This is a genomic window from Nostoc sp. DSM 114161 (genome assembly GCF_052692665.1).
The window spans coordinates 2,773,231-2,830,901 of the sequence record NZ_CP195141.1; the positions used below are offsets into that span (position 1 = coordinate 2,773,231).

Genomic DNA, 57,671 nt, shown 5'->3' on the forward strand with positions numbered 1-57,671 from the left:
TCTCCATAAAGCATCTTTGCCACAACTCGGCTATTACCGATCAAATATTGATATTTATTCCACTGATTTGTATGCTGAAGCGCATCTGTTAAAATTTCTAGCATTCTAGTAACTTGTATTTTCTGCGAAAGGCTAAAAATATCATTATTTTGAGATAGACTTGACTCTAATAAGTTAGTCAGTTCAATAATTATTTTATTTGGGTCAATATAAGCTTGTGCAATCCACAATTGAGTACGAGTTACTTCTAAACTTTGCTTTAAACCAGATTTTTCATCCAAGTAGAACTGTAAAAAATTAGCTAAACTAGACGGGCGTTCTAAACCAAACTTCTTTTCTAATTCTAAAAGCAATACTTCTCTTATTGATGGTTCGACTTCATAGACACCATCATCAATCGGACGACACAAAGACGAGAGCAGAAAATCAACTTCGGCAAACCAAGGAATTTGTTTATCATCCAGAAAATTGATGTGGATTAAATTCAAGAGTTCTGGTGTTAAAATCAATGGCAATGCAGCATGGCAAGCAAGCATCAAATGCTTGGAACCAAAGCTTCGTTCAAATGCCAATATTTCCCGTACTGCTAAATCGGGAGAAAGCCATTGTTCTCTAACCGTACTGGGAGCTTTAATAATCTCTTCAAGAATTTTGCTCATCGATACCAACTCCCGGAGGAAATGGATGCCCTCGTAAAATGTTTACCGCATCATCTAAACCTTCTCGGTCTAAAGGAAACATCGGTATCATACAGGCAATATCTTCTGCTGTTGTTGCTACCCAACGAGATTTCGGCATAGGATTGAGCCAAGCATAGAGGTAAGTGTAGGTACTAAGGGTTTGGAGAAATAATTTGGTTTCTGTTACTCGCTGGAGATCGTAATAACCACGGGCTGCGCCTGCATCACCAATAATCAATACACTGTTGCCTTTAGCTTCCTCATTTAATATTGTTTCTAAAGGTAGAGCATTAGTCAAGTTAGGGCGTTGATAAAGCAGATTTTCTGGGCGATCGTGAAAATAGTAAAGTTTAGTTTTGCCAAGTAAACCGCCTCGTAAGATACTTTCAATTGTCGCTTCAATTAAAGAAGCAAAGGGAGCCATTGAACCTTGCCGATCTACTAGTACCACTAATTGAGCTTGATTGCGACGGCGGGGCTTCAACACGGGTTGTAGCAATAAGCCAGAACTACAAAGATTGCTAATTGTAGCTTCCACATCTAACTCTTCAAGGACACCTACTCGTTGAGGACGGCGTAGATATCGCCAGACTCCTGCCATCTCTCGCCGACTGATGGGCAACCGAGTTGTTAATTGATAATAATGCGTTTTTTTTGTTGGCTCAATTTCCAATACAAATGACTTTTTTACAAGCTTTGTAGGTAGTTTCTTCCACTGCTGTGGTGATTTCATAACTAGCTCAGATTCTGGCAGATTGTTACCTAGTTGCGAAATATCTTTTGCAGTTTGGAATTGAGAAATAAAACGTTCTGGTAAGCTTTCAAAAAACTCTTCACCAGGTGTAATAGTGGGAGTAAGAATATTTAAGTCATCATGTACAGTAGTATTTTGCAGTTCGGGTTCTACTAACTCTGCAAAAGCCAAATCGAACAGTCCTTGATCTTCGCGTGACTTTGCCCAAAGTAAGCGAAATAATCCTTTGAAACTGTCAGGATCTTCTAGCCCTACTCCGCTTTGAATTGCCTCGATCGCTGTAAGATAATCTGATACTCCCAGCGGTACGCCCTGCTTGCGTAACCGTTCAAAAACTTGAAGCAGTAAGAAATCTAGTTTAGCCATTCTCCTTGTCCAGATTTTTTCTCCTGCTATTAAGGGCGTTGCGATCGCTTTGAGTTTTCACCAGCGTCTCTAAATGAGGTAAATATACTACATCGGTACTTGCCAATTTTTCGGCATTTAGTTGGTTAGCCTGCTGCTTTTGCTCTAAAATTGCTACCCAATCCAAAAATTCACTGGTTCCGGGTATTTTTCGCCAACTCTTTAACTCATGCCGCAGATCCCAAAATTTTTTCAGCGCTACTTCAAATATGGGCGTAATCTGGTTACGAAAATGGCTCTGGAGAATTTGTTTCAGCGTTTCTTGATTAGGAAATTCAAGATAGTAGAATAAACAACGCCGGAGAAAAGGTTGTGGCAATTCTTTCTCTCGGTTACTAGTGATGATAATTAGTGGTAAACAGTCTCGCCGTTCCTGACGTGTTTTGCCCTTTAAAGCATCATACTTCATTTCTGGCACTTCTTTGACTTGAAATTGCAATCTATCCAGTTCCAGTAACAAGTCATTCGGAAAATCAATATCGGCTTTATCAATTTCATCGATTAGTACAACTGAGGGAATATCATTTTGGGACTGTGCGATCGCTTGACCTAATTCTCCTAAAGTGACATACTTCTCTCTTGATGCCGCTTGATTTTGATTATTTGCTACTTTTCCCTCTTGGATATCATACAATCGCCTCAATGCATCATAATCATATAGTAAATCTTGCGCTCGACTAGAAGAACGGATGTAGCAGGTATGAAGGGGATAACCTAATTCATAAGCAACTGCATAAGCTAAACGAGTTTTACCGCAACCTGGATCGCCTTCAAGCAATAAAGGACGACGCAGATAAAGGGCGGTGTTAACTGCATCAGTTAAAGATTTAGAGGCAATATAAGGTTCTTCATGCATCCATGCATCCGTAAATTGCTTGTAGCGGCGTTTACCCTCACCTTTGTAAATTCTTGCTAATTTATCCATAACGCCTAGTACCTCCTAACTCTTGGAGGATGTCTTTCATTTCTAAATAAGTTGTTGTTAAATCTCCAGATTGACTTCGCAGTCGCTTGAGGTATTTTTCAATCTGCGTAGCTTCAATTCCTATCATTCTTAGCTGGCCACGAAACCACGGTTCTAAATCTTCCAATTGAAAATTATTTGGAGTTTTTAAGACAGTAAATCCGCTTAATAAATATTTACCAACATTCGCCCAAATTATGACGAAACAGCGACTTTTATGAATTAGACATGGTAATAAAGAAGGTGAAATATTTTGCCAAAAAGATTGAGCCGATAAAGCTAATAAATCCATATATTTCTTAGAATCATTGTGATTCCAGATAATTAGTAAAATATCTGGATTGCATTCTGTATTAAATAATTCAGGAAAGTCTTGATAATTGTATTTATTTAAAAATTTATTTTCTATACTTGAAGTAGAAATGCTTTCTGGGCAAAGCCGTATTTCTAATTTTACATTTGGACGCCCAGTTAACAATTTCAATTCCCTCTGTATTCGCTCGATAATATACTCCTCCAAAATTCGATGCTCGCCTTTAACAGCAAAAGCAAATGCTCCTTCCTGCCTGACTTCTTGTCTGAATTTACTCATCAGAATTTCTAAGTCGTAATTAACAATTATACCCCGATCAACTTTGAGCGGTTGTTGAACTGGAGGAGGTATATTCCTACCTTCAGTTAGCAAGTTATTATATCTATAATTTCTTTCTAATTGTTCAATAAAAAGCTTAATTAATTGTTGTTCTTGCGATGAGAAATCAAAATTCACATCACTTAAAATAAGTATATACTCTAGAAAAATAATTAATGCTGGTTTTTCGTAAATATTAATTTGGATAAATTGACTAAAAATGCTAGAAATATAATCAGATGATTTCTTATCTAAAGTAATTCTATGACAGTATTTGCCTAAGCCACAGTTAACTAATAGGTCTTGTCTAGAATTATTATTTAAAGCTTGAAAGTAAGTATTGTTAATTAAAACTTTCTGCAACTCAGCAGAAAGTTTATGATTGATCGGCGTCATAAATCAGTTTCGGAAGGAGTATAATCACTTTACTGTACAAAAATTTGTTCTAACGCTGTCAATTCTGCCTCTGTCTGAGCATCTAAAACTGGTAGAGGACGCTGCATAATTGAAAAGAGCGATCGCTTTTGTGTGCTCGCACCTTGTAAACCAATCTCACTCAAATAATCTTGAATTTTCAGTACCATGTTTTCACGGTCAACTTTTATCAAATCAGGGCTAGAATAAATTGCTATTTTAATTGCAGGCAAAAGAAGATTTTTTGCTTTGTTATAATTACCATCAAATACAGCCTCCTGAGCTTTATTCACCAATTCCTTAATTTGGGTTAGCGACTCCCAATCTTGAGATGTACGTTTTTCTATACGGAATAGCATATAGCTGTAGCCTTCCAGTGGTTTGGCATCCTTAATGAAATCTTTGGATCTTCCAAATGCAGTTTCTTTTAGCTTATAATGAACGATTTTTAGACTATCATTTACGATACAAAGTGTATCTGGATTAATTTGGTTTTCCTCAGCTAAAATTGCGACTAAATAACCTGCTCTCAAATCATTGTTACCTCCTCCACCAGCTGCCGAAAATGTTTGCTGATAACCTAACTCTAAATGACCTTCTCCAGCACCAATTAAGTCTTCAATTCCTCGATATATAGGTTCTACTATCTTCAGTAAAGATGAGATATTCGGTACTGGCAATAACTCCGAAAACCTTCCCATTGTTTTAATAAATTTACCAATAGGGTTGCTATTAACCATACTAAATAAACCTGCTTGCAACTCTACTAAACCGTTGTTGAAAGGAAATAAAGGTGTAAGCGGATAGTTATATTGAATCACTTTATTTAAATTTTCTTTTGTCAGTTCTTTTAGATGTCCTGGTTCGGCAAGACAGGGAACTGTTAAAGATTTACCATCATGATTAAAGCGAATAGCAGCATGAACTACTGGATATCTTTCCCTCAACCAATCCACGTCTTTAGCTAAATGCATCTCTACTAACCATAGGCGACAATAAGCTTCTCCCGCTTTGATTGGCGTAGCATCATAATCTACATCAACGCAATATTCTTCTAGAAACTGGGCTTGATACCTTGGGGAATTTCGTCTGAACAATTCTGAAAATGGCAAATTCATAAATCACTTTCTAAACAATATTAAAACAGTTGAGTTTGAATATTTTGCCAGAAGGCACGAACAGGAACACCAGAGGTTGTTTCTGGCTCTTGCGATCGCCCCGCAGCTATACCTAAATTTCCTCGATGTATAGCCACTAATTGCCAATCACAATTGAAAATTGGCGCACCAGATGAACCATTTTCTGTGCTGATATTATGGTCGATGTAATCTGCTCCTACTTGCAAAATCTCACCTAGCTCTGAAATGACTGCGTGTTGTCCTTGCGGATGGTGAATCAAACGAATTTTCTGACCACTATCTAATAGAGCATCGCTAGCTGTAACATTTTGTTGTTGTGGCACATTTTTGACTCTAGCCACAGCATAATCAAGTTGACTGGAGCGTATCAGTGTTGCTAAATCGAGTTCAAAGACATCTGAATCTAAATTGTGGCTTCCTTCGACGTAATTAAACCGTGCCCAAGCTGTTTTTGCCTGACTTTTGCTAAAAATATGATTACAAGTGAGTAGCCAACTTTTGCGGATTAACACACCTGTTCCAATATGACTACCTTTCGGTGAGTCCATAATAATACTGGCAACGCTATTACGAGCAACCAAAGCTTTGAAGTTTTCTTGGCCCTGTTGAGCTAGTCTGCTGAATAAAGGTACATCATTGATTAGTTCATTGTAGTTAGGCGCAATCTCACACAGGTGTTTGAGCAGCTCTATCATAGGGTGATAGTCCAATTTGTTATTGGAAACGCGGTAATTTCTAAATCTTGAGACTAATTGTTGAGCAAATATTCTAGGCTCATCACTAAGATTTATACTGCTCAGGAAAGCTTTATCAAGATTAGCGTTTTGGAGAACAGTCAGGCGATCGCTAGCATTACTAAACGTAATTGTAAATGTAATTAGCGACTCAATTAACGGTTTAACATCTTGCTGCATCAAAAATAATTCTGGCTGCATAATTTCATTTGCTAGCCTCAATGTAGGTTATTGGCAATTTGCTTTGTATATTGTGGAAAATGTACTGTAATGATTATGAATCTTACTAGTACACTGACGGAGATTAAGATAGCATGAAAAATGCTTCAAAAGGCTATACAATAGAGCATTTTTAATTTTTCAGTCTGTGCAGTGGTGCTGGGCGAGCAAAGAGTTTTAAGCGATCGCCATCTCTTGCCTAAGATTAATCAGGACTCAATCTCAAATCTAAAGCCAGAACTATCCACGAGGTAGAAGAAACTACTTGCACAATTCAGTAATGTAGAGTTTGTGTCTTCAAGTCAGGAAAAACGCCCGTGGTTCCCATTAGAGATAATAATCCTACAAAAATTACTCCTTATGTGACTTATGGACTGGTTGCTGCCAACGTCCTTGCATTTATTTATGAATCAAGTCTTCCCCCACGAGCATTAAATGGGTTTTTACACCTTGCAGCTGTAGTTCCACGAGAACTGACGTTGAGTTTTGCTGGTATTTCTGTACATCAACCAGTGCCAGAGTGGGCAACTTTGATTACCTCACAATTTTTGCACGGCGGTTTGTTGCACTTGGCCGGCAATATGTTGTTTCTCTGGATTTTTGGTAATAACGTTGAAGATAAATTAGGTCATGCTAAATTTTTATTGTTCTATTTATCTTGCGGCGTTTTAGCATCATTAACGCAGTGGTACTTCGGTCAAGATTCTAGCATTCCTTCATTGGGTGCGAGTGGTGCGATCGCAGGTGTTATGGGAGCCTACATTCTTCGCTTTCCCAAAGCTGAAGTTATTGGCGTTGTGCCATTAGGATTTTTCTTCCCGACTTTCCGCGTTCCTGCATACTTCTTTTTGGGATTTTGGTTTCTCGAACAAGCCTTCTACGGACTTGTCAGCCTCGAAACACCTACCAACATCGGTATGGAAAGCGGCGGTATTGCCTACTGGGCCCATGCAGGCGGCTTTATCTTCGGGGCAATTCTTGGGCCGCTCTTAGGTTTATTTAGCGATAAATCCCCAGAAGAGTCTTGGTCATAGTAAGTTTACAAGAGTTTTATTTTTAAGCGAATCCCACTCTTTAAAGGGTGGGATTTTGCAGTATTTATCATTAGTGATTTAGGCTTCAGGTGAAACAGTATTAGATGTGCGACAGTTTACTCTGAGTTAAAATACTTAAACTCAACAACTGTGGGTAATACAAGCTATATTGCAGTTAGTCAATAATTTAGGAAAAACACCTGTGTTTCCCCTCTACGATGAAAATCCCACGCGTATTACCCCATATTTGACCTATGGGTTAATTGGCATGAACATTTTAGTTTTTCTTCACGAGGTGACCCTGCCAAATGCACAATTGAATCAATTTTTAAGTCAGTATGCAGTAGTCCCTCAACAGTTAACCACCAATTTATCTGGGGAATGGATAACTTTATTTACGTCGCAATTCTTACACGGCGGATGGTGGCACTTAATCTCAAATATGGTGTTTCTCTGGGTTTTTGGCAATAATATTGAAGATCGTTTAGGTCATTTTAAATATTTAATTTTTTATTTGACATGTGGTGCTTTAGCCGCATTGTGCCAATGGTTTATTAGCATCAATTCTGATATTCCTTCATTGGGCGCAAGTGGTTCAATTTCCGGAGTTTTAGGTGCGTACATTATTCGCTTTCCCCAAGCTAGAGTGATGACTTTAGTCTTTTTAGGGATTTTCATCACCACCATCAGAGTTCCAGCATTAGTAATAATTGGACTTTTCTTTGTACAAAATGTGATATCCGGTCTTGCAAGTCTGCAAGTCGCCGCTCGTATGAGTGTGGAAACTGGTGGAGTTGCCTACTGGGCACACATCGGTGGTTTTGTTTTTGGAATGATTCTTGCTCCCCTATTTGGGTTGTTTAGACGGGATTAATGGGCATTGGGCAAGCAGGAAGTGTGGGAGGTGTGGGAGGTGTGGGAGGTGTGGGAGGATAGTGAAGAAATCTTTCCCCCCTCTCTCCCCACACTCCCCCATCCTCCTTTTCTCCCCACACTCCCCACATTCCCCACACTTCTCCATCTCCCCATCTTCTCTGTCCCCATTCAACTCGCACCCGCTGAAACTTCTTCTGATTCTTCAACGTTTTCTGGTTCTACTTCAGATGAAAACGTTGGGGGAGGTAAAGGAACGATGATATCAGCGCCGTTAATAATCGCTCCTAATAACCCCAGTTCCGATTCAACCAATTGATCGATCGCCTCGCCTAACATGTTCTCTTCTGTATAATGTGGCCGCGCCACTAGTACCATGCCATCGCTGTAGGGTTGGATTAATAATGGGTCATTGGATAAGCTTAATGGGCTAGTATCTAAAATCACTAGATCGAAACGTTCGCGGACATCATCCATCAGCCGCCGCATTTCGCTAGATTCAAGAATAGCAGCAGATTGCCGCACTGGGCCGGGGCTGGGAAGAATGTATAAATTTTCTACATCAGGAACTAAACGAATGCATTCACTCAAGTCAGCGTAATAACGCAGGGGTTCAATGGTGGCTTCAGGATCGGGAATTACTTTCAGCGACGTACAACGAGAAGGCGATCGCAAATCTGTTTCAATAATCAAAGTTCTTTTCCCAGCACGGGCAGAAGCAATGCCCAAGTTATAAGCACTTGCTGTTTTACCTTCTAAGCTACTGGTACTAGTAATTAACACTACCTTTAAGTTTTTACCACCAATCCGCCGTAGATTACTACGGAACTTTTCATAAAATTCTAAGTAGGGAGATTCTGAAGAAAGTACCACTGGCACTGCTTCTCGATCCAAATCATCTACTAGCATTAAAGGCAACTCTCCCAACAGTGCCACTTCCCGTTGCTTGAGGCTCTCGCGGATATCTTCTCTGGTTTTGAAAGTTCCTTCCAGCGACCCCAATAAAAATATCACCCCACCACCAACTAACACACCCAAGACACCACCCACAGCCAGGGTAATAGGTACACTCTTAGGAGGTTTGATGTCGGGAGTAACTGTCGGGCGTCTAGCAATGCTAAGGCTGCTGGTTGTTTCTGCCTCTGCGGTTTTAGCATCTGTTAGCTTTGCCTGCATTTGGTCATAGATGGCTTTTTTGAGTCCAACCTCCTGTTCTAAACGCGATCGCTCTAATTGCTTATTGGGTATCAAAGAATACTCTCGTCGCAGCCGTGCTTCTTGTTGGATTTCTTGAGCTAGTTGCTGTTGGAGTGTCTCCCGTTGGGTTTGCAAAGACACCATTTGGTTTGCCAGCTGTTGGCGTGCTGGGTCTAAACTACTCTGAGTACGAATACCAGCAATATCACCCCGGAGTGGAGCCGCTACACCATTACCGCCTAACACTTCAGCTGCACGTTGTTGGAGTAATTCTTCAGCTGCTTGTTTTTGGCGCAGCAGCTGAATCATGGTTGGGTGTTCGAGTCGTAAATCTTTCCTTAGCAAAGCGATTTGCGACTCAGTTTGATAAATTTGCGATCGCAAATTGGCAATAATTGGATCGGCACTCAAAGCTGAAGAAATATAAGCCTGTCCAACTGTTAAACCTAACTTATTTTGTAAACTGCGAATTTGCCCATCAACCCCAGAAATAGTTAATTGAATTTGCCGTTGGAGATTTTGGCTAGCAGTAACAGCAGCCAGCAAACTGCCATTTTCAGCTGCTAAGATTGCTGTGCGCTCGATGCGATCGTACTGTTCCAACCTCTTTTCAGCAATTTGTAATTCGCGTTTAGCCTGTGGTAGGCGCTCGTTAATTTTTTGAATAATTGCTTGTAATCGTCCAGTATTGATATCACTGCTCAACTTGACCATTGATTGCATCAATTCCGCCAAGACTTCTATACCTCGTTTGGGGTCACTATCTACATATTTGAGTTCAAAAGTAGTAGTTTCAAAATCCCCAGTCCTGGGATTTTTCTTAGGTAGAGAAAGGACAATACTTGCACCGATTTGTTTCGGTTTGAGATTCACTTTCTCTGCCACTGACGCGATTATCTGATTTGATAATAAAACTTCTTCATTTAGTTCTTTTCCTTGCTGTTGGATTTCACTACCAGTTGCAGAGAAAGAAACAGGTGGGCCATTATATGTAAGTGCGGCGGATGCTATATAGCTAGGAGGTGGATCTGGTTGCATAGCCACCACCGTTGACCCCACTACAACTAAACCAAAACTAGCTAGTCCAATCCACTTATATTTTTCAAAAGCAATAAGATAGCGCTTAACAATTGGTGGGGTCATAGTAGGGGCATATAATTAGTCATTGGGCATTGGGCATTGGGCATTGGTTATTAATTCATCTGTTTGCGTCTTTGCGTCTTTGCGTCCCCGCGTCTCCCCATCTCCCCATCCCCCCATCTCCCCATCTCCCTAATTAGATCCGCCGCCACCGAAGTTATCAAAAAATCGGAGAAAAGATTGCACATTAAAGAAGGGTTGGGTAATGGTACTCAGTAAATTAGTAATTCTACCGACGAGGTTCCGACCAACAACAATAACATCATTATCTTGAAGTGGCACGTTTTGAGATGCATCGCCTCCCAGAGCTTTTTTAGCATCCAGTTTTTGGGTAATGGCTTTACCTCGTTCGGGATCGAAGCGAACCAAAGCGATACTTCGGAGATTAGCAGTGTCGAGATTTACTCCTCCCAAAGCATCTACAAATGTACTGCCATTAGGCAGTGCTTGAGTAGAAATACCTCCGGCAGCGTAGTTTAATACTCGGACTCTAATCTGTGGTGTAGCCAAGGATGAACGTGCTACCAAATTGCGGTCATAACCATCTTCATTACCGACTTCACGACGAGGCACAACGATCGCATCTCCGTCTTGTAAGCGTAAATTAGGGATTGAACCACCATTTTGCAGCGCTGCATACAAGTCAATAGTTTGCGAAACCACTGAACCGTCCACTAACTTGCGGCGTATTTGCACTTGTCGGAGGTCTGCATTCAGCGTTGAACCGCCAGAGATTAACAAAGCATCAGCAACGCGCGGCGTCGGTGAATTAATCGGATAAATTCCTGGTCGAAATATTTCTCCGCTAATGGTCACTTGGACTGGTCGCGTTCCTGTCAAGGATACCACTACGATCGGATCTGGGAAAATTCGACTCAAACCCAAGCGAATTTTTTCTTGAGCTTCTTCCAAAGTTAAACCTTGTAATGACACAGTTCCCACTTGTGGCACTACAACGTTGCCTTCTGGACTGATGATAGCTTGAAAAACAAAGTCTTGACGCTGGCTTGCTAGGGCTAAAACTATTACCGGATCGACAACATAACGATTTAAACCCAAGCGAATTTTTTCTTGAGCTTCTTCCAGAGTTAAACCTTGCAAGGAAACTGTTCCTAGCAGCGGCACCACAATGTTACCTTCTGGATTAATTACAGCTTGAAAGCTTAACTCTGGAAAGCGCTGAACCGAAACGCTAATTCCATCTCCGATTCCTAAACGATAGGGCCCAGGAGGACGCTGAAGCACAACGCCAATACTATCTCCTGGCCCCAAAAGGTAGCGGCTGAGTTGAGGCGAAATTTCGTCATTTGTACTTGGAGGTACAACGTCCTCAGTACCCGGTACGGGGGAAGGGGGTTGCCCTTTATACGGTAAAGGCTGAGCAACAACAAGCTGAATAGGTGCTGTTAAAAAAACCCCTACTTGAAGACTGACAAAACACAGGGCGCTGAATGCACGCATATAAGATCTGGGAGTTATCAACATCGGTGCAGGAAAACTTATGTAAGAATTAGTCGCCCCGACTCGTTATTTTACCCTAAAAATGTCCTCAATGTCTTATTTATCTACAAGTATTTACCAGGAAAAAGCTGAAAAATTGTGTCAATGCTAATTCTAACTTCATATTTTGAAGTTCTTTTAACTCAGTTTCAGCCACAGAGCGATCGCACAAATACTTTGCTAAATTTCTGCACAAATATATATGTAACATAGTCTACAGAGGCCCAGCCATCAATGCAGCTTGTACTGTTTCCCCAATAGACTGGGCTAGAGGCCAAGATTTTTCTACTTGTCCTAAGGGTTCCATTGGAATCAAAATGCTCACGCCTACCCAAGGAGTGCGTTGCTTACGCCACTGTGCCAACTGGTCTGCCACGAACCAGTTGAATGGCGATGGATTTCCGCCGTTTGGCATAGCGTACCATTGCAAGACAGCAAAGGTTTGTTGTGGTGTCGAGCCGCGAAAGAACCTAGCTTCTACTTTCGTTTCAACATTAGAAGCTAACTTTGCAGATGGTTTGACAGTAAATTCAGCACTACGAGATTGAGCTACATCCCATTTTCCCCAGCGCGACCTTCCCCAGCCATTAACCTCTGTCCACTCAACCTCTGGTTGATCCATAGGCCCATTTTGCGGTAGCAAAAGTAAAATAGCCTGAGTGTCCTGGGAGCCTTCTTTTTTAATTACCTGCACAGACCATTTATGTTCGCCAATTTGCTGCTCTCCTTGTTCAGTAGTTTGCCAACCCGGAACAGTTAACCCAGTCTTACGCATTTGTCTTAATTCCTTAAGACTAGCCACAGGTGGTGGCTGTTTCCATTGCCAGTGTCCTGTGAGGTATCCAGGAACCCCTCCCATCGCTAACAGCAGTAGCAATAACAAAAGTGCTGCTATTTGACTTAATTGATTTTCTTTGAAAAACTTAGAGAAGGAAATCATCAGTAAAATTTTCAATACTTACGCAAAATTTTACTTTAAAAAATAACACCATGAGTTCAGTGATATTTAGGACTTATGCGGGAATGGGGAATGGGGAAATGAGGGAGATGGCAACGCCAAAGGGGAAAGGGGAAAGGGCAAGGGGCAAAGGAAAGATCCCTCATGTACCCTTTCCCCTTTTCCCTTTTCCCTACCCGAAGGGTTTTGCCCTATGCTTCATCCCCAACTTCCCCAGATGCAGAAAAATAGTTATTAATCCAATTCAGCAAGGGTACTAGTGACACGAGCATCAAAGCAGAGTAGAGGTCACCACCCCAACTATCATGGAGCCATTTAAAAGCTCCTTCTTGACCTGTGCCGTGAAAGAAGGTAAGTAAAGTGTTACGAATAATATTGGCAGTAGTACTAATTATCACAGCAATAGATAAAAACGATATGGTTGTGCGGCGTGAAGATAATGCGCCTGTCCAATAAAGCAGCATCAAACCGACGTAGAGTGTAGTGAACAACATTTTCAACCCTGCACAATAGGGAGCGACTTCAACAATTCGTCCTCCCACGTAGAGATTGATCTCATCCACAGTTACTTCCATACCAAATTGATTCAGTAAAAAGCCTGCGCTACCAGCGATGAAGCTTTGAAGAGGCAAGGTATAGGGAGCAATGATGTAGGGTACTGATGTTGGAGTTGCTAAAAATACCAATAGCAGTGGAAATGCTTGCGATCGCAAACCTGATACTCCCTTAAACCACAAGCACAATCCACTTAGTATAAAAGGTAGCGAAAGATTAACCCACTCTCTAACACCGCTAAGATAAAATACTCCCCCTAATAACAAGAAAACTGCACCCAAAGGATGGATACTATCTGGCAAACGCGCCCACTGTTTGCGATTGAGCCAGCCCAAATAAGCAGCAAATGGCAGACCAATAATCCCGTGACTGAAATATTCGTGTTCTGTACTAATATTTTTGTGCAGCCAACCATCCAGCCAATGTAGCAATATAGGAGCATAAAGCAGCACTAAAATTCCTAAAATAGCTAAATTTAACAAACCTGACACGTTTCTATTTTTAATCTGTTGCTGGAGTGCCATGATTTTAATTAATTATTGGGCATAGGGTATTGGGCATTGGGCATTGAGTATTGGGCTAATGACCAATGACTATTGTACAGACGCGATTAATCGCGTCTCTACTAATGACTAACGACTAATGACTCCTGAGAATTTGTTGAAACTGCATTTGCGATCGCTGCTACAACTTCTTTGATTTGGCTACTGCTTAAACCAGGATACATAGGTAATGATAATATTTGCTTTGATAATTTTTCTGCTTGGGGAAAATCTCCTGACTGATACCCTAAGTCGGTAAGTGCTGGCTGGAGATGACAAGGAACTGGGTAATGAATACCAGTTTGAATTCCCGCTGCTGTTAGCTGTTCTTGAAGTTGCTGGCGTTCTATGGAGCAAGAATCATCAACTCTAATTACATAAAGATGATAGACATGTCCTGCACCACTTTGGTTTTCGATGGGGATAATGCCAGCACTCGCTAAAAGCGCTAATTGCATATCATATTCTTGGGCGATAATCAAGCGATCGCGGTTCCATTCTGGTAAATGTGGTAGTTTCTGGTGCAAGATAGCTGCTTGTAAGGTATCTAAGCGGCTATTCGTACCTGGTTCAGTGTGAAAATATTTTTGCGATGCGCCATAATTTCGCAAGCGCACCATCTTTTGGGCCACATCAGAATTTCGTGTCAGTAGCATTCCCCCATCCCCAAATGCTCCCAAATTTTTACTGGGATAGAAACTAAAAGCTGCTGCTATTCCTACGGAACCAGCGCGATATCCGTCTCTTTGGGCCAGGTGTGCTTGTGCTGCATCTTCAAAAATTAGTACTTTGTATGTATCAGCAAAGTCAAATAACTTCTGTGGCGATACCATTTGGCCGTAAAGATGCACAGGAATAATTGCTTTAGTCTGAGGCGTAATTGCCTTTGCTGCTGCTTCTAAGTCAATTAAAGCTGTTTGGCGATCGCAATCTACTAAAATGGGCTTGGCACCAGCACGTAAAACTCCAATTAATGTGGCGATAAAAGTGTTTGCTGGTAAAATCACTTCATCACCAGCACCAATATTACACGCTTGCAATCCCAAAGCGATCGCATCTGTTCCTGATGCCACACCAACTCCATATTCTGCCCCAGACACTGCCGCAAATGCCGCTTCAAAATCTGAAAGTGCTTGCCCTAAAACAAAATCTCCTTGTTCTAAAACAGATTGGATCGCACTTTGCAATTGCGCTTGAATTGGTTGGTGTTGTAAGTTCAGGTCTACAAAAGGAACTCTAATACCCATTTTATTCATTATCAGTTATCCTCAGATTCTCCATTTATTTGTGTTTATTTGTGGCTTGTTCCAAAATAAATTTAAAATTTTTCATATAGTTTGCTGCTGTTGTTTGCCACGGCAACAAATTATTTTTATGGAAAAAAATTAAAATGACGCAGAGTTTTCCCCGTTAAATTGTAATAGGTTTAATGTATTTCTATAAACTATTTTGTATTCTTTGGTAGAAATAACTCTCTATAAGCCAGAAAGCGTCAGATTTTGGAAATTGACAGAAAGTTTGTAGCTTGCTGAAAGTCGGGTAGGGTAGTTTCTCAATATTCAGATGCCATTTGCTTTGAGCTAAAAGACCGCATGTCAGTCGTTACTCTGTGGAACCCAAAAAACCTTGTTGGTTCTCCAATACAGATCCTCAACTTCCCGGTATAAATTTTGAATTTTGAATTCGGTGCAGTCGTAGTAGCTATTATCAGTAATTTTTGCTAACAAAAATTACATCAATATTAGCTTTTTTTAAGTAAAAATACGTTAAACGTAGTAACAGAAATTTCCCTTCAGTACATCAAGAATCATAGACTCTTTGTTGTATCCTTAAGGTTAGGTTACCCTAGCTGAATCAAAATCTAACGCAGTCTGATTGCGAAATCTCAAGTAATAGAGACTACAACAGCGATCGATAGAGAATATTCAGTACCAGTAAATAGTAACTGGCAGAGACTCCGTAGCCGACTTAATCGAAGAGGTAAAAAATTTTTGCCTCAAACTTGTTTGTCAGAGGCAAAATTAGGGAATGCTTAAAAATAGCAATTGATAACCCAGAAATAGGGCATATATCAATTTACAGTATCGAGAAATTATTAAGGTAGCAGTGGCAATGGTAGAGCCTGAAAACAAATTATTTGCCTTAAAGGATGGTTGGACTTCTCAGGAGACAAGAGAACAGCAACGTCTTAAAGCTTTGTCAGATCTAGGTTTACGGCAACCAGAAACAATTCCGGTTTTTGAAGAAGCCACTCAAACTGCTGCCCACTTTTTGGAAGCACCAATTTCCATTTTGGGATTTGTAGATCAAGAACGTCACTGGTTTAAGTCGGCAGTTGGTTTATCTAGGCTGGGATTAATGAATCATTTGGCACAAAGTCGCCAACTCTCACGCAGAGAATCTTTTTGCAGCCAGGTAGTGGAGAGTTATCAAATATTTGTCATTAATGATACGCACAAACTTACAGATACAGCATTGATTAACAGCAAGTTAGTACAGGAATATGGTATCCGTGCTTACTTGGGAGCGCCACTGATAGATGCTTCAGGAAATTGTTTAGGTGCATTGGCGGTGATGGATTTAGTACCGCGCAATTTTACAAACCGAGATATTGAGTTTTTACAAATCATAGCTCGTTGGAGCATGAGCGAATTTGAGCGTAACCGACTCCTGCAAGGAAAACTCGAATCAAGCACTCCTGTAGCTCCTATATTTTCACTCAGCGACGAACGTAACACTGAGATTAAAATTGCTGCATCTACTTTAGAAAGCGATGTTTCTACCAAGCAACTGAAACTGCAACTTTTAGAACAGCTAACTCAGGAGTTACGCACTCCCTTAACATCAGTACTTGGCATGGCTAGCGTTCTGGGACGTGAAATTTATGGGCCTTTAACGAGTAAACAGAGAGAATATTTGGAAATTATCCAACACAGCGGTCGGTATTTACTTTCTCTAGTAAACGAAATTACCGAACTAGGAACCATCGATGACAACTCTACTGTGCTAAATTTAGCTCCTGTAGATATTGAAATGCTCTGTCAACAGGCTATCAATACTCTAGAAGAAGCAGCGAATCGCCGAGACCAAGATATTCGCCTGTCTATCGAACCGGGACGCAATCGTATTTGGCCTTTAGATAAAGACAAGGTGCGGCAAATCTTGTATCACCTGATTTTTAGTGTGATTCAACTTTCGGCTACAGGTAGTGTTGTTCGCATTCATGTCTCTTATAAAGAAGATAGCCTTAATGTTACTATTTGGGTGTCCCATCCTTGGCTGGGAGATGGTATTACTGAGGTCGATCCCTACTTCCGCTTGAATTCTTTATCATTACTGGAACTGACAGGTGAAGTAGCAAGCTACAATACCCGCAAAGAAAGTCAGGAGCAACCAGATATTTCACCAGTAGCAGTGGACAAGTTAAAAAACTTGAGCGATTCCCACTCAAATTTATTTGCTCCTAATTCAGATATAAATTTAGCTAAAAGCAATGGAAGTCTTTCTCGTGAAAGCTTGGGTCTGTTGCTAAGCTGTCAGCTTGCAGAGTTGCATAGCGGCCAAATTTTAGTTCAAGGTTCGCCAGAATCAGGATATCGTTACGTACTTTCTTTACCATTACAACTAGCAACTTCTCCACAAGCAATTAGCGATGTTTGATTGCAAGCCATAATAATTTAGAACTGGAAATTAGCAGAAAATATTTCCAATCAATTGATTGTCTATGAATATAGATGAAGGGATAATCAACAATTGTCTTTTTTAGTATTAATTGAAAGGTTTTGGAATTAAAGATGAAACTGATGGCTATGAATAAAAGTGCCATCACTAACTTGTAATCTACGTTATTACCTTTTTATCGCTATACGCATTATGATCGATTCCAAGTTCTGCATAGGCAGGCTAGTCGATCGCAATGTTTTTTATGAATTTAGTCTGGCAACGATTTACCTTATCATCTTTACCCGTCAAAGAATATCTCGCTAGCAGTTACGTACACCGTACTCTGGTGGGACTGTTGAGTTCTTGGCGGCAAACCAGCGTCTTGATACAGTGGGGAGATGCGATCGCAGCTGCTTTACTGTCTTTGGTGTATACCCTTGCACCATTTACTTCGAGTACGTTAATCGGTTTGTTGCTAGTGGCTTGTGCCGGATTCTGGCTGCTGTTGACTTTATCTGATGAACGAACAACAAATGTCTCGTCAGTTACTCCCATTCACTTGTTGGTATTGCTCTACTGGGCAATTGCCGCAGCAGCAACAGCGTTATCACCAGTCAAAAAGGCTGCCATTAATGATTTGGCAACCTTGAGCCTGTATTTGCTCTTATTTGCCCTTTGTGCCAGGGTATTGAGGTCGCCTCGCCTGCGTTCTTGGATTATCACCCTTTACTTGCACGTCTCGTTAATTGTCAGCGTGTATGGTTTGCGCCAATGGTTTTTTGGAGCCACAGCACTAGCAACTTGGGTTGACCCTGAATCTCCTTTGTCTAAGACTACTAGAGTCTACAGTTATTTGGGCAATCCTAACTTGTTAGCTGGATACCTCCTACCAGCAGTCATTTTTAGCTTAGTGGCAATTTTCGCATGGCAAGGCTGGCTCAAAAAAGCTTTGGCATTAACCATGTTTATTGTCAATACTGCTTGTTTAATTTTGACTTTTAGCCGTGGCGGTTGGATTGGGCTGGTGGTGTCAATTCTAGTTGCGATGGCATTGCTGGTTTATTGGAAAAGTATAGAAATGCCACCTTTTTGGCGTACTTGGTCGCTACCGATTGTTTTAGGAGGCTTGATAGGTGTATTGCTGCTGGCAGTAATATTTGTAGAGCCAGTGCGCCTGCGGGTATTTAGTATTTTTGCCGATCGCCAAGATAGCAGTAATAATTTTCGCCGCAATGTCTGGGATGCTGTTTTTGAAATGATTGCCGATCGCCCGATTCTCGGTATTGGCCCCGGTCACAACTCTTTTAATAAAGTTTATCCGCTTTATCAACACCCTCGTTACACTGCTTTGAGTGCTTATTCAATTTTGCTTGAGGTGGCTGTAGAAACTGGATTTGTTGGTTTAGCTTGTTTTCTCTGGCTGATAATTGTGGCATTTAATACAGCATTTTTACAAATGCGAAGATTGCGACAACTCATAAATGTAGAGGGATTTTGGTTAATTGGAGCGATCGCTACTTTGTTGGGTATGCTAGCTCACGGCACGGTAGATACTGTTTGGTATCGTCCTGAAGTCAATACCCTCTGGTGGCTAATAGTTGCCTTAATTGCTAGCTATTGGACACCCTTAGCTCAAAACCAGGCAAATTCATCTAACTCAGATTTGGCTGCAAGCTAATATTAATAAATTGTCAGTTGTTATGAAGAAAACAACTGACAATTTTTGAATTTTAGAAATGATTCTCAACACAAAATTCTATTAGTCTCTGTAGGTAGTAGCCCCCGTAGCATTGGGGTCGCGGTAACGGGTTGCCTCATCGTCACGCTTTTTACCGGCCAAACCACCTAGGCCAAATAGACCAAGTAATCCCAACCAACCCCAATCAAAACCATTATCATTGCGATCGTAGGTGGTCGTAGTCGTTGGAGCACTAGTAGCTCCAGTATCGGTATTTGTTTGAGCTTGTGCGGATAGAGTTAACGGCAAAATCCCCATACTCAAACTGAGAACGCCAGCGCCAACAGTTGTAATGAAATTACTTTTCATAGTTGAAAAAATCCCTGATGCTATCCAAAGTTACCGACTAATGTATCGACTTTCAACATTTGCTGAATCAATCTGCGGCTAGAAACTAAGGATTTTCACAAATCAGGCTATAGATATACAAAATGCCTGTTGCAGCAATGAATTTTTCACTCTGATGAGAGGATTTTGCCAAAGTTATCAAGCCCTACCCTGTACCAAGGGTGCGCCAATAAAGCAAGAAGAACAGGGAAAAAAGATAGAATTAGCCCTGTATCCAAGGGTAAAGACGATTATTTATATATTTAAAACCAGATTGCGTAAGCCACGAAGTTCGATTAATTTTAGTTATGGAGATTTCTCTGTTCCCCCTTAATCTTAATAGTTTTTCATCGCCCGTTGTATGTCGCGCTGGTCTTGGCGTCGTTTGAGGTCTTCTCGCTTATCATGCAACTTTTTACCCTTGCCAAGCGCTATACTCACTTTTACCCAGCCTCGTTTGAAATACATTTTCAAAGGGACTAAAGTTAAACCTTGTTGTTCTACTTTACCAATTAGCTTGCGGAGTTCTTGACGATGCAACAACAACTTGCGTGTACGGCGTGGTTCATGATTAAAATATTGCCCGCTAGCTGTATAAGGAGAAATATGTACGTTGATTAACCATGCTTCACCATCCCGAAGCAAAGCATAGCCATCTTGGAGATTGACTTTACCCGCACGAATCGACTTGACCTCAGTTCCTGTCAACTGAATTCCAGCTTCGTAAGTTTCCAGAATTTCATACAAATAACGGGCTTGACGATTGTCGCTAATAACTTTGTAACCTTCGTTCTTGTCGCTCATTGATAATTTCTGTACTTGAAATGTACCTAAAAAATTGTTTGGATTGGTTTATAAATTATAAGGTGTATTTTATAACCTCTATAAATGCTAAACTGTATATTACTAATTTAGCTTTTATAATTTTGTAATTAAAATTTCCCACTAAGTTTAAATTACTTAGATTTTACTGATTAATCATTGGTCATTGCACAAAAGACAAACACACAAGTCTAAGCTGAGGCTTCCTGGGTGCGAAATAGGGAGACGCTCCTGCTAGCTTGCTTCCCGATAGGGGTAGGGTGACAAAGGAGAAAGGATATTTATGGCGATCGCTACTGAAAAATTATTATTGCAATCAATATTAATTTACATAATGGTGAGCATTTACTCTAGCTTATTAATGATTTGTTACAAATTACAAAGCTGTGTATGCCTGGGAAATATTAGGAAATCGAAGCTGAGTTACATTTCGTTAATCCTTCCTAAGCTTTAATACTTTCTTTATAAATCAACCCTGAGGCAGTCACTAGCTGGTAATCCTGTCATAGTATGAAACATAAGAACACTATTACTGCCTGTGTTCACTGATGGAGCTGTAAAAGCAAATTTCTGAGTAAAAAAAATGCTAGGGGTGTACTGTCCATGCCCTTGAAGATCCTTGTAGTGGATGACGATCTGGGCACTCGTCTGTCTGTGAGCGACTATCTTGAACTGTCTGGCTACTCTGTGATTACGGCTAATGACGGTCAAGAAGCTTTGCTTATGGTGGATGAGTATCATCCTGACTTGATTGTTACGGATATCGTCATGCCACAGATGAACGGCTATGAACTAGTGCGCCGGGTGCGTCAACAACCTATGTTCCGTCTATTGCCCGTAATTTTGTTAACAGCACGAACTAAGACCCAAGAAAGAATTTTGGGCTATCAGTCTGGGTGCGATTTATATTTGCCCAAGCCTTTTGAACTAGAAGAGTTAGCAGCAGCAATCCGCAATCTTTTGGAGCGATCGCAAATTATTCAATCCGAGTATCGCTTTTCTTATAAAGACAGTTTGGAAATGTCCCCTTCTACAAAAACAGTAGACGCTCATAATTCTCTGTCGATTCAAATTCAGAAACCCCAATTACACTTATCCCTAACTCATAGAGAACAGGAAGTTTTAGAACTATTAACTCACGGTCTTTCTAATGCCGAAATGGGTCATCAGTTACATCTGAGTCCTCGCACAGTGGAAAAGTACGTTAGTAGTTTATTGAGAAAAACTTCAACCAGTAATCGAGCAGAACTAGTCCGTTTTGCAATTAAGCATGGTCTGGTCGAATAAAAGTGAGGAGTTAGAAGTGATAAATCAGAAGTAAAGAGTCAAAAAGTAGTAGTGAGTAGTGAAAAATTTAACTCCCAACTCCTAACTCCTAACTCCTAACTCCTAACTCCTAACTCCCAACTCCCAACTCCTAACTCATAACTTTAAATGATTTCTTTTTGGCTGGTAACGTAGTTGAGCAGACCTTCACAAGCGTCAATCAATAAATCAATGACTTGATTAAATCCTTCTTGGCCTCCATAGTAGGGGTCTGGAACTTCCTTGAGGTTGTGTCGAGAGCAAAAATCGCACATCAAACGCACTTTGTGATGATACTGCCCAGCTGGATCGAGAGTCAGAATATCGTCATAATTCTCTCGATCCATCGCCAAAATTAAATCAAAGTCTTGAAAGTCTGATTTTTGAAATTGGCGTGCGCTACCACGCAGCTTAATTCCCAGCTTTGTAGCAGCCGCAGCACTCATGCGTCTATCGGGTGGACTACCTATGTGATAACTAGATGTTCCAGCAGAGTCACAAAGGATGTGTTTGCTCAAGTCAGCCTGCTCAATGAGATGATTCATGATATTTTCTGCCGATGGCGATCGGCAGATGTTACCTAAGCAGACAAACAAAAGTTTGTAAGACATAAATATTTGTCGTCCTTTGTCAATAGTCAGTTGTCATTTGTCAATAGTCAGTTGTCATTTGTCCTTTGTCTAAAACTAATGACCAATGACCAATGACCAATGACCAATGACTATTGAAATCCAGGAAGCTCAAGTCCACTGGTCAAGTCTTCCATGCGCTCCCGCATCGTTGTTGTGGACTTGTTATAGGCTTCTTTCATTGCTGCGGTTACGAGATCGGAGAGTACCTCTGCACCTTCTCCTAAAGCATCTGGAGAAATTTCCACCCGCTTGGGTTCTTGGTTACCACTAACAATTACCTTAACCAGACCACCGCCAGACTCTCCTTGAATTTCCATTTGCTCCAATTCTTCTTGGAGTCGCTTTGCGCCTTCTTGAACTTGCTGTGCTTTCTTAAAAGCTTCAGCTAATTCCTTCATTTTTCCTAAGCCAAAGCCGAATCCTTGTCCTTTACCTGTCATAATTGGTTTTACGCGTGTGCGTTGAATAACAAATCAAATTCAATTATAGATGCGGTAAGTAATTTGCCTATTTTTTTACCAATAATTAATGCATTTTGCAATAGGAAGTGGAGAGTAGGCAATAGCGAAGGGGCATAGGGCATGGGGTGTGGGAGTAAAGCGAAGCATAAATTCTCTTTGCCCTCACACTTTCCACGCTCCCCTATCTCCACACTCTTTATCCACAAGCAGCTTGAAACTCTCCGAGCATTTTGACTTCTGGCTCTAACCGAATAGACCAACGCTCTTGTACTTGATGTTGGATGTGGCGAATTAGACAAAAGATATCGCTAGCTTTTGCCCCACCACGGTTAACGATGAAGTTAGCATGGAGTTGTGCTACTTGCGCTCCACCAATTTGGTAGCCTTTAAGACCAGTTTGTTCAATTAACCAGCCAGCGCTGTAAGGTTTGGGATTGCGGAATACACTACCACAACTGGGGAAGTTGTATGGTTGGGTGTTTAACCGATGTTTTTTGTGTTCCTTGGTAATTGCTACAACTTGTGCTGGATCTGCACCTGGTGTGAGCTGTAAGGTAGCTTGGGTGACTATGCGATCGCCACCTTGCAATAATGAAGTCCGGTAGCTATAACCTAGTCGATCGGGGGTGAGAGTTTCCAGCGTTCCGTCAGGTGAAAGAACCTGAGCGCTAACTAACATATCTGCGATACAGCTATTATGTGCCCCTGCATTCATCACCACAGCCCCTCCGACTGTGCCAGGAATGCCAACAGCCCATTCTAATCCTTGCCATCCCAATGATGCGGCTTCCCATGCTAAGCTGGGAATTGATTCTCCAGCAGCAACGGTTAGTTGCCCTGTTTCGCGATCGAAGTGGCTGAAGCGGAGATGACGGGTAGCAATCACTAACCCTGATATGCCGCCATCGCTCACCAGCAAGTTAGAACCTGCCCCCAATGTTGTCACTCTCAAATCGCGTTCTTTTGCGTATTTAAGACTTGCTTGCAGTGCTTCTATATTTCGAGGGGCAACATACCATTGGGCTGCTCCCCCAACTCTATAAGAAGTAAATGCCGACAAGTAAGCCTGGGACTTGATCGCACAATCAGTATTGGGTAAGTAAATTACCTCGTTCTCCACCGAATTAGCTGTTTGTTGTTTCTTTGTATTCAAAGCAGAAGCTGTGCAGACGTTTCCAACTGCCTGGGAAATGGTCATTTTTACTTTTTATTGGTAAATTTTTTACATTTATTTACCGTAAAACTACGGTATTAGACTTAAGATCGAACCGTTACGAAAGGGGTGCTTTGGTCAGAAATGGAACTTCGCAAAGTCCCCGCTTAGGATGTGGCTTTAGCAGGCTCACGCAGCGTTGCAATCATTTCAGGAATGACTTGATTTAAGTTCCCAGCGCCCAAAAACAGCGCCAAGTCTCCCGGACGCAGTGTTTGTAGCAGGAACTCGCGTACTGAGGATAAAGATGGTTGATAAACTACCTGGGAGTGTTGCTTGGCAATTTCCGCTGTTAGATGCTCGCCAGTGATTTGCCCTAAATTAGGTTCGCCTGCACTGTAAATATCAGTCAGCACAACCAAATCAGCATGGCTAAAGGACTGGGCAAATTCTTCTAAAAAGGTAAGTGTACGGCTATAGCGATGGGGCTGGAAGATGGCGACTACTCTTTGTCCTGGTCTTGCCTGTAAACGTGCAGCGGCCAGAGTAGCACGAATTTCAGTGGGATGATGAGCATAGTCATCGATGAATGTAATACCATCGACTTCACCCCGAAACTCAAAACGGCGTCTCGATCCTTCAAAGGTGGCAATTCCTTTGGCAATTTCTCCAAACTCTAAGCCCAAAACACGACCAACAGCCACTGCTGCTAGGGCATTACTGAGATTGTGCCGACTCAACAGGCGCAAGTTCAACACACCTAAGGCTTTGCCTCTTTCCCAAACTAAAGCTGTGGTACCATCGGCACGATAATCAATATTAGTAACAGTGTAGTCAGCGTCACTATCTGAGTGTAAGCTGTAGCTGATTGTTGGTTGCAAGCGATCGCGAACTGTAGCACAGTCAATACTACCTACCAAAGTTTTGCAACCTTTGGCAAATGTCTGGAAAATGTCAACTACTTCTTCTAATGTATCGTAGTGGTCAGGATGATCGAGTTCAATATTGGTAATGATGCCAATTTCTGGAGCGTGTTTTACTAAAGAACCATCTGATTCATCTGCTTCGGCTACCAAATATTGGCTTTGTCCCAGTCGAGCATTACCTTCCCAAGCATTGACTTCACCACCAACTAAAATCGTTGGGTCTAGACCTGCTTGCAGCAACATATAACCAATCATACTACTGGTTGTAGTTTTCCCGTGGGTTCCTGCAACCGCAATACTATAATAATCAGCAATCAAGGCTGCTAGTACATCTGAACGATGTAAAATTGGACAACCTAATTCCAGAGCTGCTTTGTATTCTAAATTATTCGTGTTAATTGCTGTTGAACAAATGACTTGAGGCAGTTTTGAGTTAGTAGTAGCAGCTAATTTTTCTGGTGAATTTAATGCTACCGTCTGAGATTCCTGAGGGCGAAAGAATTCGAGATTACTTGCCTCTTGTTTCCCAAAAATATGAGCGCCGATAGATTCCAACTTGTGCGTAATGTGGTTTGGACGTAGATCCGAACCTGATACTGGAAATTGACGTTTAGCGAGAACGTATGCCAGAGCAGACATACCTATTCCGCCGATGCCAATGAAATGAAATGGTCTACCACTAAAGTCTACAGAATTACTCATTTATTGCTCCTCTTACACCACACCACACCATAAATCACAAATGACACGCGTATCATAACAGGAATTTGTTATTTACCATAATTACTCCTGCGTTATATTCATGCCTGATGCTCGGATGAGTTTTCTGCTCTGGTTTTGCGAGTTCAGAATGATTTTACCTTGGTTGGAGGTTTTTGCTATTTCTGAACTGTTCTTAAGATTATTCGCAAAATTTTGGTCGCATCGGGACAGAAATTCTTGTAATGACAAATACATATTTTTAGCTACCTTACTGTAATTGACTACGATAGTACATTGTTAGTGAAACTGATTTTAAATTGCATCAAGTCTACTTTGAGAATTGAGTACAATAGTACATTGGTAATGAAATTATTTTTCAATTGCATAAAACCCAGGCGTAACTGGATGCAGCAACTAGCAATTTTTGGTGGCACATTCGATCCAATTCATTGGGGACACCTACTCGTAGCCGAGACAGCTTTGCATCAAGTATCCCTTGAAAAGGTAATTTGGGTGCCATCTTTAAATCCTCCTCATAAAGAAGCAGCTTTGTTTGAGCATCGTGTAGAAATGCTGCAATTAGCTACAAAAGATAACCCAGCGTTTACTGTCTCACTAGTAGAGCGAAAACGCTCTGGGACTTCCTATGCAATTAACACCCTGATGGATTTATCTGCTTGTTACCCAAATACTCACTGGTACTGGATTTTAGGCTTGGATGCTTTCCAAACTTTACCTAATTGGTATCGTGGACGCGAACTAGCACAAATGTGTAATTGGTTAATTGCACCCCGACTGCTAGGTGGTGAGACTATAACTCAAAGCGAGTTAATCTGCAAGCAAGTCGAAGAACAATTAAACAAAGACTCACATATAATTAATTGGCAATTCCTGGATATACCTTTAGTAGGAGTTTCGTCAAGTCTAATTCGGAAGTTTTGCCGAGAACGCCACTCAATTCGATATCTAGTCCCGGAATCGGTCAGATCTTATATTGCCAACAATAATCTTTACTCCAAATAAATCTGAATAAATTATGTGTTTTTTTATCGATCTGGCACTTTATGGTTATGAGCGATCCCCCCCTTTGCGATATGATTGGGGTCAACGATATCAACATATAGGCATAAATACAGAGGGCAAGACACTGTGATTAGAGTTGCAATCAACGGTTTCGGGCGTATTGGACGTAACTTTGCGCGTTGCTGGGTAGGTAGAGAGAATAGCAAGATTGACCTTGTGGCCATCAATGACACATCAGATCCTAGAACCAATGCTCACCTGCTAAAGTACGACTCAATGCTAGGGAAGTTAAAGGATGTTGACATTACTGCTGATGATAATTCCATCATCATTAACGGTAAGACCGTTAAGTGCGTATCCGATCGCAACCCAGAAAACTTGCCCTGGAAAGATTGGGAAATAGACCTAATTATCGAAGCAACAGGGGTATTTACCAGCAAAGAAGGAGCGCTCAAGCATGTGAATGCTGGAGCTAAGAAGGTTCTGATTACCGCTCCTGGAAAAAATGAGGATGGTACCTTTGTGGTTGGCGTGAATCATCATGACTATGACCACAACGTACACCACATTATCAGTAACGCCAGCTGTACTACCAACTGCTTGGCTCCCATTGCCAAAGTTTTGAACGATAAATTTGGCATCATTAAAGGCACGATGACCACCACCCATAGCTACACAGGTGACCAGCGCTTACTAGACGCTTCTCACCGTGATTTGCGACGGGCGAGAGCCGCAGCCATCAACATTGTACCCACCTCTACTGGTGCGGCAAAAGCAGTGGCCCTGGTAATCCCAGAACTCAAAGGCAAGCTGAATGGCGTTGCCTTACGCGTACCGACCCCGAACGTTTCAATGGTAGATTTCGTAGTTCAAGTTGAGAAGCGTACTATTACTGAAGAAGTTAATCAAGCCCTTAAAGATGCCTCAGAAGGGCCACTCAAAGGCATTTTGGACTACAGCGAACTACAACTAGTTTCGTCAGATTATCAAGGTACTGACGCTTCATCAATTGTTGATGCTAGCTTAACTTTGGTTATGGGCAATGACTTAGTAAAAGTCATGGCTTGGTATGACAACGAGTGGGGTTACAGCCAACGAGTCTTGGATTTAGCCGAATTGGTAGCCGAGAAGTGGCAATAAATTTAGTCATTGGTTATTAGTCATTAGTCATTAGTCATTAGTCATTGGTTTTAGACAAATAACTAAAGACAAAAAACTAATCACCAAAATGTTGAAATCCTCGGCTAAGAGTGAGAACTTGGTCGGGGAATTTTTTTTGTTCGTCGTGCAATAGTATTATTGAACCTGGTGTAATTGTGCCAACGATCGCAGCACCTCCACCAAGATGTTTGACTAAAGCTGATGCTGACTCTTGTGCTAAGCACAGTACTAATTCAAAGTCTTCGCCGCCGTAGAGAGCATATTGGAGAGCTTGCTCTGGTGTTAGCCAATGGTTAAAAGCTGTTGGTAAAGAAATTTGTCTGAGTTCTAAGACCGCGCCAACACCGCTGGCGCGACAAATTTGGATTACAGCATCTGCTAAACCGTCGCTGCTATCCATACCAGCAATAGGCATTGGCGATGGTATGATTTTTTCGAGGATGGGTAAGACATCTAATCGTGGCTTAGGACGCTGATGTGCGCCGATTAGAGCAGTCTTTTCTTCGTCATTGAGGTTTTGCTCTAATTCGGGATGTAAAAGCAGTTGTAAGCCAGCGTGAGAGGCTCCGTGAACGCCTGTAACGACGATCGCATCTCCCACAACGGCAGCTGAACGGCGGATAATTTGACTGGGGTGAACTTGACCAAACGCTGTAATTGCCACAGTTGTCACAGGCGATCGCACTACATCACCGCCAACAATTGGGGTATTGTACTTTTGCAGGCATTGTGTCATTCCTTGGTATAAGCTTTCAACCCAATTCACGCTCAAATCTGCAGGAAGCCCCAGTCCGACGGCGATCCCCAAAGGTGAAGCACCCATCGCTGCCAAATCTGACAAGTTAGCAGCCGCCGCACGCCAACCTGCGTCTTCTGGGGAAGTAGTGAGGTTACTAAAATGTACACCGTCAACCAGCACATCTGTGGTGACGACTAAAGATTGCTCTGGTGCTGTGACCAATACTGCTGCATCATCGCCAATAATTTCTGAGGGACAGAAACGGTGTAATCTTGCGAGAAGACCTTGTTCGCCGATATCTTTGACTTTAGTCATTAGTCATTAGTCACTAGTTATTCCCCGTGTCCCCGTGTCTTCTTCATCTCCTTCATCTCCCTACTCCGTACTCTGTCAAGTTACGATAATGATATCGTCTAAGGATCTGTTGAGATGCTTATTTCACCAGTAATAAATCTTACATTTGAAGATTACTTAAATTATGATGATGGCAGTGATTTTCACTACGAACTGGTGGATGGCAGGCTGGAATTAATCAACCCCCCGACGATTGAACATTTCTTGATTGCTAAATTCCTTGAGCAGTTGCTAGATGCAGAAATTAAGCGGTTGACTTTACCTTGGTTAACTTTTCGTGAAACTGGGGTGAGGGCAGGGAGAAATAAATCTAGGTTAACTGACTTGTCTGCGGTGAGGCAGGAGCAAGCAAGAGAATTAATCAATGTATCAGCATTCTTTGAATCACCACCACTACTAATAGTAGAAGTAGTCAGTCCAGATTCTATCAAGCGAGACTACCGTTATAAGCGGTCTGAATATGCAGCATTAGAAGTACCTGAATATTGGATTGTAGACCCACTCGAAGGAAAAATTTCGGTCTTATTGCTGGAAGAAGGATTTTATGAAGAGACGGTGTTTACTGGCAACGAGCAAATTGTATCGCGGACTTTTCCAGAAATAGCGATCGCAGTCGTTCGGGTATTTAGCACCAGCAATCTCAGTTAAAAGAGTGGGCATGGGGCAAGCAGGAAGTGTGGGAGGGGTGGGAAGTGTGGGGAGATGGGGAAGAAATCTTTCCCCCCACACTCCCCACACTCCCCCCATCTCCTCTTGTCCCCAGTGCTTCATCTTTCCTACGTTGTTTGGGGTTCAACCAGATTTTCTATGCCTTGAACCACTGTTGCTGATTCAATTTTGTCACCAGCTCTGAGTTTATCCAAAACTTCTTTGCCTTCAGTGAGATAGCCAAAAACGGCGTAGCGACCATCCAATAGGTTCCGTCCGGCGGGAGTAAGTTCTGGTTCAAATAGAAAGAAGAAAAATTGTGAAGAACCGCCATTCACTTCACTTTCAGGACGAGCCATAACTACTGCACCAAAAGCAGAAAAAGGTAGAACTGGCATATCAATATAACGACCAGCTTCTTCTAGGGTAATGCCATAAGTCGGCTCTTTGTCACCTTCAACCAAGATTTCTAAAGGAACGGCGCGGTATTTGCCTGTTTTTGGGTCAATGAAGCCGACTTCTTTACCAGGTGGATCTCCGGTTTGCAGAAAGTAAGATTCTTCAGAACGGGTAAATTCTAAGCCATTATAAAAACCCCTCTGCACTAAATCTATAAAATTACCAGCAGTCACAGGGGCGCTGTAACCATCGACTACAAGGGTGAGGTTGCCTTTGTTGGTTTTTAATTCCACAGTGGCGCGGCCTTTAAGTTGTGGCAGGTTACTGTACTCGGCAGGAACTTCAAAGGGAAATTCCTTCACCATTGACTCTTCTAGCTGAGTAATGAGATTCAACAGTTTAGTTCTCTGTTGCAAAATTTGTTGTTTATCTTTGGTATTCGCCAATTCTTGCAGGTTAAGCACGCCAGATTTTAATTCGTTAATCCAAGCTTGTGCTTGGGGTTGGCGTTCTTCGGGAACACTTGCTAGGATTTGGGAGGGTTTATCGAGAATGCGAGATGCTTGGCTGATGTCTTTGGAAACAGAACCCCAGCGCCGATTTGCCCGCAGTTGGCTAGAAATGTCCTCTAAACTGGCTTGTAGTTGCCGCACAGGTTTGTTATCTATCGGGAGTGCATACCGCAACAAAGCATTACCGTCTGTAATTGCGTTGCCAGCTGGCAGCGCGGCGCTACTAGAGGGAGTCCACCCAGCTGTAGTTATGCCTAAAAATATTGTTACCAGCAGTATTGCCATTAGGCTGTTCTTCAGCCAGGATTTTAATAAGTTAAGCATGGAATAACTCAAATGCAGCATTGATATTGTTGACTGGACGTAACCCATCAATAATCTTCCCACAGTAGGAGTGCCCAGTGCAGAGTGTTGACTGGGGACTGGGGATATGGCAACGCTTTGGGAAAAGGGTAAAGGTTAAAGGGAAAACAGAGATCTTTGCTTTCCCCCTGCCCCTTATCCCCAGAGGGGGCCCCGCCTTCCCCTTTCCCACTTCCTTTCAAGGGCAGGTTTTTAGGCTTTCGATAAATAGTTGAGAATGTTCTCAATTATTGAACGTAGTTTTAAGTTTTCAGACAATGATTTTGGTTTTAAAATCCCAAAAATTTGTCTAATCAAAAAAACCTGCCCCAGAAAGTTTCCCACTTCCCCTTTCCCCCATGCCCCATGCCCAATGCCCAAAATGAATAACTAATTACTCCGCTTGAAGGGTACAATAAATGCCGATTGTCTTCCAAAACTTGAAAGTTTCATGATCTCCAGCAACGACTTTCGACCTGGTGTCTCAATTGTATTAGATGGATCTGTATGGCGAGTGGTGGAATTCCTCCACGTTAAGCCAGGAAAAGGTTCTGCCTTTGTACGAACCAAGCTGAAAAATGTTCAGAATGGGAGTGTGGTGGAAAAAACCTTCCGGGCAGGGGAAACAGTACCCCAAGCCACTTTAGAAAAAAGGACAATGCAGCATACCTATAAAGAGGGTGATGAGTTTGTCTTTATGGATATGGAAACGTATGAAGAAGGCAGATTGAGCGCATCACAAATTGGCGATCGCGTCAAATACCTCAAGGAAGGTATGGAAGCTAACGTCATTCGTTGGGGCGAACAAGTACTTGAAGTGGAACTGCCCAACTCTGTGGTTCTAGAAGTAGTGCAAACAGATCCGGGTGTAAAAGGTGATACTGCCACAGGTGGTACTAAGCCAGCTACTCTCGAAACTGGTGCAACTGTGATGGTTCCCTTGTTTATTTCCCAAGGTGAGCGTATCAAAATTGATACCCGTGATGATAAATATTTAGGCAGGGAATAAGTTTGGATTCCAATCTCAAACAAATCGTGATTTCAATCCCTATTTAGGGATTAAATCCCTGCCACACTTAAAAATGCTAATTTACGGATAGGTCGAGGAATAAAAACTGTGCCATTGGACTTTAATGAAATCCGCCAACTACTGGCAACTATCGCACAAACAGACATTGCAGAAGTCACGCTCAAAAGCGATGACTTTGAACTAACAGTTCGTAAGGCTGCGAGCATTAGCAATCATATGTTGTCGGTAGGTCAAACGACCTTAGGCGGTGTGGTAGGTTCGGGCTTGTCATCGGGTTTACCTACGGCAAACCAGGTGGCTACAAGCCAGGTCACAGAGGTGGCGACAGGTCGCCTGTTTGATAGTGCTGCAACTGGAGGGCAATTACAGTTGTCAGTCAATCCCCCCTCAACCATTGACCAGAGATTAGTAGAGGTGCCTTCTCCGATGGTGGGAACATTTTATCGCGCTCCTGCACCGGGTGAAGCACCATTTGTAGAGGTGGGCGATCGCGTCCGCAAAGGTCAAACAGTCTGTATCATTGAGGCCATGAAGCTGATGAATGAAATCGAAGCCGAAGTATCCGGGCAAGTGATGGAAATTCTGCTGCAAAATGGTGAACCAGTAGAATATGGTCAACCTTTGATGCGAATTAACCCTGATTAAGTATTAATCTATATTATGAAGTGAGTTATCGTTAAAACTTTCAATCCTTGCGGGTTAATCCTGATGAAACAAACGTTGCCTTTACCACCAGAAGTGGTGCAACAAGTAGCTGAATACTTCGGCCTGTTAAGTGAGCCAATGCGCCTACGGCTGCTACACTTACTGCGGGATGAAGAAAAATGCGTGCAAGAGTTGGTAGAGGCAACACAGACTTCTCAGGCAAATGTGTCAAAGCACCTGAAGATAATGTGGCAAGCAGGAATCCTTAGCCGCCGCAGTGAAGGAACTTGCGCCTATTACAGGGTGGAAGACCAAATGATTTTTGAGTTGTGTAATCGGGTTTGCGATCGCCTCGCCACAAGGTTAGAACAGCAAGCCCGTAATTTTCGCGTTTTGAATACCAAACGGTAAGTCATTTGTCTTTTGTCCTTTGTCCTTTGCTGTAGTCATTTGTCTTTTGTCCTTTGTACTTTGCTGTTTGTCCGAAACTAATGACTAATGACCAATGACTAATGACTAATGACCAATGACCAATGACTAATGACTAATGACTAAAGCGGATAGTTTTTATCGAAACTTTCACGAGTTAGTGGTTGTTGTAACTCTATACCTTCACCGCCCAAAATATCCAAGGGTTTACCGTTCACGTCAATGTAAACTTGGGCTTTTGGATTTAAACTTGTCGCAGTATAAACAACTTGTCCTACACGACCTATCATTGAGGCACTACCACCACCGCTAGTAAATTCTTCAGATAAATTAACGCGAACTTCATTATTATCCGCTTTCAGACCCAATAATTTGGTTCCCTTGGGGATAGTTGTAGAATCTGTCCCTTCTGTTGGGCCTGCTAACAAGCTTTCAAAAGCTGCTTCTAAAGCTTGGTTAGGTCGTACAGCAGCTACTCTAGCTACTCTTACAGGCTGGGGAACCAAAGCAATATTTTTATCCTTTGGTCTAAGCCAATAAACGTTAGCAGTTTGCTCGTTACTTGGCTGCCTAGTTGATGGCTGTGCTGGCTGGTCAACACCTTGAGAGGGTTTTGATGGTGTAGGGGTATTATTAGATTGTGAAGTGAACCAAGCCACACTGCCACCTACCGCTACAACTGCTGCTGCGACAGCTGCTATTACGCCTGAAGAAATACGATTAGATCCTTGTTGGTCTTTCATGTTCAAAACCTTCCTGACTGAGGGCTGAGATGGTAGTTATGTGAGGAGCAGCCTGGTTAAAGACGATACTGACAAGTGGAGAGTTTCCCACAATTTAGAGGAGGCTTCGTGCCTCGAAATCCGATTAATTTTTAATCCTGCAAGTTCCTAATTCAATTTTAGAATTTGCACTTCTAGTCCGTCACTGTCGAATTGTTTAAATTTTGGGAGATGAGGGCACAGGGGCAGGGGGCAGCGGAGATGGGGAGATGGGGAAGTGTGGGGAGTGTGGGGGGAAAGAGAATTTATGCCTCCCTCTCTTCCCACACCTCCCACCCCTCCCACACTTCCTGCTTGCCCTATTGCCTATTGCCTATTTGCCTATTGCCTCTTCAACCCACTTATGAAGTGTGGTTGTCACTTCATCAATGGCAATTTCTTGGGATTTACGGGTTGCTCTTTCTACAACTTCGACTTTGCCGTTGGCGATCGCTCGTCCGGTTACAATTCTGTATGGGATGCCTATCAAATCTGCATCTTTGAATTTGACTCCGGCTCGTTCGTCTCGGTCATCGAGTAAGGTTTCAATTCCGGCTTGATTGAGTTGCTTGTAAAGTTTTTCGGCAATTTCAACTTGTTGAGCATCATTAATGTTAGGAATTGTGACGATCGCGTGATAAGGTGCGATCGCTACTGGCCAAATAATCCCGTCTTTATCGTAAGATTGCTCTACGGCGGCTTGGGCTAAACGCGATACGCCTACACCAAAACAACCCATGATTAGCGGCTTTTCTTCACCTTGTTCGTTGGTATAAGTTGCTCCCAAGCTTTGTGAATATTTAGTGCCTAATTGGAAGATATGACCTGCTTCAATTCCCCTGGCGCTTTGTAAGAGTTGTTCTGGATTGTGAGTGGCGCGATCGCCTGGTCTAGCTTTCCGCACATCTACTACTAATTCTGGTAATTTAAATTGCTCTCCCCAGTTCGCACCAACAACGTGATAGCCAGTTTCATTCGCCCCTGTGACAAAGTTTTTTAAATCAACGGCTGTTCGATCCACCAAGCGCAAAAATTTAGGATGAATCTGTTTATTAGCACCAATATAATCATCTGCAATGTCTGGCGCAATATAACCTAAAGGCAGAGATTTCGCTGTCCATGTTTGCTGGGCTTCAGAATTCGGTACGCTCAAATTGAGAATAGTTTGAGCGCCATAATTAGAAGCTAATTTGGTCAATTCATTTTGCAACTTGACTTCATTAACTTCTTGGTCGCCTCGGATGCTCACCAAAACCAACACCGTCACACCATTGTTATAAACTGTTTGGTAAAGGACGTTTTTCACCACTTGGGTGGGAGAACATTTGAGGAATTGACAGACTGTTTCAATCGTCTCTGTTCCAGGTGTATCGCGTTTTTCGTAGGTTGTAAACCGTGAAGGTTCGATATCGGCTGGTAAAGAAACTGCCTTTTCTACGTTAGCGGCGTATTTACCATCTTCAGTGTAGAGAACTTCGTCCTCGCCAGCTTCCGCCAACACCATAAATTCTGTAGAACCAGAACCACCAATTGCCCCAGAATCAGCTTCGACGGCGCGAAAAGCCAAACCACAGCGCCGCAACATATTGCTGTAGGCTTGATACATATCCTGATAGGTTTCTTTGAGGCTAGCTTCATCGGCGTGGAAAGAGTAGCCATCTTTCATGATGAATTCCCGTCCGCGCATCAAACCAAAGCGGGGACGAATTTCGTCGCGGAATTTGGTTTGAATTTGGTAGAGATGCAGAGGTAATTGGCGGTAGGAACGAATCATATCACGAGCGATCGCTGTGATTACTTCTTCATGAGTCGGGCCTAATCCTAATTGTTGATCGCGGCGATCGATCAGGGAAAACATGATCCCTTCAGCTTTGGTGTAAGTATCCCAACGTCCCGATTCTTTCCACAATTCAGCAGGTTGTAATTGCGGCAAAAGACATTCTTGTGCCCCTGTAGCGTTCATTTCTTCGCGCACAATTTGAGAAACCTTTTGCAGTACCCGCCACATCAGCGGGAGATAAGCATAGACACCGCTACCGATGCGACGAATGTAACCTGCACGCAGTAATAATTTATGGCTGGGAATCTCAGCATCAGCTGGATCGTCCCGCAGTGTAACAAATAACATTTGTGATAGTCGCATCGTTTATTACCTTTCCAAAATCGCTAATTTCTATGTCAACTAAAGTATGAATTATCAAGGATAAAGTACAAAGGGACTGGGGAAAGGGGAAAGGGGAAGGCGGGGCCCCCTCTGGGGATAAGGGGCAGGGGGAAAGGAAAGATCTCTCTTTTCCCTTTAACCTTTACCCTTTTCCCAAAGCGTTGCCATGTCCTCAGTCCCCAGTCGCCAATCACTTCAGGAGAAAACAACCTTGTCTAATGTAATTTATCAACTGGAGTTTAGACTAAAGAGCCGACCTCAAAGGAAAAAATAAGGGGTGTGATTGAACACAGTCCCCCTATTAGCAGAAGCTGAGAGAAGAACCACCAACTCTCACCTGCCAATATGAAAAGTGCCTTACTAGAAGAATTTCGTCAAGCAGCGTACAGATATCTAGGTAGAGCGCATGATGTGACTTTTGAACTGACGGATGCAATATTGCTGACTCGTAACGCCTACAGTTTGGCAGATTTATCGCTATCACCAGTATTTAGACGTAAGTGGCCAAGCATCTACGAGGCATTACAAGATAGCAGACCACAGCGACAAAAATTGATGCAGTTATACATCAAACAGATGCCAACGCAGAGCCGTCCGTTGTTAGCAGGCGACCACACAGCTTGGTCACGCCCAGATGCGGTAACTTTGCAGGAGAGGACAATTGAACACAGCAGTGTCACCATAGCCGGAAACAAACCAATTACCGTTGGTCAGGGATATAGTACCATTGCTTGGATACCAGAGGATTCGGGCAGTTGGGCGTTACCTTTGAGACATGAGCGAATTAGCAGTTGGGAAAACCCGATACAAAAGGCAACCTGGCAACTACAGCAAGTGTGTGAACATTTACCAACTAGACCAATTACAGTTTGGGATAGTGAGTATGGCTGCGCTCCTTTTGTGTTGAAGACGACCAATATCAAAGCAGATATTCTGGTACGTTTGCGTTCAAATCTTTGTTTATGGGGCGCACCACCACCATATTCTGGCAAAGGGCGACCCAGGAAACATGGTGACAAATTCAAACTCAATGAACCACTCACATGGAGTGAAGCCAATGAGAGTATAGAAGTCAACCATCCTAAACTGGGACGGGTGAAGGTGAGCTTGTGGTTTAATTTACACTTTCGTCAAACTGCGACACGCCCAATGTCCCTGATTCGAGTTGAGCGTCTGGATGCAGAAGGCAACCTACGTATATCAAAACCTTTATGGTTGGCTTGGGTGGGGGAAGAAATGCCACCACTAGAAGAAGTTTGGCAACTCTACCTCCGACGTTTTACTGTTGACCACTGGTATCGTTTTTTGAAGCAACGCTTGCACTGGACATTACCTAAATTGAGTAGTCCCAAGCAATGTGAGCGTTGGAGTGACCTCATGCCTGTGATGACTTGGGAATTGTGGTTGGCTCGTGATATCGTTGCTGATAACCCTTTACCTTGGCAGAAATCATTAGATAATTTGACTCCTGGCAGAGTTGCTCAAGCAATGGGGAGCATTTTTGCGGTGATTGGTACTCCTGCCCGTTCGCCTAAACCTCGCGGAAAGTCTCCAGGCTGGAAACCAGGAAAACCACGACAACGTAGAATTCGCTATCCCGTAGTCAAAAAAACTACAACTAAGCCCCGCAAAAAGCAACCAGAATCTGCTTAGTACCTTAGATTTTCATCTTTAAAGCCTGTTTCTTTTCAACTCAGCGTTGCTGGGTCGTTTCTTGTTGCTTAGTCTAAACTCCAGTTATCAAGCACAGCCACCTTTAGAATTTATTCCTCCAGCATTCAACCCTTTATTTTTAAGAGTTGTTCATCTGTTGTTACCAAGTTTCATCAAATGGCAAACACCAATTACCAAAATTGAAGCAGACAACGTGGAAGTTCTGGTAGATCTCTATCGCCAGTTTCAGGAGGGTAAAATCCGGTTTCTGCTGGCTTTTCGCCATCCTAAAACCGACGATCCCTTTGGTTTGGGCTACTTGCTGTCTCAACTGGTGCCAAAGGTAGCACGATCGCAAGACACAGCGCTACAACTTCCGATTCACGCTCATTTTATCTACGATCGCGGCATTCCTCTATGGGCTGGTTCTCACGTTGGCTGGATTATGTCCCAGTTGGGTGGTACTCCGATTCAGCGAGGTAAGGCTGACTGGACGGGGTTACGTTCGGCGCGTGATTTGTTTGCTAATGGAAAATTCCCGATGGCTGCGTCCCCAGAAGGTGCTACCAATGGTTTATCGGAGAGAATCAGCCCCTTGGAACCAGGTATTGCCCAGCTAGGTTTTTGGTGTGCGGAGGATTTGCAAAAAGCCGGACGCCCCGAACAGGTTTTCATTGTACCAGTTGGGATTAAATATAGTTACGTTGATGCTCCTTGGGATGCGATCGCTAATCTTTTAAATGAATTGGAAGCAGCTAGTGGTTTACCTGTAAATCCACCACAACCAGGTAATGTTGCTTCTGTAGAAACCCTTTATCCCCGATTACTAACTTTGGCAGAACATTTACTTTCGTTGATGGAAATATTTTACACGCGTTTTTATCATCAAAAACTACCAGATGCCAAGACTGTTGCAGGGCAAATTCCAGATAGAAATCAAGCATTGGCAGTTCGGTTACAAGCTTTATTAAATGCAGCATTAATAATATCAGAACAGTATTTTGATTTGCAGTCCAAAGGTTCTTTAACTGACCGCTGTCGGCGAGTGGAACAAGCTGGTTGGAATTATATATTTAGAGAAGAATTTAAGGATGCCAAAGGAGTATCTGCTGTGGAAAAAGCTTTAGGCGATCGCGTTGCTGAAGAAGCGAATGCACGAATGTGGCACATGCGTTTAGTGGAAAGCTTTGTGGCGGTTTCTGGTAATTATATTAAAGAAAAACCAACAGTAGAAAGATTTGCGGAAACAACTCTAATTTTATGGAAAATGATTGCCAAGATTCAAGGCAATAAAGCTATCCAGCGTCCAGAATTAGGAAGGGAAAAAGTAAAAATAACTGTGGGTGAACCCATATCTATTTCTGAACGTTACCCAGCATATAAAGAAAATCGTTTGGCTGCTAGACAAGCTGTTGCTGATGTGACTAATGATTTACAATCCGCGATGGAAGGATTGATTTGACATCTTTTTAGCTCCTTAACCTAGATAATTATCTTGGAAACACTTTAGATAAATCCAGAATTAAATCAAGAAAATATGGCAGATGAACTGATTCATTTTGCAGATAAATAAACTTGCGACGATAACCAAATTTACCTTGTAAATCTTGATAAGGTTCGCTATAACATTCCAGATAATTATCTACTAAATTAAATATCCAATAGTCGGAAATATCTGCTTCTGCATAAAGAGACAATTTTACATCTCGATCGTATTGCAAAGTCAAATTAGAAATTTCAATTACAAGCAATATATCAGATGGACTAGGATGAGCTTCTAAATATTCATCAGGACGATTTCGTACAATGACTAGATCGGGTTCTGGTTCGCTATCATCACCTATAATAATTGGTTCTTGTCCTCGAAGAATTGCCTCATCTGCAACCAGCTTGAATAACTCCCTATATAAGCGGGTGCTGCAAACGGAGTGTGATGTGCCTTTTGCTGCCATCTGTACTATTTCTCCTCTAATTAGCTCAACTCTGTCATCCTCACAAAAAAAGCCGAGTTCTGTGAGACGCTGATATTCAGCTATGGTGAAACGTTTAACAGTAGCAAGGCTCATAACAACTAAGGGAATACAGGATTATTTTTATTTTAATATAGTTGCGACTGATAAAATTTATGCGATAGAAGATGATAATATATCTAGCTATTCTTCTTTATCAGCTTCTGTAGTTGCTTCTATACTTATTCCTTTCCAAGGAAAGTCAAAATATGGTTGAATATTTTTGAGTTCATCAATGGATTTCAAGAAGAAATTTTTAATAGCAGATAGCTGGTCTTTTTCAGATAAAAACTCTTGTAGGCTTTTTCGATAAAAAATAGCTGACCATGTTGGTAAAATAGTTAAACTTTCAGGAACCCATATATCAGGCTTATCATTAATTATTCTTTTCATAGATTCAATAATTTTTTGGCGTTTTTCAAAACCAGGTGAAACCTCTAAACATATACCTAGATATGGATATTCCGTTAAATTATCTGGATTTAAATTAAAGTATCCAAGACCACACCAAAAATTTTCACCTGAAAACCTGGTATAGATAATATATCTACTGTGCCACTTCCATTGAGTTCTACTTGCTGCGCCTTTGATGACGCCTCCAAAAGCTAGCCTGAATTTCTCTTGTACTTCGTAATTGAGAGTTGATTCCATAAGGTTGAGAGTTTTGTTAAAGTTTACCATTGTTAATAAGTCAACAGATGAAAATTGATTAGTATAATACATTTGATTTCTCCTCATGAAAATTAAGATTTCTTTGGCTAATATATCAGTTGTGTGTTTTTGTAATTGGTTATAAAATTGATACCACCTCAATTGATAAAAATTTACCTTTGAGTATAAATTCAATGGTAAAATTTTGGTTTCATCTTTTGGCTCGTAATCACGAGTGATGTAAATTAGAATTCTATTTTTGACATTCGGTAAATTGCTCAAAATCTCAGCATATTTTTTTAATTGCCCCGGTAATTCTGTAGAGCCGATTTTTGATTCAATAAATATTACATCTGTGCTTAAACCAGTTGATAGTTCAACCACAATATCAAATCTGCTATCTTCTGTATGGGTTTCAAGTCCTTTATGTTCTTGTTGAGTGGAAATTTTGATGTTGGAATAATTATCATCACTAATGATTGAGTGATGTTTTAGCCAATCAAGTAAAATATCTTGATTCAGAGAGAAAAAATAAGCAACAATTTCGGTAAAAAAATCTTCAAGCGGCTTGTTTGCTGAATGTAGATTGAGTAAATTGCTAAACAGAGACATTTTTTTAATAGTTAAAGTAATTACGGAAAATTTATGCACAATAAGTTTGCAGTCACGGTTAAACGAGACTACAGAAAAATTATGTAATTTATGTTTGTATTTAGTATTACTAACGTTGCAGTAGTTATAACTTAGCCGATCGCTATTTGACAAGCCGATTAAAAAAACGATACCAACGACAAATAGGGATAAAATTTTTATCCCTAAAAAGTGTGTATTCTAATAGCTAGATAAAGCTATTAATTTTCTGTTAAATGACTTTCTAACAAAGATGCGATCGCCTCTGGATGAATATTTTTGTATTTCTTTTTACCAAGCTGTAAAACACAGTTGGGGGCGCTGCTGCAACATTTTTGGCAACTGGTATGTTCGATGGTAACTTTGTCTAATAAACCGCGATCGCACAAAGTTTTTTCTAATTCTGATAATAAGCCTTTACCGCCACGCTTGAGGCAACCCGACTTTTGACACACCATAATTTTGGCTTTGGGTGTGAGTGGCAAATTTTGAATTGGACAAGTACCAATTGGCGTGACTTGACAGGCTTTGATTTGAATTTCACCTGTGTGCGAGTCTAACTCACTATAAGCAAAAACACGAATTTCTTCACCAGGAACTAACAACAAACTCAGAGAACGGCGCAACTCTTTTGGCAATTTAATTTCCATAGTTCCATCTGAAACTGCCAGTTGCAAATATTTATATTTCTTGGGTTCGGCACCGACAAAACCTAAAAATTGTCCTTCAAGGCTTAATTCTGATAACGTAAAATACTTTTTACCCATGATTGATTCAAAGTAATTGGGCATAGGGTATGGGGCATGGGGCAGAGGGGCAGAGGGGCAGAGGGGAAAGAGCTATCTATCCATCTCCCCTGCTCCCTGCTCCCCTGCTCCCCTGCTCCTCTGCCTCTTACGCGAGGCGTTTCGCTTCCACAGTTTGCGGTAAATTGGCTACGTCTGGTAATTCACGAAATTCTAATTCCCAGCCATTTGCTAAGGTCAAAATCTTACCATCATTGCCATCAGTTTGTTTGACTACTTCTTCTTCCAAATCTTTTTTAGCAACGTAGACTACTAAAGTGCCGGCATCATTCACGCGTAACATTACTTTCATGAGACTCCTCAACAGATTCTAGTTCTTTTTTCTTACAGCCGACGACAATTCCTGTTTCTATGAAATGCACAGCATATATATAGGAACTCTGCAAATATGTGCCTATACTTGCTATGTAGCCAATATCTCCTTTTTTAGCTAAAACTTGGCCGATTTCTTTACCAGGAAAGGTACCATCGTTTTTAATTAGTTTGCGAAGTCTGACTTTTTCACCAATTTCAAAAGCGGGTGGTAAGTCTAGTTCTAATTCATCGCGTTGCATGAGAATACCTCTGTTCTCTGGCCAAATTTAGGACTTCTTCTGTGGTGAGGCTACGTTTTTTCTTGACTGACTGATGGCGCACTGCGTCTAAAACTGACTGGGTTTCTTGTGAGTTCAAGAAAATTCCATGCTGTTCTAGTAAGTTGGAAACTGAATGTCTTCCTGAATGTTTACCCACTACTAAGCGGCGTTCGCAACCCACTTCTTCGGGGGCAAATGGTTCGTAGGTGAGGGGGTTTTGGAGGACGCCGTGAGCGTGAATTCCGGATTCGTGGGCGAAGGTGTTTTCACCAACGATCGCTTTCCAAGGCGGAACGTCCGCGCCTGATGCAGAAGCAACTAGCTGAGACAGTCCCAGTAAATGAGATGTATCAATTCCCAAATCAACGCCGTAGATGCGTTTGATGGCCATGACAACTTCTTCTAGGGCTGCATTTCCCGCCCTTTCACCCAAGCCGTTGACTGTGGTATTCACAGATGTGGCTCCAGCTTTGATCCCAGCAAGGGCGTTGGCGGTTGCTAGACCAAAATCATTGTGGGTGTGAATTTCCAGGGGAATCGTCAAAGCCGAAACCAGATGCTTCACCTTTGTATAGGTGCTAAAGGGGTCGAGAACTCCTACGGTGTCGCAGAAGCGGAAGCGGGATGCACCCCATTCTTGGGCGGAAAGTGCTACATCTAAAAGGAAGCTTTCATCGGCTCTCGAAGAATCTTCTCCGCCGACTGCTACCCAAAGACCGCGATCGACAGCGAAGCTGATGGAGTCCTTGAGTTTTTGTAGACTTACCCGCCACTGACCGTGAAATTTAGTCGCAATTTGAATACCAGAGACGGGGATGGCGATATGCACTCGGTTGAGACCGCAGGCAATAGAAGCCTTAATATCTGAGATGACAGCGCGGTTCCAGCCTAAGAGTTTTGCTTGCAAACCCAAGTCAGAAATTGCGGCGATCGCTTGTGTTTCTTCACCCCCCATTGCTGGTATCCCAACTTCTAATTCGGGGATACCAATGGCATCGAGAAACTTGGCGATCGCTACTTTTTCTTTTAAGTTGAAAGCAACACCCGCCGCTTGTTCGCCATCACGCAATGTAGTGTCATTAATTATGATTTGATTCATTGCAAATATCCCTCTCTTGGAAGTATTCTCAATATCCTTTCTCTCTACTATTCCCAGTGATGGTAAATGCTAAAAATATCACAATATATAAACAGGATACATGATCCTAAATTATTGCTCATCTAGCAACATCACATCTGTATGACAAGGAACCAAAAATTGGTATAATTTACTAATCTTTTTTACCGAGGTCGCTTGTAATTTGTTCGAGTAGTAAATAACTAATATAGCTATTAGCAAATCCGGAAAAAAGTAAAAGACAGAATCCAGCAATTAATGTAGTAATCATCTCAGGAACCTCAGATTTTGTATAGTATTGGTGTGTAGTTTAGTCTCAGTACAAATGCAAGAACTCAGAAGTCAGAATTGGGTAAAATCAATGGTGGTGAAGCAGCTTGACTTTCTTGAAATTAAGAACTTAACACCATACAAGCCTTAGAAATTAATAATTCTGGATTCTGAATTCTGAATTCTGAATTCTCAGTTACAAATTAGCTAACTTTGTTCTGCTAACCAGTCAAAAATCTTTTCTAACTGGTCTAAGTTAACTAAACCATACTGCCAGAGAAGCATCGGTAACGGGCCATTTTGTAATTCACGGTGTCGTAGCGCTACAGCAATATCCGCATTTGAAAGTTCAAGTTCATGGTGCAAGAATTTGATGAGTTGAATATCTCTGTTACGAGTTGGCATAGTTGAACTTTCAATTTGTTCAGTTGGAAAAGAATTAAAAATCAGAAATTCCTATCTATTTTCGGCATTAGGCATGGGAGATGAGGGAGCATAGGAGAGAAATAACTCCTGAATTCTGACTCCGTTCGGCTGACGCTCACGGCGAAGCCTGACTCCTGAATTCTCAATTATGAATTCTTCTCAGTTTGCAATAGAATTTGCTAGCGGACAGTAACTTCAACGTCTAAATCTCTTCAATATTTATGCATCGGAGCAAAGAGCTATGCTTGTGTGATGAATTCAAGATTAATATTGTCTAGATTAGGTTTTTCAACAATATTTATGACTTAACGCTCACCACTAAATTTCCAGCAACGCTCTAGCCATTCGACTAATTCATGACGAGAAGCGAGAAATTGCATAACCGTACTCCGAATTAGAATTGCTTCTAGCAAATTGTTGACTTGCACCCGTAAAGAACCATCGGGAAGACAGGAACTCTTGATTTTTAATTCTTGCAAACGGTGATAGATTCGCCAGCGATCGCTCAAAGGAATCTGCAAAACTTGTTCGCCTAAAGTATCATTTGTCATTTGTGATTTGTCCTTTGTCCTTTGTCATTTGTTATTTGTCGGTTATCATTTGTCATTTGTTATTTGTCAGTTGTCTTTTGTCAGTTGTCCTTTGTCAGTTGTCTTTTGTCCTTTGTGTAAAGTAAATGACTAATGACTAATGACTAATGACCAATGACTAATGACCAATGACTAACGACCAATAACTACTTAGTCACGACTCCTGATTCCTGAGTTCTGACTTCTAAAGCTTGCAGTTGTTTTTCGAGTTGTTCGATGCGCGTGAGTAAAGAACGAATCACCGTTGCTTCTACATCGGGTAGCTTTCCATGTTCTAAAGGAGAAAGGCTAGCGCCTCGATCGCGAGAAATAATTCGACCGGGAACTCCCACCACAGTACAATCGCTGGGGACATTCCGCAAAACAATGGAACCCGCGCCAATGCGGACGCGATCGCCAATTTGCAGATTACCCAAAACTTTCGCACCCGCACCCACCACAACATTTTTACCGACTGTGGGATGACGCTTTCCGCTTTCTTTACCAGTTCCGCCAAGGGTGACGCCTTGATAAATCAACGTATAGTCTCCGACGATCGCAGTTTCGCCAATGACAACCCCCATTCCGTGGTCGATAAATACGCCTTGACCAATTTCTGCACCTGGGTGAATTTCAATTCCGGTTAAAAATCGTCCCAAGTGAGAAATCAAGCGCGGAACAAAAGCCACTCCTCGACAATGTAACCAGCGAGCAACACGATGCAAACACAGTGCGTGCAATCCAGGATAGCAAAACACAACTTCTAGCCAATTGCGTGCTGCTGGGTCGCGCTCAAAGATAATGCGAAAATCACTCAATAATGGCTCAAAAAAATCTCCAGAGAGTAATCTTTTGAGCAAGGATTTCTGTTTTGAATCCTGTATTTTCTGAGTTTGAGGATTCGTAATTCTGTCTAAAGACTGTTGCATCGCTACTGTCTATCTGGTTAAAAGAGCCATCTGCTATTTTTATGCTTATATCAGGCCGCTTCCAACTCAATAGACAAGCCAATGCTGATTGGATTTATTGGATTTATTAAGGTTGTACTCAAACGCCAAAACCCCCACCTTAAATAAATTAAAAATTTATTTTGGGGTAGGGGTACTAGTATTTAATGATAGGGGTACTGGTATTTTTAGGGCAGGGTTTAAGAATTTCTGTACTCGCTACAAGAAACTTTACCTGTAAGACTTTGCAAAGATTTATTCCAGATATTTTGCGATTTATTAAGCTGTACTCAAATGCACTCAAGTATGGTTTAGGTAGCTATAAAACTGAAAATTCTGTATATCGTATTACTATTATTATCTTATTATCTGGCTCGACAAAAAACAACTTTCTTTATTTTCTTTTAGGATTTGCTGTCTGTATGTATATATACGTTTTCAAATATCGCTATCGCTCATAAGAGATGTTTTCTTATTATATAGATGTGTGGGAATAACTAACACAAAATTTCCCAGCAGTATAATAGGTAAATATTCCCATAGCAATTGAATAATAATAGGATTTCTAAATAAAAAAACATTCAACTTTTCTTGTGGGGTGGGCGTCTCGCCCGCCCATAACCAGGGGCGGACAAGATGTCCACCCCACAATGTTGGATAATTGATTTGTTGGTAATTTCTAACTGATTCCTCTAGGGGCGTAAAGCTATGCTACCCTACCCACAAAACTTGTAGAGAGTGATAAACGGAGTTTAAATACTCATTAATGAAGTTCAAAGGCTCATTAACGGAGTTCAAAGACTCATTAATGAGGTTCAGAGGCTCATTAATGGAGTTCAAATACTCATTAATGAACTTCAGAGGTTCATTAACGAGTATCAAAGACTCATTAATGGAGTTCAAAGGCTCATTAACGAGTATCAAAGACTCATTAACGAGTATCAAAGGTTTATTAATGAGTATCAAAGACTCAAGAACCAGACGCAGCTTTATTAGGTCTACCCTTGATAGCCTTAAACCGTTCGCCTAACTGTTCAGCCACACTCTTTAACCCTGGAGTCTTTTTCGATGCAGTCTTGACGTAATCATAAACAGTTAAACTACCAGTCATCGCTTCACTACCGACAGCCATTAGGGTATCATCTACTTGTTCGGTGAGTTGCTGCATGGAGATTAAAAGCTCAGTCAACGCAGTTGCTAATTGATAATCCCGAACAAGTTCGTCAACGTCAAAAGTCGCTGGCAGAATTTCACGGTTAGATTGAGCAGCAGTGATGCTATTGTTTACAAAGGCGAGGCTTTTATCGCCCATTTTGACTAACTTGCGCCGTTCGTCAGCACTGAGAGTAACTAAAAAGGGAAGCTTTTGTTGGACTTTCTGTAGCGCAGCTTTAATTTCTTGGATATCTTGTGGCGAAAGCGAGCCTGTAATATTTTGATAAGCCATCGTATATTTACCTTGGGAGTGATGATTGTGAAGTAGCAAAATTTGCTACGTATATAATTCCCATTGGTAAGAGCGATCGCACATTATATCGAGTTTAGTTGAAAACTTATTGTTTAGAGTGACGCGGGGACTGGAGAGGCGAAGATATTTTAGTTAACTTGAAAGCTTAAGTACAATATTTCATTAATTCGTAGAGAATTCTCTGCGTACCTTTGCGCTAACCTCTGCGATCCTATGCGTTTAAATTTCAATCCTCAATTCGCCACAATTTTACGTAAAGTTTACTAAGCCGTCTACTTCTGGATATAAACAATACTTGCATAGATGGGCGGCGCGATCGCTAACTAAACGCCGTAATTCTGCATTAATATATAGACGAGACATATTGAAGACTTATTGAGGGTTAACGTACTGACGAGCTTTTGCTTTTGCTAACCTCATAATATGCTCTAGCGTGAGGAAATAATCTAACTCTCGCTGGTCACTTCCAGTAAGACCTTCAGTTTTTGCGCGATAAACCAGATCCTCTAAACGGTCTTTGGCTGCATCCGAGAGTTTGAAATCGATAACACCTTGGGGAGTGGTGCCAGCAGCAATAAAATCTATAATTTCGTCGTAAACTTTGGTGGTATTTATAGATGTAGTCATGAGATTACCTTTTTTATTTAATTTTACTAATTTACATGCGATCGCTCAGAAGAACCTCATGTAGAGACGCGATTCATCGCGTCTGAAAGGCACGTTACAGAGACGCGATAAATCGCAGTCTCTACAGAAAATATTCTCGTCAACTATTCCTTTTTATGATTAATCACTACTCTATGCAACTTCCAAAGATTCTCCTAGCGTTTTAGGTTCCGGTAGAGGTTCGCCATCAGCCAATGATGATTCAATCAGCATTTCTAAAACTTCTTGAGCATTTGTCAGAGCTTCTTCGTAAGTTTCTCCATGAGTGCAAGGCTGCATTATATCCGTAAACTCAGGTAAGAAAACTACATAACAATTGTCTTCTTCTGACCACTGAATAATAATTGTATATTTCATTCCTCTGAAACCTAATTACGAATTACGAATTACGAATTACGAATTACAAATCTAATTCTGCCAACTTCTTCTGAGCAAATTCCCGCACTTCCTCATCTGTGTCATTCGCTGCTCTGTCGCGCAACAGTGGTAAAGTCTGGGGATGCTGAGGAAATTGCTTGATAATTATCTCTAGTGCAATGCGCCGAGGATTGGTTTCATAATCTTTCTGGCGCTCAAAAGGGTCATTAACAGCGCATTGCTGGTAAATTTCAAACAACTCAAGCTGATATTTAAAGTATTTAGCTAATCCTTGGACTGCTGCACCTCGCACATCCCAGTTATCATTCTGGGTAGCGCATTGTTTGAGGAAGGATTTGGTTTCGGGGTCATCTTTGAAGTTCTTGGCTAATTCTTCGACTGCTACACCTCGTACATCATTGTCATCATCCTGGATAGCGCATTGTTTGAAGAAAGATTTGGTTTCGGGGTCATCTTTGAAGTTCTTGGCTAATTCTTCGACTGCTGCACGCCGCACATCCCAGTTACCATCCTGGGTAGCACATTGTTTGAGGAAAGATTTGGTGTCGAGGTCATCTTTGAAGTTCTTGGCTAATTCTTCGACTGCTGCACGTCGCACATCCCAGCTATCATCCTGAGTAGCGCGTTGTTTGAGGATGGTTTTGGTGTCGGGGTCATTTTTGAAGTTCTTGGCTAATTCTTCGACTGCTGCACGTCGCACATAGTTGTCATTATCCTGGGTAGCGCGTTGTTTGAGGATGGTTTTGGTGTCGGGGTCATCTTTGAAGTTTTTCGCTAATTCTTCGACTGCTGCACGTCGCACATAGTTGTCATCGTCCTGGGTAGCCCGTTGTTTGAGGATGGTTTTGGTGTCGGGGTCATCTTTGAAGTTTTTCGCTAATTCTTGGAGTGCTACACCTCGCACACTCGCACTATTATCTTGGGTAGTACGTTCTTTGAGAAAGGATTTGGTATCGGGGTCATCTTTGAAGTTGTTCGCTAATTCTTGGAGTGCTACACCTCGCACAAAGTACTTATCATCCTGGGTAGCACGTTGTTTGAGGAAGGATTTGGTGTTGGGGTCATCTTTGAAGTTTTTCGCTAATTCTTCGACTGCTAGACCTCGCACATCCCAGCTATCATCCTGGGTGGCACATTTTTTGAGTATGTATTTGGTGTCGGGGTCATCTTTGAAGTTGTTCGCTAATTCTTCGACTGCTGCATATCGCACATCCGCACTATCATCCTGGGTAGCGCATTGTTTGAGGAAGGATTTGGTGTCGGGGTCATCTTTGAAGTTCTTAGCTAATTCTTGGAGTGCTGCACCTCGCACATCATTGTCATCATCCTGGGTAGCGCGTTGTTTGAGGAAGGATTTGGTGTCGGGGTCATCTTTGAAGTTCTTAGCTAATTCTTCGACTGCTGCACGTCGCACATTCGAGTTATCATCCTGGGTAGCGCATTGTTTGAGGAAGGATTTGGTGTCGGGGTCATCTTTGAAGTTATTGGCTAATTGTTGGAGTGCTGCACTTCGCACATAGTTGTCATCATCCTGGATAGCGCATTGTTTGAGGAAGGATTTGGTGTGGAGAGATTCTTGCCAGGTCGTTGCAATTGCTGTAACTGCCTGAGTGCGAATTTGCTGAACTAGATTAGTTTCTTCTTCATCTTCATAGAGAACGTAATAGTACCAGAGGTCATATCTAGTTAAGTCTTTAAGCTTGTCAAGTAATTTATTAGCCATTGACACAATTACCGAGCGATTTCTCACTTCTACAAGACACTTAGCAGCTAAAAATAGATTTACAAACTTTTCCTCTTCGCCATCTTGCACCATTAAATATTCAAGAATTTCGCTAACAAACTTAGGCTCAATCATTCCTGCAATTAACAGTAAAACTTCATGCCAACTTTCATCTTGCCAGTGTTTGCCAAAAACTTCATTCTTTAGTTCCTCAAGACTCAGCGTTTGCGTTTCTTTAAACTGCCAGACAAACTCCCAAGCACAGAAATATTCTAAAAATGTCCGATGCACAAAAGCATAATAATCCGCACCCAGAAAACATAACATAAAGTTGCGAGTCCGCAGTTGATTAATCATCACCCGCGCCACTTCTCTGGGTTTATCAAATTCTATGGTTTTGAGATATTCACTCAGAACTTTGACTAAATCGTTTTCATTAATCAAATTCCCTGCCAAACCTTTCTCACCTGTCTGCATCTGATAAGCAACCTGACGTAGCATCGCTTGTTTATCTTTATAAACAATCGTCTTGGGATCTAACCTCTTATCTTCTGTTAAAACGCGTTCCACATCCCATTGATGCAGCAGTACCCGCGATGCTTGATCGTAAAGTGTAGCTCTATCTCTTGGCAGTTCTTGATTTCGATTCAGAATTGCCATCATCGTCAACAACAGAGGATTTCCTGCCAATTCCGCAATAGCTTTGGAAGCTGTAATTCCTCTTTGCAGCCGTTCCCGTTTTCTCACTTTTTCTGCTGCATCAGCAAAAGTTAACTCATGCCAACGGTTAATAAAATCCTGAATTTGTTCTGAGTCTAAATCTTGTAAAATAAAGTGGCGAAACTCAGCATCACGCAATCGTTGGGGTTTATAGCCAATAATCCGAGAAGTGACAATCACCTGCACGTTGGGATAGTCATTAGTAAAGCGATGAATATCAGTAATTACATCTTCTCGCTGGCCGGGGTCAAAGACTTCATCTAAACCATCAAACATCACCAATGCATTAGCAGCTTTTAATTGTTTATCTAATTCAAGCTGATTGAGATGAGCAATTGCACCGCTACATTGATGAAAAAACTCGATAAAATTCTTGCACTCTTTATCTTCCCGTCGCCGCATATAAGTGCGTAACTCAATTAGCAAGGGAATTGGTAAAGATATCGCATTATCCAGTGGAGACTGCGCCCAATTCAAAGCTAAAAATTGCAACAATGTAGACTTGCCGGAACCAGGGTCGCCCAAAATGACGATATATTTATAATCTTGCTTTTTATTGACAACATCTAAAACACAAAGTATCGGCTGTTCAAAATAAACTCGTTTGTGGCGTTCTAATTCTGCTAATTCAATTTCTGCTTCTACTCGATCGCTTTCTCGCAGCCGGCGTAGATGTTCTTTCGGCAGTTCGTGAACTTGTGGTAAAACTTGATGAGCTTCCCTGACATTTTGAGCAGTAAAAATCCGCCATAATTTGAGTTCGTTATAGGCATAGCCGCTAGTATCTAAGCTATCTAATTTAACATTGCCATAGTGTTCTAGGATTCCTTCTTGATAGCGTTTTAAATCAAACGCGGGAATCACCTCACCATAGCCTCTTGTGTTCTTTTCGATTTGTTCCAGATTTTGCGAATCCAGAATAGCTCTGAGTTCAGGAATTCCTCGAATAATCTCCTTAACTTTTTGCAGATATTTCTTAGCAACCCGCTTCCAGTTAAAATCATCCGGTAACGGATTTGAGGTATTAATTTTATCCCAAATTTCTTGTAATCTATTAGTGTCTATAACTCGATTGATATCTTTAAAGGGATTTCCCAATATTTCTTTGACTTCTTGATGGTTGACAAATTGCTTTAGAGGCTGCGTATACTTTTTGATTTCATCTTCAGAAAGTTCCCCACCTTTTAAATCTTCCTGCACCAGTTGTAAAAATTCTTTTAAAGCTTTGCCAGCAGCAATTTCTATATCTTCCTTCTTAAGTTTTTCTAAAATATTGCCGGGGATGCCTTTTAATAAATCTTTAGCCCAATCTTTCGCAGCATCTCTAGCTAAATCTTCGAGAATGGGTTTAAAAATCAACCCAGCAGCCTGAGTTACACCCCAAATAGCTAACAAATCCATCATACTCGCGTCTGTTGAGATTTTGATTACGAGTATATACACTAGCTTGAGTGATGTTTCCAAATTTTAGAGTTTTTGTAGAAACAAACCTTAATTTTGCGGTTTCTACAAAGAGTGGGCTGTGCTTAAGGGATAATAAATACATTTGCTTATAGATGCACAGTTATGACTTGCTGCCTCAATCCAGCTTGCCACAACCCACTCAGTCTTGGCGATCGCACAATGTTTTGCTCTAACTGCGGTACGAGATTGGTAGTGCTGAGAAACCGCTATCGCCCGATTAAATCATTAGGTGGCGGGGGATTTGGTAAAACTTATTTAGCAGAAGATATCGACAAACTTCAGGAGCTTTGTGTCATCAAACAGTTTGCACCGCAAGTACACGGAACAGCAGCACTAAACAAAGCCACAGAACTATTTGAGCAAGAAGCAAAGCGACTGCAACAGTTAGGAAAACACCCTCAAATTCCCACGCTGCTGGCGTATTTTAATGAAGATAATTGTCTGTATTTGGTGCAGGAGTTTATCGAAGGGCAGAATTTATTGCTGGAATTACAACAGCAGGGAACTTTCAACGAACAAAAAGCTAGAGAATTATTGCTTGATTTGTTAGATATTCTCCAAACAGTTCATCAACAGAAAGTTATTCACCGCGATATCAAACCAGAAAATATTATTCGTCGCAGTGATGGCAAGTTGGTACTGATTGATTTTGGTGCATCCAAACAACTGACAGCAACAGCAATGACGCAAATAGGAACAAGCATTGGTTCCTTTGGTTATGCCTCACTAGAACAAATGCAAGATGGCGAAGCTTACCCAGCTAGTGATTTATATAGTGTCGGTGCAACTTGCTTTCACCTCTTGAGTGGAATTCACCCCCGCCAACTTTGGCAACGACAAGGTTATGGTTGGATTGCGAGTTGGAGACAACATTTACAGCAACCAGTGAGTCAGGAATTAGGGCAAATTCTAGATAAATTGTTGCATGAAGAATACCAGCAGCGTTATCAGTCGGCGGCGGAGGTTTTAGAAGCATTAAACTCACAGCCAGAACCAGCAAGTCAGCCTGTTGCACCTTTAGTTACTCCACCACCCAGCCAAAAAAAATCTATTCTTATACGTCTTTTGGTTATTCCATTAATTGTATTGCTCGGTGTTGGTACTGTTTATTTTATAGTGGTGACAAATCCATTCAAAACAGCACAGGAAATTGCCGATCGTTACTATGGAGAAGGATTAGAAAAATACAACAATAAAGATTTTCGTGGTGCGATTGAAGACTACACCAAAGTTATCAAAATTAATCCTAACGCAGTTGCCGCTTATTACAACCGCGGTTTAGCTCAATCGAATTTAGGAGATGAGCAAGCTGCAATTGAAGATTACGATCGAGCCATCAAAATTAATCCTAAGTATTCACTAGCTTATGTTGGCCGCGGTATAGCTCGCTCGACTTTAGGAGATAAGCAAGCTGCAATTGATGACTACAACCAAGCCATCAAAATTGCTCCTAAATATTCGCTAGCTTACTACAACCGAGGTAATGCTCGCTCGGCTTTAGGAGATAAACAAGGTGGAATCGAAGATTACAACCAAGCCATCAAAATTAATCCCAGATATTCACTAGCTTATAACAACCGGGGTAATGCTCGCTCGGCTGTAGGAGATAAACAAGGTGCAATTGAAGATTACGATCGAGCCATCAAAATTAATCCCAGATATTCACTAGGTTACAACAACCGTGGTTTAGCTCGTTCTGCTTTAGGAGATAAACAAGGTGCAATTGAAGATTACAATCAAGCGATCGCAATCAATCCTAACTATGCACTAGCTTACAGCAACCGGGGTATAGCTCATTCTGCTTTAGGAAATAAGCAAGCTGCAATTGAAGATTTTCGTAAATCGGCTGATTTATATAAGCAACAAGGAAAAGAAAGCGATTATCAAGACGTTCTAAACCGCATTCAACAACTTGAAAAATAACCAGTTGCTATCGAATAAAACTTACAATTCATGAATCAAAATTATCTGGATCTATACCAAGCGACCGCAATTTATCTGCTAACCGTTGAACGCGTTGTTCAGTTTGTTGGATTCTCTCTTGTGGTGTAGGATAGCGTTTTCCCGACTCATCATACCAATAAAGCCACTCTCTTGTAACATCGGAATAATTGCCGCGATCGCAGCCAATCCCTAAGCTAATTTCTGGGAGCCAAACCGGGTTTCCTGCTTGTAATTCATACTTGCCACTCACTAATTTATCTACTTGTAAACGCGGTTTGCAGCTTCAGTGCGTAAGTCCTATTCTAGTTAGGGATATGTGCGATAGTTTACTGCACGAATTTTACCAGGATTCAAGCCGACACTGGTTTCCAGGCTGGCTAAGGTAGCGATAGAGACACAGTTGGGTTTGAGGGCTTTTTAAGTTTGAGATAGCGATCGCTATATCTTTATTTATACATCCGGGAATAGCGAATAAGATTGTAACTCTCTTTTGTATATAGCTTTATTCTAAAATTTGTACTTAATTTATCTGTAATCTGATGTAACTATAAGCTCAACCATTTTGTGATAGATAAAGAAAAATGGAATATATGAAGATATTTAACGAAGTATTTTCAAAAACTATTACACTTGATTACCTTATGTTCGGACTCTCGGAAAATATCGGCTAGCCGAGAGTTGTGTGTGACATAGTTCCCTACGAGGCTAGAAAAATGGTTATGTTCGATCTAAATCCAAGACAGGTGCTTGGACGGATACTTTCTGCATCGCTAGTTGGTTTGAGCGTCTCAGTTACTAGTTTGATATCTTTAGAGGTTGTTCCCAAAGCAGTGTTAGCTGACCCCCCTGCTGCGTCTGTTAATACTAAGGTGAATGTGCCCAGTACAATGAGATATTCGCCCTTTAATACTAACCGTTATTTGAAGGTGCCGCCTAAGTTCTCCATCTCTGTTTATACTCGCATTCCAAAAGCTCGCTTTATGGCAGTTGCTCCCAATGGCGATCTTTTAGTGTCACAGCCGTCTACCGGTAAAGTGCTAATTGTCCGGCCAAATGGCAGCAAAGACCCAATTATTTCCAACTTTGTGGTGGGTCTACGCAGACCACACGACATTGTATTTCATAAGATTGACAGCACCACATACGTCTATATCTCTGAGACTCATCAAATTAACCGTTTCACCTATACCTATGGAGACCGAATTGCCAAAAATCGTCAAATTGTTGTAACTGGTTTGCCAGACAGCAGCACAAGCGAACTCAAAGGCGCGTATGGTCACGAACTGAAAAATATCGCACTTGATGGTAACCACAAACTGTACGTGTCAATCGCCTCTACATGCAATGCTTGTGTGTCAGATACTGTCAGCAACCCAAAACGTGGTGCGATTTACCAGTACAACGCTAATGGAACCAATCGACGCCTTTTTGCCCAAGGTTTACGTAATGCCGAAGGATTAGCATTCTTACCTAATACAAATGACCTTTGGGTAACTGGTAATAATCGAGATAACATCAAGTATCCCTTCAAAGATAATACTGGCAATTACGGTAAGCTGATCCCGTCTTATGTAGACAACCACCCACCAGAAGTATTTACGCGAGTCCGAGATGGCGGTAACTATGGTTGGCCATTCTGCAATTCCAATCCTGACACGTCAAGCGGTCTGAATAATATGCCGTTAGATCGAGACTATCAGTTCAATTCTGACGGACACGTTAATTGCTATGCAATGGACAAGATCAGCAAGGGTATCCAAGCCCATTCAGCGCCTTTGGGACTAACATTCTTACAAAATACTAACTTTCTTGGCTCGTACTCAAATGGGGTAGTGGTGGGGCTGCATGGTTCATGGAATCGGCAGAAAAAAACAGGCTACAAAGTAGCTTACTTTCCCTGGAACAGCACAACAAAGGCTCCAGGGAATCAGATAGATTTAGTCAGCGGTTGGCTAATTCCAGGAACAGAACAATTTTGGGGGAAACCGGTGGATATGGCAGTCGATAAGCAAGGTAATTTGTTTATTTCGGATGACTACAGCGGTACCATCTATAAGCTTTCTTACACACCATAACTACAGGCTCAGGTCTACAGTAGCCTTAGTTTGACTGGAGTTTCCCAGTTACTTCCTACAACTCCAAGAGTATACAAAACCACCTTCGTTGGCTTAAAGATTGTTAGGAATGACAGTATTAGTTCATTAAGTAACGAAGCTACCTGTACTGCTTTTGGCTGACAAAAAACGTCTTATATACCCTTTATCTACAAATGGGCATATAAGGCGCTTTTTTTTTGGCTGGCAATCAACTAGCAACGGCGATGTCTACGACGGGCTGCGCCAACGCAATTTTCCCCACTGCACGTTCGCTTTCGCTATAACTATGAGCCGCAGCTAATTCTTGTAAAGGAAATGTGCGCTCGATGACTGCACGAATTTTACCAGCTTCAATCAATTCTTTGAGATAAACCAAGTCTTTGGCGTTGGGTTTTTCTAACACCAATTTCGATTTTTGATCGGGAAGAAACGCTGTTAAGACGCTCTGGACAACACTTTCCGCACTGGGTAGGGTGCTGAGATAAATACCGTTGGGTTTGAGGACTTTTTTGGTTTGAGAGAGCGATCGCTTACCCACTGCATCAAAAATAATATCGTACTGTGTTGTATCATCAGTAAAATCTTGCCGCGTATAATCAATCACGCGGTCTGCTCCCAAAGATTTCACCAAATCCAAATTTTTAGAACTGCTAACTCCCGTCACCACTGCCCCTAAAGCCTTAGCAATTTGCACTGCAAAACTCCCCACACCGCCCGCAGCGCCGTTAATTAAAATATTTTGTCCTGTTTGAATATTTCCCCCATCTCGCAGAGCTTGTAAAGCCGTAAGTGCTGCTAGAGGTACAGCCGCAGCTTCTTCATAAGACAAATTCGTTGGCTTGAGTACCGCCAAGTTTTCTCTTATAGCGGCAAATTCGGCATAACCGCCTCCAGGGAAACTAGTACTGCCATAAATAGCATCTCCTGGTTTAAAACGCGTCACTTGGGAACCAACTTCTACCACATCTCCCGCCACATCAAACCCTAAAATCTTCGGGAATTTGTTCCCTGTAAGCAAACTCAACATTCCTTGGCGGATTTTCCAATCAACTGGGTTAACGCTACTAGCACGCACTTTCACAAGCACAACAATGTTAAAAATGCTTTGATTAAAGACAATTGGGCAATTACTCACGATCCACTGACTCTAAAGTTTGGTAAAAAAGATTTGTATGTTGATTTAGGTGCTAGACAGTTATTGGCAGCACAAAAAGCAGAATCAAAAATTGCAGTTGAAATCAAAAGCTTTACTGGCAGATCGGATATTGATGATTTAGAAAAAGCCTTGGGTAAGTATATTTTATATCAGGATATATTGGTGGAATTAGAGCCAGAGCGAGTGCTATATCTGGCAATGCCTAATACGGTTTTTGATGATTTATTTGAAGAACCTATCGGCAAACTATTACTAAGAAATCGCCGTTTAAAGCTGATTACATTCGATCCAAAACAGGAGGTCATAAAACAATGGATTGTACCCAATTAGACTACTACCGCCAGGTCATTGAAACTGTTCTCAGTGAATATGCCTCGCTCCCTTATTCTTATGCAGATATTCAATCAGAAGTAGTATTCGATCGCACCCGCGATCGCTATTTGTGGATGGATTTGGGTTGGGATGGAGAACGCCGCGTTCATGGCTGTCTGGTTCATATTGACCTGATTGATGGCAAAATCTGGATTCAACGAGATGGTACAGAAGAAGGCATCGCCGCTGATTTAGAACGCGCTGGAATTCCAAAAGAACATATTGTTCTGGGGTTTCGTCCGCCGGAAATCAGACCTTATACAGGCTATGCAATTGCTTGAAAAGCGATGCAAAAGTTTGTAGCGAACAATTAAGAAAATTTATTGCGATCGCCAAGTCATGTTAAATTGAAGTAG

General features: G+C 41.6%; 53 protein-coding genes and 1 pseudogene (1 of these 54 running past the window's edge). 17 read left to right on the top strand and 37 right to left on the bottom strand.

Going from position 1 to position 57,671, the window contains the following annotated elements; translation table 11 throughout:
* The 6 genes in view from NSTC745_RS12105 to NSTC745_RS12130 are tightly spaced (at most 29 nt apart) and all read right to left on the bottom strand, a layout consistent with a single transcriptional unit that may run on beyond the window.
* Positions 1-659: the 5' portion of a hypothetical protein gene (locus NSTC745_RS12105; RefSeq protein ID WP_445637348.1), read on the bottom strand. The gene continues 436 nt to the left of window position 1, outside the view; 659 of the gene's 1,095 nt are visible here — the first part of the coding sequence; the start codon lies at positions 657-659; its stop codon lies beyond the left edge, outside the window.
* On the bottom strand, positions 643-1,800 hold the full coding sequence (locus NSTC745_RS12110; RefSeq protein WP_445637349.1) for a VWA domain-containing protein: 1,158 nt from the start codon (positions 1,798-1,800) through the stop codon (positions 643-645). The genes NSTC745_RS12105 and NSTC745_RS12110 overlap by 17 nt, the downstream gene beginning before the upstream one ends.
* Complete coding sequence (locus tag NSTC745_RS12115; protein ID WP_445637350.1) at positions 1,793-2,764, bottom strand: AAA family ATPase; 972 nt, start codon at positions 2,762-2,764, stop codon at positions 1,793-1,795. The genes NSTC745_RS12110 and NSTC745_RS12115 overlap by 8 nt, the downstream gene beginning before the upstream one ends.
* Positions 2,757-3,830, bottom strand: a complete 1,074-nt coding sequence (locus NSTC745_RS12120) for a hypothetical protein (RefSeq protein ID WP_445637351.1) — start codon at positions 3,828-3,830, stop codon at positions 2,757-2,759. Before NSTC745_RS12120 ends, NSTC745_RS12115 begins: the two co-directional genes overlap by 8 nt.
* Positions 3,831-3,859: 29 nt before the next feature.
* Positions 3,860-4,966, bottom strand: coding sequence for a hypothetical protein (locus NSTC745_RS12125; protein WP_445637352.1), 1,107 nt, complete (start codon positions 4,964-4,966; stop codon positions 3,860-3,862).
* A 20-nt stretch (positions 4,967-4,986) separates the two neighbouring features.
* Entirely contained in the window at positions 4,987-5,922 is a 936-nt protein-coding gene (locus NSTC745_RS12130; protein WP_445637353.1) for a trypsin-like peptidase domain-containing protein, read from the bottom strand.
* Between the two features lie 335 nt (positions 5,923-6,257).
* Between NSTC745_RS12130 and NSTC745_RS12135 the strand changes: the two genes are divergently transcribed.
* Positions 6,258-6,974 (top strand): rhomboid family intramembrane serine protease, encoded by a 717-nt coding sequence (locus NSTC745_RS12135; RefSeq protein WP_445637354.1) that lies wholly within the window; start codon positions 6,258-6,260, stop codon positions 6,972-6,974.
* A gap of 202 nt (positions 6,975-7,176) precedes the next feature.
* A complete protein-coding gene (locus NSTC745_RS12140) occupies positions 7,177-7,848 on the top strand; it encodes a rhomboid family intramembrane serine protease (RefSeq protein ID WP_445638589.1) in 672 nt (223 codons plus the stop codon).
* Here NSTC745_RS12140 and NSTC745_RS12145 read toward each other — a convergent pair.
* The 6 genes from NSTC745_RS12145 to NSTC745_RS12170 all read right to left on the bottom strand — a co-directional run bounded on the left by NSTC745_RS12145 (position 7,835) and on the right by NSTC745_RS12170 (position 14,995).
* Positions 7,835-8,029, bottom strand: a complete 195-nt coding sequence (locus NSTC745_RS12145) for a hypothetical protein (RefSeq protein WP_445637355.1) — start codon at positions 8,027-8,029, stop codon at positions 7,835-7,837. The genes NSTC745_RS12140 and NSTC745_RS12145 overlap by 14 nt on opposite strands.
* Positions 8,019-10,187, bottom strand: a complete 2,169-nt coding sequence (locus tag NSTC745_RS12150; protein WP_445637356.1) for a GumC family protein — start codon at positions 10,185-10,187, stop codon at positions 8,019-8,021. The genes NSTC745_RS12145 and NSTC745_RS12150 overlap by 11 nt, the downstream gene beginning before the upstream one ends.
* Positions 10,188-10,316: 129 nt before the next feature.
* Positions 10,317-11,669: a polysaccharide biosynthesis/export family protein gene (locus NSTC745_RS12155; RefSeq protein ID WP_445637357.1), complete on the bottom strand. Its 1,353-nt coding sequence runs from the start codon at positions 11,667-11,669 to the stop codon at positions 10,317-10,319.
* A 229-nt stretch (positions 11,670-11,898) separates the two neighbouring features.
* A complete protein-coding gene (locus NSTC745_RS12160; protein ID WP_445637358.1) occupies positions 11,899-12,624 on the bottom strand; it encodes a cyanoexosortase B system-associated protein in 726 nt (241 codons plus the stop codon).
* Positions 12,625-12,833: 209 nt separating this feature from the next.
* Positions 12,834-13,721, bottom strand: coding sequence for a cyanoexosortase B (gene crtB / locus NSTC745_RS12165; RefSeq protein WP_445637359.1), 888 nt, complete (start codon positions 13,719-13,721; stop codon positions 12,834-12,836).
* Between the two features lie 101 nt (positions 13,722-13,822).
* The gene (locus tag NSTC745_RS12170; protein ID WP_445637360.1) at positions 13,823-14,995 is read right to left on the bottom strand and encodes a DegT/DnrJ/EryC1/StrS family aminotransferase; all 1,173 of its coding nucleotides are present in this window, start codon (positions 14,993-14,995) and stop codon (positions 13,823-13,825) included.
* Positions 14,996-15,851: 856 nt separating this feature from the next.
* Here NSTC745_RS12170 and NSTC745_RS12175 point away from each other — a divergent pair.
* Complete coding sequence (locus NSTC745_RS12175) at positions 15,852-17,399, top strand: GAF domain-containing sensor histidine kinase (RefSeq protein ID WP_445637361.1); 1,548 nt, start codon at positions 15,852-15,854, stop codon at positions 17,397-17,399.
* A gap of 265 nt (positions 17,400-17,664) precedes the next feature.
* Entirely contained in the window at positions 17,665-19,080 is a 1,416-nt protein-coding gene (locus tag NSTC745_RS12180) for an IctB family putative bicarbonate transporter (RefSeq protein ID WP_445637362.1), read from the top strand.
* Positions 19,081-19,161: 81 nt separating this feature from the next.
* Here NSTC745_RS12180 and NSTC745_RS12185 read toward each other — a convergent pair whose 3' ends face one another.
* Together NSTC745_RS12185 and smpB are read right to left on the bottom strand one after the other, a co-directional pair.
* Positions 19,162-19,449, bottom strand: a complete 288-nt coding sequence (locus NSTC745_RS12185) for a WGxxGxxG family protein (RefSeq protein WP_445637363.1) — start codon at positions 19,447-19,449, stop codon at positions 19,162-19,164.
* A gap of 354 nt (positions 19,450-19,803) precedes the next feature.
* Positions 19,804-20,271, bottom strand: coding sequence for an SsrA-binding protein SmpB (gene smpB / locus NSTC745_RS12190; RefSeq protein ID WP_445637364.1), 468 nt, complete (start codon positions 20,269-20,271; stop codon positions 19,804-19,806).
* A 621-nt stretch (positions 20,272-20,892) separates the two neighbouring features.
* On the opposite strand from smpB, the gene NSTC745_RS12195 reads away from it, so the two are divergent.
* Entirely contained in the window at positions 20,893-21,576 is a 684-nt protein-coding gene (locus tag NSTC745_RS12195; RefSeq protein ID WP_445637365.1) for a response regulator transcription factor, read from the top strand.
* A 143-nt stretch (positions 21,577-21,719) separates the two neighbouring features.
* Here NSTC745_RS12195 and NSTC745_RS12200 read toward each other — a convergent pair whose 3' ends face one another.
* From NSTC745_RS12200 to murC, 4 genes are all read right to left on the bottom strand, one after another.
* Positions 21,720-22,205 (bottom strand): low molecular weight protein-tyrosine-phosphatase, encoded by a 486-nt coding sequence (locus NSTC745_RS12200; protein WP_445637366.1) that lies wholly within the window; start codon positions 22,203-22,205, stop codon positions 21,720-21,722.
* Between the two features lie 110 nt (positions 22,206-22,315).
* Complete coding sequence (locus tag NSTC745_RS12205; protein WP_073644781.1) at positions 22,316-22,666, bottom strand: YbaB/EbfC family nucleoid-associated protein; 351 nt, start codon at positions 22,664-22,666, stop codon at positions 22,316-22,318.
* A 217-nt stretch (positions 22,667-22,883) separates the two neighbouring features.
* A complete protein-coding gene (gene murB, locus NSTC745_RS12210; RefSeq protein WP_445637367.1) occupies positions 22,884-23,885 on the bottom strand; it encodes a UDP-N-acetylmuramate dehydrogenase in 1,002 nt (333 codons plus the stop codon).
* Positions 23,886-24,007: 122 nt separating this feature from the next.
* The gene (gene murC, locus NSTC745_RS12215; protein ID WP_445637368.1) at positions 24,008-25,468 is read right to left on the bottom strand and encodes a UDP-N-acetylmuramate--L-alanine ligase; all 1,461 of its coding nucleotides are present in this window, start codon (positions 25,466-25,468) and stop codon (positions 24,008-24,010) included.
* 405 nt (positions 25,469-25,873) lie between these two features.
* On the opposite strand from murC, the gene nadD reads away from it, so the two are divergent.
* Together nadD and NSTC745_RS12225 are read left to right on the top strand one after the other, a co-directional pair.
* Entirely contained in the window at positions 25,874-26,491 is a 618-nt protein-coding gene (nadD, locus tag NSTC745_RS12220) for a nicotinate (nicotinamide) nucleotide adenylyltransferase (RefSeq protein WP_445637369.1), read from the top strand.
* A 126-nt stretch (positions 26,492-26,617) separates the two neighbouring features.
* Positions 26,618-27,631 (top strand): type I glyceraldehyde-3-phosphate dehydrogenase, encoded by a 1,014-nt coding sequence (locus tag NSTC745_RS12225; RefSeq protein WP_445637370.1) that lies wholly within the window; start codon positions 26,618-26,620, stop codon positions 27,629-27,631.
* 76 nt (positions 27,632-27,707) lie between these two features.
* Here the strand turns inward: NSTC745_RS12225 and thiL are convergent, their stop codons facing one another.
* A complete protein-coding gene (gene thiL, locus NSTC745_RS12230; RefSeq protein WP_445637371.1) occupies positions 27,708-28,706 on the bottom strand; it encodes a thiamine-phosphate kinase in 999 nt (332 codons plus the stop codon).
* A gap of 114 nt (positions 28,707-28,820) precedes the next feature.
* Here thiL and NSTC745_RS12235 point away from each other — a divergent pair, with 114 nt between their 5' ends.
* A complete protein-coding gene (locus NSTC745_RS12235) occupies positions 28,821-29,393 on the top strand; it encodes a Uma2 family endonuclease (RefSeq protein WP_445637372.1) in 573 nt (190 codons plus the stop codon).
* A 128-nt stretch (positions 29,394-29,521) separates the two neighbouring features.
* On the opposite strand, the gene NSTC745_RS12240 is transcribed toward NSTC745_RS12235, so the two are convergent.
* Positions 29,522-30,628: a peptidylprolyl isomerase gene (locus tag NSTC745_RS12240; RefSeq protein WP_445637373.1), complete on the bottom strand. Its 1,107-nt coding sequence runs from the start codon at positions 30,626-30,628 to the stop codon at positions 29,522-29,524.
* Between the two features lie 469 nt (positions 30,629-31,097).
* Here NSTC745_RS12240 and efp point away from each other — a divergent pair, with 469 nt between their 5' ends.
* The 3 genes from efp to NSTC745_RS12255 all read left to right on the top strand — a co-directional run bounded on the left by efp (position 31,098) and on the right by NSTC745_RS12255 (position 32,732).
* Positions 31,098-31,655, top strand: coding sequence for an elongation factor P (gene efp, locus NSTC745_RS12245; RefSeq protein ID WP_096534553.1), 558 nt, complete (start codon positions 31,098-31,100; stop codon positions 31,653-31,655).
* Between the two features lie 108 nt (positions 31,656-31,763).
* Positions 31,764-32,321, top strand: coding sequence for an acetyl-CoA carboxylase biotin carboxyl carrier protein (accB, locus tag NSTC745_RS12250; protein ID WP_445637374.1), 558 nt, complete (start codon positions 31,764-31,766; stop codon positions 32,319-32,321).
* 63 nt (positions 32,322-32,384) lie between these two features.
* Positions 32,385-32,732 (top strand): ArsR/SmtB family transcription factor, encoded by a 348-nt coding sequence (locus tag NSTC745_RS12255; RefSeq protein ID WP_445637375.1) that lies wholly within the window; start codon positions 32,385-32,387, stop codon positions 32,730-32,732.
* 140 nt (positions 32,733-32,872) lie between these two features.
* Here NSTC745_RS12255 and NSTC745_RS12260 read toward each other — a convergent pair whose 3' ends face one another.
* Both NSTC745_RS12260 and NSTC745_RS12265 read right to left on the bottom strand, forming a co-directional pair.
* Positions 32,873-33,493 (bottom strand): GerMN domain-containing protein, encoded by a 621-nt coding sequence (locus NSTC745_RS12260; protein ID WP_445637376.1) that lies wholly within the window; start codon positions 33,491-33,493, stop codon positions 32,873-32,875.
* A gap of 352 nt (positions 33,494-33,845) precedes the next feature.
* A complete protein-coding gene (locus tag NSTC745_RS12265; RefSeq protein ID WP_445637377.1) occupies positions 33,846-35,654 on the bottom strand; it encodes a proline--tRNA ligase in 1,809 nt (602 codons plus the stop codon).
* Between the two features lie 366 nt (positions 35,655-36,020).
* On the opposite strand from NSTC745_RS12265, the gene NSTC745_RS12270 reads away from it, so the two are divergent.
* Positions 36,021-37,328, top strand: a complete 1,308-nt coding sequence (locus NSTC745_RS12270; protein WP_445632291.1) for an NF041680 family putative transposase — start codon at positions 36,021-36,023, stop codon at positions 37,326-37,328.
* Positions 37,329-37,389: 61 nt separating this feature from the next.
* A complete protein-coding gene (locus tag NSTC745_RS12275) occupies positions 37,390-38,790 on the top strand; it encodes a 1-acyl-sn-glycerol-3-phosphate acyltransferase (protein WP_445637378.1) in 1,401 nt (466 codons plus the stop codon).
* Positions 38,791-38,818: 28 nt separating this feature from the next.
* Here NSTC745_RS12275 and NSTC745_RS12280 read toward each other — a convergent pair whose 3' ends face one another.
* The 13 genes from NSTC745_RS12280 to NSTC745_RS12340 form a co-directional block, all read right to left on the bottom strand.
* Positions 38,819-39,394: a Uma2 family endonuclease gene (locus tag NSTC745_RS12280; RefSeq protein WP_445637379.1), complete on the bottom strand. Its 576-nt coding sequence runs from the start codon at positions 39,392-39,394 to the stop codon at positions 38,819-38,821.
* 87 nt (positions 39,395-39,481) lie between these two features.
* Entirely contained in the window at positions 39,482-40,639 is a 1,158-nt protein-coding gene (locus NSTC745_RS12285; RefSeq protein WP_445637380.1) for a PD-(D/E)XK nuclease family protein, read from the bottom strand.
* A gap of 200 nt (positions 40,640-40,839) precedes the next feature.
* Positions 40,840-41,385, bottom strand: a complete 546-nt coding sequence (locus NSTC745_RS12290) for a (2Fe-2S) ferredoxin domain-containing protein (protein ID WP_445637381.1) — start codon at positions 41,383-41,385, stop codon at positions 40,840-40,842.
* Between the two features lie 127 nt (positions 41,386-41,512).
* Positions 41,513-41,716: a putative nitrogen fixation protein NifT gene (gene nifT / locus NSTC745_RS12295; protein ID WP_445637382.1), complete on the bottom strand. Its 204-nt coding sequence runs from the start codon at positions 41,714-41,716 to the stop codon at positions 41,513-41,515.
* A complete protein-coding gene (locus NSTC745_RS12300; RefSeq protein ID WP_096534564.1) occupies positions 41,691-41,978 on the bottom strand; it encodes a nitrogen fixation protein NifZ in 288 nt (95 codons plus the stop codon). The genes nifT and NSTC745_RS12300 overlap by 26 nt, the downstream gene beginning before the upstream one ends.
* Positions 41,965-43,098, bottom strand: a complete 1,134-nt coding sequence (gene nifV, locus NSTC745_RS12305; protein ID WP_445637383.1) for a homocitrate synthase — start codon at positions 43,096-43,098, stop codon at positions 41,965-41,967. Before nifV ends, NSTC745_RS12300 begins: the two co-directional genes overlap by 14 nt.
* Before the next feature lie 495 nt (positions 43,099-43,593).
* The gene (locus NSTC745_RS12310) at positions 43,594-43,791 is read right to left on the bottom strand and encodes a DUF2949 domain-containing protein (RefSeq protein WP_096534566.1); all 198 of its coding nucleotides are present in this window, start codon (positions 43,789-43,791) and stop codon (positions 43,594-43,596) included.
* 326 nt (positions 43,792-44,117) lie between these two features.
* Positions 44,118-44,363: an Asr1405/Asl0597 family protein gene (locus NSTC745_RS12315; protein WP_445637384.1), complete on the bottom strand. Its 246-nt coding sequence runs from the start codon at positions 44,361-44,363 to the stop codon at positions 44,118-44,120.
* A 185-nt stretch (positions 44,364-44,548) separates the two neighbouring features.
* Positions 44,549-45,310, bottom strand: a complete 762-nt coding sequence (cysE, locus tag NSTC745_RS12320) for a serine O-acetyltransferase (RefSeq protein WP_445637385.1) — start codon at positions 45,308-45,310, stop codon at positions 44,549-44,551.
* A gap of 988 nt (positions 45,311-46,298) precedes the next feature.
* The gene (locus NSTC745_RS12325; RefSeq protein ID WP_445637386.1) at positions 46,299-46,775 is read right to left on the bottom strand and encodes a hypothetical protein; all 477 of its coding nucleotides are present in this window, start codon (positions 46,773-46,775) and stop codon (positions 46,299-46,301) included.
* Positions 46,776-47,168: 393 nt separating this feature from the next.
* The gene (locus NSTC745_RS12330; protein ID WP_445637387.1) at positions 47,169-47,423 is read right to left on the bottom strand and encodes a hypothetical protein; all 255 of its coding nucleotides are present in this window, start codon (positions 47,421-47,423) and stop codon (positions 47,169-47,171) included.
* 171 nt (positions 47,424-47,594) lie between these two features.
* A complete protein-coding gene (locus tag NSTC745_RS12335; protein WP_445637388.1) occupies positions 47,595-47,819 on the bottom strand; it encodes a type II toxin-antitoxin system HicB family antitoxin in 225 nt (74 codons plus the stop codon).
* 43 nt (positions 47,820-47,862) lie between these two features.
* Complete coding sequence (locus NSTC745_RS12340) at positions 47,863-51,687, bottom strand: HEAT repeat domain-containing protein (RefSeq protein WP_445637389.1); 3,825 nt, start codon at positions 51,685-51,687, stop codon at positions 47,863-47,865.
* 162 nt (positions 51,688-51,849) lie between these two features.
* On the opposite strand from NSTC745_RS12340, the gene NSTC745_RS12345 reads away from it, so the two are divergent.
* Positions 51,850-53,670, top strand: a complete 1,821-nt coding sequence (locus NSTC745_RS12345) for a tetratricopeptide repeat protein (protein ID WP_445637390.1) — start codon at positions 51,850-51,852, stop codon at positions 53,668-53,670.
* A gap of 28 nt (positions 53,671-53,698) precedes the next feature.
* On the opposite strand, the pseudogene NSTC745_RS12350 reads toward NSTC745_RS12345, so the two are convergent.
* Positions 53,699-53,968, bottom strand: a pseudogene (locus NSTC745_RS12350) (hypothetical protein); the annotation flags it as partial.
* A 442-nt stretch (positions 53,969-54,410) separates the two neighbouring features.
* On the opposite strand from NSTC745_RS12350, the gene NSTC745_RS12355 reads away from it, so the two are divergent.
* Positions 54,411-55,766, top strand: coding sequence for a PQQ-dependent sugar dehydrogenase (locus NSTC745_RS12355; RefSeq protein ID WP_445637391.1), 1,356 nt, complete (start codon positions 54,411-54,413; stop codon positions 55,764-55,766).
* Positions 55,767-55,995: 229 nt separating this feature from the next.
* Here NSTC745_RS12355 and NSTC745_RS12360 read toward each other — a convergent pair whose 3' ends face one another.
* Complete coding sequence (locus NSTC745_RS12360; RefSeq protein WP_445637392.1) at positions 55,996-56,922, bottom strand: NAD(P)-dependent alcohol dehydrogenase; 927 nt, start codon at positions 56,920-56,922, stop codon at positions 55,996-55,998.
* Here NSTC745_RS12360 and NSTC745_RS12365 point away from each other — a divergent pair.
* Positions 56,893-57,273, top strand: coding sequence for an element excision factor XisH family protein (locus NSTC745_RS12365; protein ID WP_445637393.1), 381 nt, complete (start codon positions 56,893-56,895; stop codon positions 57,271-57,273). The two genes, NSTC745_RS12360 and NSTC745_RS12365, sit on opposite strands and share 30 nt — an antisense overlap.
* Positions 57,255-57,596 carry a XisI protein gene (locus NSTC745_RS12370; protein ID WP_445637394.1) on the top strand — a complete coding sequence of 114 codons (342 nt, stop codon included), beginning with the start codon at positions 57,255-57,257 and terminating at the stop codon, positions 57,594-57,596. The genes NSTC745_RS12365 and NSTC745_RS12370 overlap by 19 nt, the downstream gene beginning before the upstream one ends.
* Positions 57,597-57,671 lie beyond the last annotated feature (75 nt).

Coding starts and splice junctions, on each gene's coding strand:
- NSTC745_RS12110 (WP_445637349.1), bottom strand. CDS start 1,800: ATGGCTAAACTAGATTTCTTACTGCTTCAAGTTTTTGAACGGTTACGC.
- NSTC745_RS12115 (WP_445637350.1), bottom strand. CDS start 2,764: ATGGATAAATTAGCAAGAATTTACAAAGGTGAGGGTAAACGCCGCTAC.
- NSTC745_RS12120 (WP_445637351.1), bottom strand. CDS start 3,830: ATGACGCCGATCAATCATAAACTTTCTGCTGAGTTGCAGAAAGTTTTA.
- NSTC745_RS12125 (WP_445637352.1), bottom strand. CDS start 4,966: ATGAATTTGCCATTTTCAGAATTGTTCAGACGAAATTCCCCAAGGTAT.
- NSTC745_RS12130 (WP_445637353.1), bottom strand. CDS start 5,922: ATGCAGCCAGAATTATTTTTGATGCAGCAAGATGTTAAACCGTTAATT.
- NSTC745_RS12150 (WP_445637356.1), bottom strand. CDS start 10,187: ATGACCCCACCAATTGTTAAGCGCTATCTTATTGCTTTTGAAAAATAT.
- NSTC745_RS12155 (WP_445637357.1), bottom strand. CDS start 11,669: ATGTTGATAACTCCCAGATCTTATATGCGTGCATTCAGCGCCCTGTGT.
- NSTC745_RS12160 (WP_445637358.1), bottom strand. CDS start 12,624: ATGATTTCCTTCTCTAAGTTTTTCAAAGAAAATCAATTAAGTCAAATA.
- crtB (WP_445637359.1), bottom strand. CDS start 13,721: ATGGCACTCCAGCAACAGATTAAAAATAGAAACGTGTCAGGTTTGTTA.
- NSTC745_RS12170 (WP_445637360.1), bottom strand. CDS start 14,995: ATGAATAAAATGGGTATTAGAGTTCCTTTTGTAGACCTGAACTTACAA.
- NSTC745_RS12175 (WP_445637361.1), top strand. CDS start 15,852: ATGGTAGAGCCTGAAAACAAATTATTTGCCTTAAAGGATGGTTGGACT.
- NSTC745_RS12180 (WP_445637362.1), top strand. CDS start 17,665: ATGAATTTAGTCTGGCAACGATTTACCTTATCATCTTTACCCGTCAAA.
- NSTC745_RS12185 (WP_445637363.1), bottom strand. CDS start 19,449: ATGAAAAGTAATTTCATTACAACTGTTGGCGCTGGCGTTCTCAGTTTG.
- smpB (WP_445637364.1), bottom strand. CDS start 20,271: ATGAGCGACAAGAACGAAGGTTACAAAGTTATTAGCGACAATCGTCAA.
- NSTC745_RS12195 (WP_445637365.1), top strand. CDS start 20,893: ATGCCCTTGAAGATCCTTGTAGTGGATGACGATCTGGGCACTCGTCTG.
- NSTC745_RS12200 (WP_445637366.1), bottom strand. CDS start 22,205: ATGTCTTACAAACTTTTGTTTGTCTGCTTAGGTAACATCTGCCGATCG.
- NSTC745_RS12205 (WP_073644781.1), bottom strand. CDS start 22,666: ATGACAGGTAAAGGACAAGGATTCGGCTTTGGCTTAGGAAAAATGAAG.
- murB (WP_445637367.1), bottom strand. CDS start 23,885: ATGACCATTTCCCAGGCAGTTGGAAACGTCTGCACAGCTTCTGCTTTG.
- murC (WP_445637368.1), bottom strand. CDS start 25,468: ATGAGTAATTCTGTAGACTTTAGTGGTAGACCATTTCATTTCATTGGC.
- nadD (WP_445637369.1), top strand. CDS start 25,874: ATGCAGCAACTAGCAATTTTTGGTGGCACATTCGATCCAATTCATTGG.
- thiL (WP_445637371.1), bottom strand. CDS start 28,706: ATGACTAAAGTCAAAGATATCGGCGAACAAGGTCTTCTCGCAAGATTA.
- NSTC745_RS12235 (WP_445637372.1), top strand. CDS start 28,821: ATGCTTATTTCACCAGTAATAAATCTTACATTTGAAGATTACTTAAAT.
- NSTC745_RS12240 (WP_445637373.1), bottom strand. CDS start 30,628: ATGCTTAACTTATTAAAATCCTGGCTGAAGAACAGCCTAATGGCAATA.
- efp (WP_096534553.1), top strand. CDS start 31,098: ATGATCTCCAGCAACGACTTTCGACCTGGTGTCTCAATTGTATTAGAT.
- NSTC745_RS12255 (WP_445637375.1), top strand. CDS start 32,385: ATGAAACAAACGTTGCCTTTACCACCAGAAGTGGTGCAACAAGTAGCT.
- NSTC745_RS12260 (WP_445637376.1), bottom strand. CDS start 33,493: ATGAAAGACCAACAAGGATCTAATCGTATTTCTTCAGGCGTAATAGCA.
- NSTC745_RS12265 (WP_445637377.1), bottom strand. CDS start 35,654: ATGCGACTATCACAAATGTTATTTGTTACACTGCGGGACGATCCAGCT.
- NSTC745_RS12270 (WP_445632291.1), top strand. CDS start 36,021: ATGAAAAGTGCCTTACTAGAAGAATTTCGTCAAGCAGCGTACAGATAT.
- NSTC745_RS12280 (WP_445637379.1), bottom strand. CDS start 39,394: ATGAGCCTTGCTACTGTTAAACGTTTCACCATAGCTGAATATCAGCGT.
- NSTC745_RS12290 (WP_445637381.1), bottom strand. CDS start 41,385: ATGGGTAAAAAGTATTTTACGTTATCAGAATTAAGCCTTGAAGGACAA.
- nifT (WP_445637382.1), bottom strand. CDS start 41,716: ATGAAAGTAATGTTACGCGTGAATGATGCCGGCACTTTAGTAGTCTAC.
- NSTC745_RS12300 (WP_096534564.1), bottom strand. CDS start 41,978: ATGCAACGCGATGAATTAGAACTAGACTTACCACCCGCTTTTGAAATT.
- nifV (WP_445637383.1), bottom strand. CDS start 43,098: ATGAATCAAATCATAATTAATGACACTACATTGCGTGATGGCGAACAA.
- NSTC745_RS12310 (WP_096534566.1), bottom strand. CDS start 43,791: ATGCCAACTCGTAACAGAGATATTCAACTCATCAAATTCTTGCACCAT.
- NSTC745_RS12315 (WP_445637384.1), bottom strand. CDS start 44,363: ATGACAAATGATACTTTAGGCGAACAAGTTTTGCAGATTCCTTTGAGC.
- cysE (WP_445637385.1), bottom strand. CDS start 45,310: ATGCAACAGTCTTTAGACAGAATTACGAATCCTCAAACTCAGAAAATA.
- NSTC745_RS12325 (WP_445637386.1), bottom strand. CDS start 46,775: ATGGCTTATCAAAATATTACAGGCTCGCTTTCGCCACAAGATATCCAA.
- NSTC745_RS12330 (WP_445637387.1), bottom strand. CDS start 47,423: ATGACTACATCTATAAATACCACCAAAGTTTACGACGAAATTATAGAT.
- NSTC745_RS12335 (WP_445637388.1), bottom strand. CDS start 47,819: ATGAAATATACAATTATTATTCAGTGGTCAGAAGAAGACAATTGTTAT.
- NSTC745_RS12340 (WP_445637389.1), bottom strand. CDS start 51,687: ATGATGGATTTGTTAGCTATTTGGGGTGTAACTCAGGCTGCTGGGTTG.
- NSTC745_RS12345 (WP_445637390.1), top strand. CDS start 51,850: ATGACTTGCTGCCTCAATCCAGCTTGCCACAACCCACTCAGTCTTGGC.
- NSTC745_RS12355 (WP_445637391.1), top strand. CDS start 54,411: ATGTTCGATCTAAATCCAAGACAGGTGCTTGGACGGATACTTTCTGCA.
- NSTC745_RS12370 (WP_445637394.1), top strand. CDS start 57,255: ATGGATTGTACCCAATTAGACTACTACCGCCAGGTCATTGAAACTGTT.